This window comes from Idiomarina fontislapidosi, from assembly GCF_003226255.1.
Taxonomy (GTDB): Bacteria; Pseudomonadota; Gammaproteobacteria; order Enterobacterales; family Alteromonadaceae; genus Idiomarina; species Idiomarina fontislapidosi.
Genome location: NZ_QJST01000003.1, coordinates 143,435 through 201,105, shown reverse-complemented (window position 1 = coordinate 201,105; position 57,671 = coordinate 143,435). Strand labels below are relative to the sequence as shown.

Annotated in this window: 53 protein-coding genes (2 of these 53 running past the window's edge); 17 read left to right on the top strand and 36 right to left on the bottom strand. The window is 47.5% G+C overall.

Features of this window, described 5'->3' with window-relative positions:
• A protein-coding gene (gene rpiA, locus DFP83_RS05590; protein ID WP_110573999.1) for a ribose-5-phosphate isomerase RpiA crosses the window boundary here: on the top strand, positions 1-460 show its 3' portion. The gene continues 209 nt to the left of window position 1, outside the view; only the last 460 of its 669 coding nucleotides appear in the window; the start codon falls outside the window, past its left edge; it ends in the stop codon at positions 458-460.
• Positions 461-1,690, top strand: a complete 1,230-nt coding sequence (gene serA / locus DFP83_RS05585; RefSeq protein ID WP_110573997.1) for a phosphoglycerate dehydrogenase — start codon at positions 461-463, stop codon at positions 1,688-1,690.
• Here serA and phoU read toward each other — a convergent pair.
• The 15 genes from phoU to DFP83_RS05510 form a co-directional block, all read right to left on the bottom strand.
• Complete coding sequence (gene phoU / locus DFP83_RS05580) at positions 1,687-2,409, bottom strand: phosphate signaling complex protein PhoU (RefSeq protein WP_110573995.1); 723 nt, start codon at positions 2,407-2,409, stop codon at positions 1,687-1,689. The genes serA and phoU overlap by 4 nt on opposite strands.
• 11 nt (positions 2,410-2,420) lie before the next feature.
• Positions 2,421-3,236 carry a phosphate ABC transporter ATP-binding protein PstB gene (gene pstB / locus DFP83_RS05575; RefSeq protein WP_110573993.1) on the bottom strand — a complete coding sequence of 272 codons (816 nt, stop codon included), beginning with the start codon at positions 3,234-3,236 and terminating at the stop codon, positions 2,421-2,423.
• Between the two features lie 27 nt (positions 3,237-3,263).
• Positions 3,264-4,925 (bottom strand): phosphate ABC transporter permease PstA, encoded by a 1,662-nt coding sequence (pstA, locus tag DFP83_RS05570; RefSeq protein WP_110573991.1) that lies wholly within the window; start codon positions 4,923-4,925, stop codon positions 3,264-3,266.
• Between the two features lie 22 nt (positions 4,926-4,947).
• Complete coding sequence (locus DFP83_RS05565; protein ID WP_110573989.1) at positions 4,948-7,221, bottom strand: ABC transporter permease subunit; 2,274 nt, start codon at positions 7,219-7,221, stop codon at positions 4,948-4,950.
• Between the two features lie 63 nt (positions 7,222-7,284).
• Complete coding sequence (locus tag DFP83_RS05560) at positions 7,285-8,268, bottom strand: PstS family phosphate ABC transporter substrate-binding protein (protein ID WP_110573987.1); 984 nt, start codon at positions 8,266-8,268, stop codon at positions 7,285-7,287.
• 106 nt (positions 8,269-8,374) lie between these two features.
• On the bottom strand, positions 8,375-9,682 hold the full coding sequence (gene phoR, locus DFP83_RS05555) for a phosphate regulon sensor histidine kinase PhoR (RefSeq protein WP_110573985.1): 1,308 nt from the start codon (positions 9,680-9,682) through the stop codon (positions 8,375-8,377).
• Between the two features lie 10 nt (positions 9,683-9,692).
• A complete protein-coding gene (gene phoB, locus DFP83_RS05550; protein ID WP_110573983.1) occupies positions 9,693-10,379 on the bottom strand; it encodes a phosphate regulon transcriptional regulator PhoB in 687 nt (228 codons plus the stop codon).
• 98 nt (positions 10,380-10,477) lie between these two features.
• Positions 10,478-11,407, bottom strand: a complete 930-nt coding sequence (locus tag DFP83_RS05545; protein ID WP_110573981.1) for an AEC family transporter — start codon at positions 11,405-11,407, stop codon at positions 10,478-10,480.
• A gap of 68 nt (positions 11,408-11,475) precedes the next feature.
• Positions 11,476-12,435 (bottom strand): porin, encoded by a 960-nt coding sequence (locus DFP83_RS05540; RefSeq protein ID WP_241971591.1) that lies wholly within the window; start codon positions 12,433-12,435, stop codon positions 11,476-11,478.
• A gap of 118 nt (positions 12,436-12,553) precedes the next feature.
• Positions 12,554-13,819, bottom strand: coding sequence for a tetratricopeptide repeat protein (locus tag DFP83_RS05535; protein ID WP_110573979.1), 1,266 nt, complete (start codon positions 13,817-13,819; stop codon positions 12,554-12,556).
• A 13-nt stretch (positions 13,820-13,832) separates the two neighbouring features.
• Positions 13,833-14,435 carry an energy transducer TonB gene (locus tag DFP83_RS05530; protein WP_181416376.1) on the bottom strand — a complete coding sequence of 201 codons (603 nt, stop codon included), beginning with the start codon at positions 14,433-14,435 and terminating at the stop codon, positions 13,833-13,835.
• A gap of 2 nt (positions 14,436-14,437) precedes the next feature.
• Positions 14,438-14,845, bottom strand: a complete 408-nt coding sequence (locus DFP83_RS05525) for an ExbD/TolR family protein (RefSeq protein ID WP_110573975.1) — start codon at positions 14,843-14,845, stop codon at positions 14,438-14,440.
• 1 nt (position 14,846) lies between these two features.
• Entirely contained in the window at positions 14,847-15,377 is a 531-nt protein-coding gene (locus DFP83_RS05520) for a MotA/TolQ/ExbB proton channel family protein (protein ID WP_110573973.1), read from the bottom strand.
• A gap of 2 nt (positions 15,378-15,379) precedes the next feature.
• Positions 15,380-16,756 carry a MotA/TolQ/ExbB proton channel family protein gene (locus DFP83_RS05515; protein WP_110573971.1) on the bottom strand — a complete coding sequence of 459 codons (1,377 nt, stop codon included), beginning with the start codon at positions 16,754-16,756 and terminating at the stop codon, positions 15,380-15,382.
• Positions 16,757-16,767: 11 nt separating this feature from the next.
• Positions 16,768-17,553, bottom strand: a complete 786-nt coding sequence (locus tag DFP83_RS05510; RefSeq protein WP_110573969.1) for a DUF3450 domain-containing protein — start codon at positions 17,551-17,553, stop codon at positions 16,768-16,770.
• 199 nt (positions 17,554-17,752) lie between these two features.
• Here DFP83_RS05510 and DFP83_RS05505 point away from each other — a divergent pair, with 199 nt between their 5' ends.
• Both DFP83_RS05505 and rdgC read left to right on the top strand, forming a co-directional pair.
• Positions 17,753-19,501 carry a sensor histidine kinase gene (locus tag DFP83_RS05505; protein WP_110573967.1) on the top strand — a complete coding sequence of 583 codons (1,749 nt, stop codon included), beginning with the start codon at positions 17,753-17,755 and terminating at the stop codon, positions 19,499-19,501.
• 12 nt (positions 19,502-19,513) lie between these two features.
• Positions 19,514-20,407, top strand: coding sequence for a recombination-associated protein RdgC (rdgC, locus tag DFP83_RS05500; protein WP_110573965.1), 894 nt, complete (start codon positions 19,514-19,516; stop codon positions 20,405-20,407).
• Here the strand turns inward: rdgC and DFP83_RS05495 are convergent.
• A complete protein-coding gene (locus DFP83_RS05495; protein ID WP_110573963.1) occupies positions 20,396-21,247 on the bottom strand; it encodes an HDOD domain-containing protein in 852 nt (283 codons plus the stop codon). The two genes, rdgC and DFP83_RS05495, sit on opposite strands and share 12 nt — an antisense overlap.
• Before the next feature lie 103 nt (positions 21,248-21,350).
• Here DFP83_RS05495 and DFP83_RS05490 point away from each other — a divergent pair, with 103 nt between their 5' ends.
• The 4 genes from DFP83_RS05490 to srmB all read left to right on the top strand — a co-directional run bounded on the left by DFP83_RS05490 (position 21,351) and on the right by srmB (position 26,835).
• A complete protein-coding gene (locus DFP83_RS05490; protein WP_110574046.1) occupies positions 21,351-23,036 on the top strand; it encodes a dipeptidyl-peptidase 3 family protein in 1,686 nt (561 codons plus the stop codon).
• Positions 23,037-23,247: 211 nt separating this feature from the next.
• On the top strand, positions 23,248-24,732 hold the full coding sequence (locus DFP83_RS05485) for a SulP family inorganic anion transporter (RefSeq protein ID WP_110573961.1): 1,485 nt from the start codon (positions 23,248-23,250) through the stop codon (positions 24,730-24,732).
• A gap of 13 nt (positions 24,733-24,745) precedes the next feature.
• Positions 24,746-25,594, top strand: a complete 849-nt coding sequence (locus DFP83_RS05480) for a universal stress protein (RefSeq protein WP_110573959.1) — start codon at positions 24,746-24,748, stop codon at positions 25,592-25,594.
• Positions 25,595-25,620: 26 nt separating this feature from the next.
• On the top strand, positions 25,621-26,835 hold the full coding sequence (gene srmB, locus DFP83_RS05475; RefSeq protein ID WP_110573957.1) for an ATP-dependent RNA helicase SrmB: 1,215 nt from the start codon (positions 25,621-25,623) through the stop codon (positions 26,833-26,835).
• Here the strand turns inward: srmB and DFP83_RS05470 are convergent.
• The 4 genes from DFP83_RS05470 to pomA form a co-directional block, all read right to left on the bottom strand.
• A complete protein-coding gene (locus tag DFP83_RS05470; RefSeq protein WP_241971590.1) occupies positions 26,832-27,191 on the bottom strand; it encodes a VanZ family protein in 360 nt (119 codons plus the stop codon). The genes srmB and DFP83_RS05470 overlap by 4 nt on opposite strands.
• Positions 27,184-28,641, bottom strand: a complete 1,458-nt coding sequence (gene thiI / locus DFP83_RS05465) for a tRNA uracil 4-sulfurtransferase ThiI (protein ID WP_110573955.1) — start codon at positions 28,639-28,641, stop codon at positions 27,184-27,186. The genes DFP83_RS05470 and thiI overlap by 8 nt, the downstream gene beginning before the upstream one ends.
• A gap of 71 nt (positions 28,642-28,712) precedes the next feature.
• Complete coding sequence (locus DFP83_RS05460; RefSeq protein WP_110573953.1) at positions 28,713-29,642, bottom strand: flagellar motor protein MotB; 930 nt, start codon at positions 29,640-29,642, stop codon at positions 28,713-28,715.
• A 5-nt stretch (positions 29,643-29,647) separates the two neighbouring features.
• A complete protein-coding gene (pomA, locus tag DFP83_RS05455) occupies positions 29,648-30,415 on the bottom strand; it encodes a flagellar motor protein PomA (RefSeq protein ID WP_110573951.1) in 768 nt (255 codons plus the stop codon).
• A 172-nt stretch (positions 30,416-30,587) separates the two neighbouring features.
• Between pomA and DFP83_RS05450 the strand changes: the two genes are divergently transcribed.
• From DFP83_RS05450 to dxs, 3 genes are read left to right on the top strand one after another with little or no spacing between them, the layout of a single operon-like run.
• Positions 30,588-30,830 (top strand): exodeoxyribonuclease VII small subunit, encoded by a 243-nt coding sequence (locus tag DFP83_RS05450; RefSeq protein ID WP_110573949.1) that lies wholly within the window; start codon positions 30,588-30,590, stop codon positions 30,828-30,830.
• Entirely contained in the window at positions 30,827-31,714 is an 888-nt protein-coding gene (gene ispA, locus DFP83_RS05445) for a (2E,6E)-farnesyl diphosphate synthase (protein WP_110573947.1), read from the top strand. Before DFP83_RS05450 ends, ispA begins: the two co-directional genes overlap by 4 nt.
• Before the next feature lie 14 nt (positions 31,715-31,728).
• The gene (dxs, locus tag DFP83_RS05440; protein WP_110573945.1) at positions 31,729-33,573 is read left to right on the top strand and encodes a 1-deoxy-D-xylulose-5-phosphate synthase; all 1,845 of its coding nucleotides are present in this window, start codon (positions 31,729-31,731) and stop codon (positions 33,571-33,573) included.
• A gap of 9 nt (positions 33,574-33,582) precedes the next feature.
• Here dxs and DFP83_RS05435 read toward each other — a convergent pair whose 3' ends face one another.
• The 12 genes from DFP83_RS05435 to DFP83_RS05380 all read right to left on the bottom strand — a co-directional run bounded on the left by DFP83_RS05435 (position 33,583) and on the right by DFP83_RS05380 (position 43,833).
• On the bottom strand, positions 33,583-34,083 hold the full coding sequence (locus DFP83_RS05435) for a phosphatidylglycerophosphatase A family protein (protein ID WP_110573943.1): 501 nt from the start codon (positions 34,081-34,083) through the stop codon (positions 33,583-33,585).
• 1 nt (position 34,084) lies between these two features.
• Positions 34,085-35,080 (bottom strand): thiamine-phosphate kinase, encoded by a 996-nt coding sequence (gene thiL, locus DFP83_RS05430; RefSeq protein WP_110573941.1) that lies wholly within the window; start codon positions 35,078-35,080, stop codon positions 34,085-34,087.
• A gap of 30 nt (positions 35,081-35,110) precedes the next feature.
• A complete protein-coding gene (gene nusB, locus DFP83_RS05425) occupies positions 35,111-35,530 on the bottom strand; it encodes a transcription antitermination factor NusB (RefSeq protein WP_006956365.1) in 420 nt (139 codons plus the stop codon).
• 16 nt (positions 35,531-35,546) lie between these two features.
• Positions 35,547-36,011, bottom strand: a complete 465-nt coding sequence (gene ribH, locus DFP83_RS05420; RefSeq protein WP_110573939.1) for a 6,7-dimethyl-8-ribityllumazine synthase — start codon at positions 36,009-36,011, stop codon at positions 35,547-35,549.
• A 53-nt stretch (positions 36,012-36,064) separates the two neighbouring features.
• On the bottom strand, positions 36,065-36,718 hold the full coding sequence (locus DFP83_RS05415; protein WP_110573937.1) for a GNAT family N-acetyltransferase: 654 nt from the start codon (positions 36,716-36,718) through the stop codon (positions 36,065-36,067).
• Complete coding sequence (locus DFP83_RS05410) at positions 36,718-37,314, bottom strand: lysophospholipid acyltransferase family protein (RefSeq protein ID WP_110573935.1); 597 nt, start codon at positions 37,312-37,314, stop codon at positions 36,718-36,720. The genes DFP83_RS05415 and DFP83_RS05410 overlap by 1 nt, the downstream gene beginning before the upstream one ends.
• Positions 37,314-38,189 (bottom strand): DUF3014 domain-containing protein, encoded by an 876-nt coding sequence (locus DFP83_RS05405; protein WP_110573934.1) that lies wholly within the window; start codon positions 38,187-38,189, stop codon positions 37,314-37,316. The genes DFP83_RS05410 and DFP83_RS05405 overlap by 1 nt, the downstream gene beginning before the upstream one ends.
• 28 nt (positions 38,190-38,217) lie before the next feature.
• A complete protein-coding gene (gene yaaA / locus DFP83_RS05400) occupies positions 38,218-39,000 on the bottom strand; it encodes a peroxide stress protein YaaA (protein ID WP_110573932.1) in 783 nt (260 codons plus the stop codon).
• A 16-nt stretch (positions 39,001-39,016) separates the two neighbouring features.
• Positions 39,017-39,964, bottom strand: a complete 948-nt coding sequence (gene secF / locus DFP83_RS05395; protein WP_110573930.1) for a protein translocase subunit SecF — start codon at positions 39,962-39,964, stop codon at positions 39,017-39,019.
• A gap of 8 nt (positions 39,965-39,972) precedes the next feature.
• Entirely contained in the window at positions 39,973-41,817 is a 1,845-nt protein-coding gene (gene secD / locus DFP83_RS05390; protein ID WP_110573928.1) for a protein translocase subunit SecD, read from the bottom strand.
• Between the two features lie 24 nt (positions 41,818-41,841).
• On the bottom strand, positions 41,842-42,177 hold the full coding sequence (yajC, locus tag DFP83_RS05385; protein ID WP_110573926.1) for a preprotein translocase subunit YajC: 336 nt from the start codon (positions 42,175-42,177) through the stop codon (positions 41,842-41,844).
• Positions 42,178-42,312: 135 nt separating this feature from the next.
• Positions 42,313-43,833 (bottom strand): sigma-54-dependent transcriptional regulator, encoded by a 1,521-nt coding sequence (locus DFP83_RS05380; protein ID WP_110573924.1) that lies wholly within the window; start codon positions 43,831-43,833, stop codon positions 42,313-42,315.
• Between the two features lie 132 nt (positions 43,834-43,965).
• Between DFP83_RS05380 and DFP83_RS05375 the strand changes: the two genes are divergently transcribed.
• Both DFP83_RS05375 and DFP83_RS05370 read left to right on the top strand, forming a co-directional pair.
• Positions 43,966-44,589 carry a trimeric intracellular cation channel family protein gene (locus tag DFP83_RS05375; RefSeq protein ID WP_181416375.1) on the top strand — a complete coding sequence of 208 codons (624 nt, stop codon included), beginning with the start codon at positions 43,966-43,968 and terminating at the stop codon, positions 44,587-44,589.
• Between the two features lie 2 nt (positions 44,590-44,591).
• Positions 44,592-47,927 carry a PAS domain-containing hybrid sensor histidine kinase/response regulator gene (locus tag DFP83_RS05370; RefSeq protein ID WP_110573922.1) on the top strand — a complete coding sequence of 1,112 codons (3,336 nt, stop codon included), beginning with the start codon at positions 44,592-44,594 and terminating at the stop codon, positions 47,925-47,927.
• On the opposite strand, the gene DFP83_RS05365 is transcribed toward DFP83_RS05370, so the two are convergent.
• Together DFP83_RS05365 and DFP83_RS05360 are read right to left on the bottom strand one after the other, a co-directional pair.
• A complete protein-coding gene (locus DFP83_RS05365) occupies positions 47,901-48,545 on the bottom strand; it encodes a response regulator (protein ID WP_110574041.1) in 645 nt (214 codons plus the stop codon). The two genes, DFP83_RS05370 and DFP83_RS05365, sit on opposite strands and share 27 nt — an antisense overlap.
• Before the next feature lie 110 nt (positions 48,546-48,655).
• A complete protein-coding gene (locus tag DFP83_RS05360; protein WP_110573920.1) occupies positions 48,656-50,872 on the bottom strand; it encodes a TonB-dependent receptor in 2,217 nt (738 codons plus the stop codon).
• Between the two features lie 209 nt (positions 50,873-51,081).
• Between DFP83_RS05360 and DFP83_RS05355 the strand changes: the two genes are divergently transcribed.
• From DFP83_RS05355 to DFP83_RS05345, 3 genes are read left to right on the top strand one after another with little or no spacing between them, the layout of a single operon-like run.
• Positions 51,082-52,377: a GntP family permease gene (locus tag DFP83_RS05355; protein WP_110573918.1), complete on the top strand. Its 1,296-nt coding sequence runs from the start codon at positions 51,082-51,084 to the stop codon at positions 52,375-52,377.
• Between the two features lie 16 nt (positions 52,378-52,393).
• Positions 52,394-54,049, top strand: a complete 1,656-nt coding sequence (locus DFP83_RS05350) for a long-chain fatty acid--CoA ligase (RefSeq protein WP_110573916.1) — start codon at positions 52,394-52,396, stop codon at positions 54,047-54,049.
• Positions 54,046-55,233 (top strand): E22 family MetX-like putative esterase, encoded by a 1,188-nt coding sequence (locus DFP83_RS05345; protein ID WP_110573914.1) that lies wholly within the window; start codon positions 54,046-54,048, stop codon positions 55,231-55,233. The genes DFP83_RS05350 and DFP83_RS05345 overlap by 4 nt, the downstream gene beginning before the upstream one ends.
• Before the next feature lie 3 nt (positions 55,234-55,236).
• On the opposite strand, the gene DFP83_RS05340 is transcribed toward DFP83_RS05345, so the two are convergent.
• Complete coding sequence (locus tag DFP83_RS05340) at positions 55,237-56,988, bottom strand: TIGR03545 family protein (RefSeq protein ID WP_110573912.1); 1,752 nt, start codon at positions 56,986-56,988, stop codon at positions 55,237-55,239.
• A gap of 1 nt (position 56,989) precedes the next feature.
• Positions 56,990-57,496, bottom strand: coding sequence for a TIGR03546 family protein (locus tag DFP83_RS05335; protein WP_110573910.1), 507 nt, complete (start codon positions 57,494-57,496; stop codon positions 56,990-56,992).
• Between the two features lie 110 nt (positions 57,497-57,606).
• Here DFP83_RS05335 and DFP83_RS05330 point away from each other — a divergent pair, with 110 nt between their 5' ends.
• On the top strand, positions 57,607-57,671 hold the 5' portion of the coding sequence (locus DFP83_RS05330) for a RimK family protein (RefSeq protein WP_110573908.1). Its footprint extends 1,393 nt past the window's final position; only the first 65 of its 1,458 coding nucleotides appear in the window; the start codon lies at positions 57,607-57,609; the stop codon falls past the right edge of the window.

Sequence of the window (57,671 nt, the reverse complement as noted above, 5' to 3'; positions counted from 1 at the left end):
GCTGAACAACGCGCCTGAGGTCCCTGTGTACATTGATGGTGCTGATGAAATTGATGAGCATGGACAAATGATTAAAGGCGGCGGTGCGGCTCTTACACGCGAGAAAATTGTTGCTGCGGTCGCCAAAAAGTTCGTTTGTATCGCCGACGAAACTAAACTGGTTGGTCGGCTAGGCCAATTCCCACTGCCCGTTGAAGTCATTCCCATGGCACGCTCTTATGTCGCGCGGCAAATCGTTAAGCTCGGCGGCGACCCAGTCTGGCGCCAAGGTGTGACTACCGATAATGGCAACTGGATACTGGACGTACACAACCTTGATATTCTTAATGCGGTCGAACTCGAAGAACAACTCAATAATGTGGTGGGTGTAGTCACTAATGGGCTGTTTGCGGCCCGTTCTGCCGATGTCGCTTTGTTGGCAACAGCCGACGGTGTTAAAGAGCTTAAGTGGGGAAATTAGATGTCGGTTAAGTCACTCGCAAAAGACAAAATTAAAATTTTACTGCTTGAGGGTGTTCATGAAAGCGCTATCGAATTACTCAAGCAACATGGCTATCATCAGCTAGAAATCCTCAAAGGCTCGCTTGATGAAGACGAGCTGTGTGAAAAGATCAAAGACGTGCACATGGTGGGCATCCGCTCGCGCACGCAACTTACCGAAAAAGTATTCGCCGCAGCAGAAAAACTAATTGCTGTAGGCTGCTTCTGTATTGGTACGAATCAGGTGGACTTAAAGGCCGCGCAAAAGCACGGCGTAGTGGTCTTCAATGCGCCCTTTTCTAACACCCGTAGTGTTGCTGAACTGGTTCTTGCAGAAACCATTATGCTATTACGCGGTATCCCGCAAAAAAACGCACAAGCACACCAAGGTGGCTGGCTTAAATCTGCGACTAACGCCTACGAGGTGCGCGGTAAGGTACTCGGTATCGTTGGCTATGGACATATCGGTAGCCAGCTAAGCGTATTAGCTGAGCAGCTTGGTATGCAGGTTATCTATTATGATGTTGAAACCAAACTACCGATGGGTAACGCGCGCTCGACTAAACGCTTAGATGACTTGTTGGCCAAGGCTGACGTGGTCAGCTTACACGTTCCCGAGACGCCATCCACACGATGGATGATAGGTACTAAACAACTGGCCAAAATGAAGCCCAATAGCTTATTGATTAATGCATCACGCGGCACAGTTGTTGATATTGATGCGCTTGCTGAATCATTAAAACAAGGTCATTTAGCCGGTGCTGCAATCGATGTGTTTCCAGTTGAGCCTCAAAGCAATCAAGACCGCTTCGAATCCCCCTTGTGTGGTATCGAAAACTGTTTACTAACGCCTCATATCGGTGGCTCTACCGTTGAAGCACAGGAAAACATAGGCATCGAAGTCGCGGGTAAATTAGTCCACTATTCGGATAATGGTTCAACGTTGTCTGCGGTCAACTTCCCAGAGGTCTCTTTGCCACAGCACGCAACAGCGCGCCGGTTGCTGCATATCCATAAGAACCAGCCGGGCATGATGAATGCCATTAACAAGATTTTAAGTGACTTCGAAATTAACGTCGCAGGTCAGTACTTACAAACCGATGAAAACGTCGGTTACGTCGTAATGGATATTGATACTGACAACGGCACAGAGATTTTAGAGAAAATGAAGGCGATACCGGGCACTATCCGCGCCCGGCAATTATTTTAAGAGGTTCTATCACCTTTGACTGTGCGCTCAATGCTCTCGGGAGAGACATGGCGCACATCTTTTCCTTTAACGAAGAAGATGATGTACTCGGCAATATTTTGGCAACGATCGCCCATTCGCTCTAACGAACGCGCTGACCACAATACGTTCATGATCTTTGGAATTGAGCGCGAGTCTTCCATCATATAAGTCATCAACTGGCGAGTGAGTGCTTCGTACTGACGATCCGCCTGTTCATCTTGACGGTGCACTTCGTATGCCGAGTCTAAATCCATGCGAGCGAACGCATCGAGCACTTTTCGTAACATGATCAGAATCTGGTGACCTAAGTTCTCTAGACTGACGAGCAGCTGCTGTTGGTCATTACTAAAGCTTTCTTTAGCCACTTTGGCAATACGTTCTGCCTCATCACCGATACGCTCTAAGTCAGCAATAGTTTTTATAATTGCGATAACCAGTCGCAAATCACTGGCGGCTGGCTGACGCTTGGCGATAATGTGCACACACTCTTCGTCGATCTGAACTTCGAGCTTATTGATTTTGTGATCGTTCGTCAGCACTTTTTCTGCAAGCTCAACATCGGCTGTTTGGATCGCGGTCAGCGCATCACTCAGTTGTTGTTCAACTAATCCGCCCATGCTCAGTACGCGATTACGCACAGCTTCCAACTCTTCATTAAACTTGTTGGAGATGTGCTTACCCATATTCAATTTATCCATGCCTTTACTCCTTAACCGTACCGTCCAGTGATGTAGTCTTCCGTGCGCTTTTCCATTGGCGTGGTAAATAGTGTGTCAGTATTGGCATATTCAATGAGCTGGCCCATATACAAAAATGCTGTTTGATCAGATACTCGCGCTGCCTGTTGCATGTTGTGAGTGACTATCACTACCGTGTATTTCTGTTTTAAATCTGTAATCAGTTCTTCAATCGTCAACGTTGAGATTGGATCGAGTGCCGAGGTCGGCTCATCGAGCAACAAAATCTCAGGTTCGATGGCAATTGAACGTGCAATGACCAAACGTTGTTGCTGACCACCGGATAGACTAAAGGCGCTCGCGTTGAGACGGTCTTTTACCTCATCCCACAATGCGGCACCACGCAACGACCGTTCAACCGCTTCATCGAGTACCCGGCGATCTTTAATGCCTTGTAACCGCAAGCCATAAACGACGTTCTCATAAACCGACTTAGGAAACGGGTTAGGTCGTTGAAACACCATCCCAATGCGACGGCGCAGCGCCGCCACGTCGACGCCTTTGTCATAGATATTCTTACCATGCAACAAGATATCACCCTGCACTTTGCAGGTTTCCACAAGGTCGTTCATGCGATTGATACAACGCAAAAGGGTCGATTTACCACAACCTGACGGGCCAATGAATGCGGTGACGCCGTGCTTAGGCACGCTCATAGAGATATCGTGTAGCGCACGATCTTGTCCATAGTATAGACTTAAATTCTTAATTTCGAGTGCGCGCTGCTCATCTGTTAAATTCGCCAAATCTAATTTTTCACTGGCACTATTAGAACTAACCGAAATCATCAATGCTAACCTTCTATTAGTAAGTGACTATTGCTCAAGTGCACGGTATTTCTCACGCAAGTGATTGCGCACACCGATCGCGGTCAGGTTGAGCCCAACAATCACAGTAATCAGTAAAAACGAAGTCGCATAAACCAGAGGACGCGACGCCTCAACATTCGGGCTTTGAAAGCCGACATCGTAAATATGGAAACCGAGATGCATAAATTTGCGATCAAGGTGAAAGTACGGGAAGTTACCATCCACGGGTAACATCGGTGCTGACTTAACCACACCCACTAGCATTAGCGGCGCGACTTCCCCGGCTGCCCGCGCGACCGCTAGGATCAGGCCCGTCATAATTGCAGGCGATGCCATTGGCACGATAATCCGCCAAATCGTCTCCCATTTGGTTGCTCCTAGCGCCAGCGAGCCCTCTCGCAGCGTACTCGGAATACGTGCAAGGCCTTCCTCGGTCGATACAATCACGACAGGTAGCGTTAAAATAGCCAGCGTAATCGCCGACCAAAGCACGCCTGGTGTACCAAAGGTTGGATTCGGCAACGCCTCGGGGTAGAAGATTTGGTCAATACTGCCGCCCACCATATAGACGAAGAAGCCTAAACCAAACACACCATAAACAATGGAGGGCACACCAGCGAGGTTAATCACCGCGATGCGTATCAACTTCGTCACCGGGTTTTTACCCGCATACTCATGCAAATAGACGGCGGCTACCACACCAAAGGGTGTCACGATGACAGACATCAACAGTACCATGAACACCGTACCAAATATTGCAGGAAATACCCCACCCTCGGTATTTGCTTCCCTTGGCGGTTCAGAAACGAACTTGCCAATTTGCTGGAAGAAATGCCCGATCTTTGCCAGCAGGTGCATATCGTTAGGGAAGTTAACATCGAGTACACGGTACATTGGCACCGCGACGATTTCGCCGCGGAAGTCCTCGACCATTAAAGCGTCCCGATACGCGCTGTCGCGAATCGAAAAAAGCGTTTTCTCAAGGTCCTGATACTCCGCCTGTAACCGCTGTCGCTCGGCATCAAGCTCCGCTATGGCCGACTCAGTAAGTTTGCCCTCTAGCTTAAGACGGCGCTCTTCTAAGGTAAGTTCACTTAACTGGAAGTTAATGCGCCCAATCTCGCCTTCTTGCAACTGCTGACCTTGCTTGTGCAATTCGACAGCACGCTCAACGCGCTCGAATAGCACATCACGAAAGTTTTCATCCCCATGCGTAGCAACTGTCTCACCTTGTTGCTCAATAGCGACAATACGCCCGTAAAAGTTGCCATCTTTTGTGCGTTCAATAATTGCCATATCGGCAGGGATCTGATCGTCCACAATCGTCGGCTCAACAACCCAGGTGAAATCAAGCGGTACGTATTCGCGGTTGCCAATTTTCATCAGATAGCGGGTAATGAGTTCGCCTTCATCATTGGCTAACTCAACACCCGATTGCCGTACGCGATCAATCGGTACTTCTTCGCTATCGTAGATTTCACCAATGAGCGTTCGCGTCTCGCCGCTCGTTGTTTCGACCGTCATTTGATGAATCGCGGTCGGCCAAAAAAATGATAGACCGCGCCAGCCAATCATCAGCACCAAGCCAATAACCGCAACTAAGCTCACGGTAACCGCGCCGGCTGTCAACCAAATCCAAGGCTTTCCAGTTCTAAACCATTGCTTCATGAATAACCTCTAACTGTCAGCCCTACATCGAACTGTATTTGTCACGTAAGCGTTGACGGACAAATTCGGCGATGGTGTTAAAGAAAAACGTGAAGATAAACAGCACGAACGCAGCCAAGAACAAGATGCGGTAGTGTGAACTACCGACTTCTGATTCGGGCATTTCAACCGCAATGTTAGCCGACAGTGTGCGCATACCTTCAAAAATATTCCAGTCCATAATCGGTGTATTGCCGGTTGCCATTAATACAATCATCGTCTCGCCGACGGCACGCCCCAGGCCCATCATAATCGCTGAGAAAATACCGGGGCTGGCGGTTAACAACACCACTTTAGTCAGGGTTTGCCAAGGCGTCGCTCCCAGCGCTAACGAGCCATTAGAAAGATGCTTAGGCACACTAAAAACGGCATCTTCGGCAATCGAGAAAATCGTTGGTATCACCGCGAATCCCATGGCAATTCCGACCACGAGTGAGTTGCGTTGATCAAAGGTGATACCCAACTCGTTGGTTAAGTAGCCACGCACATTGCCATCGAACAAGGTCGCTTCAACCCATGGACTCATTGAGAAAGATAACCAGCCAACCAGTAATACGATGGGTACCAAGATAAGTGAAGCACGCCCCTCGCCTAGGATACTGCGAATCGCCGTTGGCAACAGCTGCCACAACGCTGCAAAGCCAATAATTGCGAGCGGTGTCAGAACAATAACGGCGATCACCCCGGGTAAATAGGCTTCAACAATCGGCGCTAGCCATAAGCCGGCTAAAAAGCCCAAAATGACCGTTGGTAGCGCTTCCATGATTTCTACCGTCGGCTTCACGACTTTTCGTACTGACGGTGACATAAAGTAGGCCGTGTAAACCGCGGCAGCGACACCAATAGGTACGGCAAATAACATGGCGTAAAGCGCCGCCTTAATTGTGCCAAATGAGATCGGCACTAAGCTAAATTTCGATTCGAAATCATCTGAGCCCGACGTCGACTGCCACGTATACGAGGGTTCTGGATAGCCCTCGTACCAAACCTCCTGCCATAGTGCACTCCAAGTCACCTCAGGGTGCTCATTGCTCAATTCGAATAACGTCAGCTCATTACCAGCTTCAGCTAATAAATGATTCGCTCGCGGATCGATCGCAATTGCTTGGGTATTTTCGTTCGGTAACGCTTCACTGTAGAGATCCGCTTCAGACGTGGTATGAAACACGTTGAGCTGTCCGTCAACCGTGACCGCGTAGAATGTACGGCGATAGTCCTCGACCTCAAGATCAACTATCGCACCGCCCGCGTCAAACTGACGAATATATTTAAAGGTGCGTCCATCATCAGTGGGCACTTCAAACCATTGTGAGATAATGCCCTGTTCGTGGCTCACAAGCACCGTCGCTGCACCTGGCATCAAATTAAGTGCTTGCGCCTGGCCAAATTCACGACCATTCAGAGGAATCACTTGGCTTTCGCTGACTGCCCCGCTCATGCTGACTGAGTACACCACGATACGGTTATTGATTAGCACAAAAACCTTATTCAAATCAGGTGTTACCGCGATATCACGAATAGCAGAGGTCAGCACACGCTGTTCGAATCGTGGCGTAAGTGACACGGCTCCAGTGAGAAAGTTTTGCTCTGCCACAAACTTGGTGATGAGCAAAGTATCTGACGCTGTCACAGCGGTCAGCAGCATACCCTCACCATCGGTTGCATAGGCGAGTTGTTCAAGAGGTCGCCCCTGTTCGTCGACCTGCAGAGGTTCGCCCTCATTAAGCGTCTCAAACCTCGGCATAATCAGTCGTTCTACTTGGCGAGTGCCTTGCGTGCGTGCGGTTTCAGGAAACGTAACTTGGAATTTAGGCTGAACGATAATGGCTTGACCATTATTTAGGCCATAAACGAATTGTTGGTGGACAGGCAATGACCGTGCGAAGCTGGTGATTTGCTCTGCTCTAGCGAGCGACTTTTGCTCAATAGTATCACCCGTTTTGCGCTCGGCAAGGCTATTGTCCTTCAACGCAAAAAATTCTGCTACACCCGAATCGCCAAACCGATAACCGATCTCTGCTTGCTCTTCCATGCCTAATGCGAGTGTCTTGTCATCCGCATCAATGTTAAAACTGTGTAGCGGCTTGACCGATGCTGACTCAAAAATTGGTTGGACAACATATAGGAGGTAAAAGAATATCAACAGCAGTGCAACGAGCACTAACACACCGCCAGTGGTAACACCGACACGCGCAAGCCTATCTTTTAATAAGCGTGATCGACTCGCTTTAAGTTGCCGTTCTGTCTGACCTTGCATACCTTTCCTATTAACGTGTTAAGCCAGCGCAAAGGCGCTGGCTATTGACATTCTAATACGATTTTAATCGGCGTTGTGTAAGCCTAACTTTTTTAATTCCACATCGACGACGGCGCGCGGAAGCGCGATGTAACCGTCCTTATCAACAATATCCTGTCCTTCCCGCGACAGAATCATTTTTACGAACTCGCCTTCTGCTTTACTGAGCGGTTGATTAGGGTGCTTATTTACATACACATATAAAAAACGTGACAGCGGATATTTACCGGCTAACGCGTTAGTTCGTGTCGCTTCGACAAACTCATGGCCATCGCCGCGTGCGATAGGCACCGTGCGAACACCCGAAGTCACATAACCGATACCTGAATAACCTACCGCGTTCAACGACGTTGATATTGATTGCACCACTGAAGCAGAGCCCGGCTGCTCGTTTACATTGGCTTTAAAGTCACCGTCGCACAAACCCGCTTCTTTAAAATAACCATAGGTTCCAGATACAGAATTGCGACCGTAAAGTTGCAAATCTTTAGTCGCCCACTCGCCTTCTAAGCCTAACTGACCCCAACGCGTAACCGGCTCTGGAAAGCCACACTTGCGAGTGGAGGAAAAAATGCCATCCACTTCTGCGATTGATAAACCCTCTATCGGGTTATCTTTATGAACAAACACTGCCAGCGCATCGATTGCGACTCGAATAGGTGTTGGCTTATATCCATGACGCTGTTCAAACGCTTCAATCTCTTTTGACTTCATTGCCCGACTCATGGGACCGAAGCTCGCGGTGCCTTCGGTAAGTGCGGGAGGCGCGGTCGACGAACCGGCCGCCTGAATTTGAATATTTACGCTGGGGTACATGCGTTTGAACTCTTCACCCCAAAACGTCATCAAATTAGCGAGTGTATCTGAGCCGACCGAAGACAAGTTACCCGACAAACCTGATACTTTCTCGTATTTAGGTAAGTCATCCGTGGCATAAGCAGGACTTGTTAGTGCAATGATTGCACTCAGTCCTAGAACTTGTTTCACTGCCTTGTTGAACCTGTTCATGGTGTTTATCCTTACGTGACCGTCACGAAACGAGTTGATCGGATTGATAGCAGTTTATGAGAATTGTGTGACAGTTTAATGACAATTATGACAAAAAAAAGTCAGTTTAATGACGCTTATTTGTAACTCTCAATCCCGCCGGCAACCTAAACCAAAAGCGCGAACCTTTACCTAACGCACTGTTAACTTGCAATTCGCAGTTATGATGTTGCAGTGCCTGTTTAACGATAGACAGACCCAACCCGGTGCCGCCTCGCTCACTGTTTCTATCTTTATCAACGCGATAAAAGCGCTCGGTCAAACGAGGTAAGTGCTCAGACGCGATACCGGGTCCGGTATCCTCAACACTGAACTCAACTTCACTGCCCACCATTTGCCACGTCACTCTGATATCACCGCCTTCGTGGTTATATCGAATCGCGTTAGTGATGAGGTTCTGCATAGCGCTTCTTAGCGCATCCTCTTTGCCGTAAACTTTAATCGGTGCGATATCAAAATGAACGTTAATCGATTTTGCTTTACCTAGCTTCTCGGCCTCGGTTTGCAGTTGTTGCAGCAGCACCGGCGCATCGACAACGCGATCAAACACGTCATGAGAAGGCGTCTCCATGCGGGAAAGCTCCAATAACTGGTCAATAAGCAAGCGCATGCGCTCACTTTGACGCTGCATTTCACCCACCGCCTTAGTCATCATACCGGGCGGCGTCATAGACGGGTCTTCCACCATCTCGAGATAGCCTTGCAGCACCGTCAAAGGTGTTTTCAATTCGTGCGAGACATTGGCCACAAAATCTTTTCGCAAGTTATCCAACTGCTTAATTTGCGTGACGTCACGCGCAACGAGTAAGTACTGATCATCACTGTAAGGCATGACGCGAATTTCGATATCAAGCGAATCACGTGCCGGCGAGGGTATGGTAAGCGCTTCCTCGAAGTTACCTTTACTCAAATAGCTGAAAAATTCCGGGTGGCGAATTAAGTTTGATAAACGCATCCCCGCATCATCGGGCCACTTCAAGCCAAAGTAAAACTGTGCGAGCTGGTTACTCCACAGTAAAGAACCATCGCGACGAAACACGATAGCGGCATCAGGCAGTGCCTCGGCGGCTTCACGGAAACGGCGTAACAACTGTGCAAGAGAGCGACGACGCTGTTGGCTACGACGCTGATTTCGGTAGATGCCATCGTAGATATAAGACCAACTGCCAGGCGCAGTCGGAGGCATCATGTTGCGGCTATTCCAAAGCCAATCGGTGAGCTTTTGTTGGTAATAATAATGCCAGACCAAGAGGCCAGCCATGGATAGGGACATCGCCTGCCAAAAGATGCCCAATATGGCGCCAATAATGGCAAAGGGCAACAAATAAAGTACTAATCCTTTAAGCGCACCAAAGCTGCTGTATTCCCTATCCATAAACGTCTAATTACCGGCTTGAAAAGCGATAGCCGACGCCACGTACCGTTTGAATTAAACGATCGTAACCATGCTCATGCAATGCTTTGCGTAAGCGACGAATATGCACATCAACAGTGCGGTCTTCAACGTAAACATTTGTACCCCAGACTTGGTCTAGCAGCTGTTCACGGCTATAGACGCGCTCTGGGTGAGTCATAAAAAAGTGTAGCAGTTTAAACTCGGTTGGCCCCATATCGATACTGTGGTCTTGTGTCGAAATACGATGGGAAACTGGATCGAGTTTTAAGCCTTCAATTTCTAACGGTTCATCAAGTACCGTTGGTGCAACGCGGCGGAATACCGCACGCATCCGAGCCATTAACTCTTTTGGTGAAAACGGTTTGGTAATGTAATCGTCGGCACCGACTTCAAGTCCACGTACTTTATCTTCTTCTTCGCCACGCGCAGTCAGCATAATAATCGGGATATTACGTGTGAAGTCATCGCTTTTAATCTTTCTAGCTAACTGAATACCTGAACCACCGGGTAGCATCCAATCTAACAAAACCATATCGGGATAAGGTTCGGCAATTTTGGCAAGACCACTGTCGTAATCTTTTGCTTCTACGGCTTGATAGCCGTGCTGCTCCATAACAAAACTCAGCATTTCGCGAATAGGTGCTTCATCTTCTACTATGAGAATTCTACGCGGCATTGATTGGTTTCCTGACTCGTTAAACTATGCGACATAGTATTAACAATTATTGTGACATTTTTATTAAACTAGGTCACTTTTGTGACATTGTCACGAGTTCATTGCAGCCACTGCAATAATTGATGTAGAAGAGGCAAAGTAACAAACGCGAACAAGATTCCGTACCCCACCATTGCAGCGGACAAAATCGGCGCGAGCCCAGCCATAATAGCCACGGCACCTGCCGTAATCATCGGTGGCATCGCCGCTTCAAAAATGGTGACTTGCACCAGTATATCGTCCAATCCCGTTGTCGATGCTAACACCAGTAAAGTCACCGCGGGCATCACCAATAACTTAACTAACAACCCTACGGTCAGCGGTGTTTTACTGCCCTTTGGCAGACGAAATTTTAATTGGAATCCGACCGCCACCATAATAACCGGCACCAAGGTTACCGCTAAGGACTCGGTTAATACCGAGAATACCTCTGGGTACGCCATGTCTTTAATCAGCAACGCGATGATGAGTGCAATAAAGGGTGGAAATAAAACAATTTTTTTAATGATGTCTATGACACTTGGGCGTTGTACCGGTTCGCCCTCTGCGCTTGGACGATAGAACGCAATGATAATCGTCGAGTAGATTGCTAAACCGAAAAATGAGCCAAACTGATCATAAAGCAAACCGTAAACAATGGCATCGCTACCATAAAACGCCTCGATCATCGGAAAGCCAAAGAATGATGTATTACCGAGCGGTACACAGATTAACAAAGCGCCGGTCACTTCGCGGCGCCACTTAAACCAACGACTTAGTACCAAGACCATCGCAGCGCTCATCGCCAGCAATAACCACGGCGTAATAATTGGGATAATTAAATCAGAGGAAAAGTGTAAATCAGGAATTTTAGTGAAAATAACGCCGGGCAAAGCGGCGTAGATGACATACAAGTTGAGTACTTGCGCGGTATTATCGGGGAACTTTCCAGCGCGTTTAATCACCACACCAATAAGTAAATAAATCGCAAGTACGATAAGATTCGTCATGGCATCACTCGGTTATCTGGCTCAATAGACTGAACAGCCATCGGTCGGCTACTCATGCCCCATCTATCTTACCAAGAAAAATCGTGGCGTATACCAACAGAAAGGTAGTCTTCTGTTATCTGCTGCTGAATGTCGCGGTTACGAGCGGTGTAAAAGGCAAACAAACGTGTGTTATCACCGAGGTAGTAATCACTGCCGATAGAGATCGAATGATCTCGCTCATCATCTTTAATAACTTGATACTGAACCTTAGGCACCCATGCGCCATAGCGTTTAGCGGCACTCAACAAAACGCCCTGGGCGCTGATTAAGCCATCTACTGACCGATAATCTTGTGCAGCAAAACCTAACTTAAAACCAGTGACTTTAGTGGCAACGGAAAGTTGTACGATATCAAAGCCGTCCACTTCGTTATCAAATGCTAACGCGGCATAAACGTTACTCTTTTTGAGCTTTTCATCCCCGTAAATGAGGCCAAACGATTGACCGTCGTCTATACTATCATCGTCCGAAAATACGTAGGTAAAGCCCAGTTTGAAGCCTTTATAGGCGGGCGAGTAATAAGTCAGACTGTTATCAGCGCGAACTTCACCTTCGAACAAGTACTTAAGGTCTGCGGTATAGTCTTTGAACTGGTCAATAGCGCCTTGAGAGTCTTTCAGGAAGGTATCGTAACGGCCCAGCATGACAGTACCAAAGTCGCCACGTAAACCAACGATTTGGTTACGATCACTTATGGAGTCGTCCTCATCAAAGCCTGCGAGGTCGACGCCCCACTCAAATTGATAGAAAACTTCGAGGTTATTATCGAGGTTCTGTTGACCTTTTAAGCCAAAGCGGGATGTATAGCTTTTGACTTCCGTATCATCTTGATCAGCAATGTCACTGTAAAGCAGGCCCACGTTTGCGCGGCCATAAACAGTTAACGCATCACTTTGGGTGTCAGCGAGTGCGCTCACCGAGCCACACATGAGTGCTGCACATAAAACGTAACGAAGCATAAAATCCACACGATTGTTTTCAGTCATTGGCGCAGTCTACGATGTCTACCGTGAACCACGCGTGAAAATGAATGTTTAATTAAAACATCGTGTAGATTTTATTACAGTTTTCTTACTTTATGTACCTTTTATTGCAAAAGTGTGACTAATTCATTGCGGTTTCGTTAACACGCGCTTGATAGTCAACTTGGCTTTTTGCATAACGTTGCCACTGTTGAGCGGCTGCTTTACTCTCTGGGAACTCAATCGCTTTCTCAAAAGATTCAACCGCTTGCTTGTACTCGCGCTGGTTCACCGCAGCCATGCCCTGCAATAACCACAAGTTGCCTTCATTACGCACTTCGCCCTTATCGAGCGCCTTTTTGGCAAGCGTTGTAGCACGTTCGTTTTCATCTAAGTTAAGCGCAACATGAGCCGCTTGAGCCAACATTTCGCCATCTTCGCTGACTTCGTCCGCCCACAAATAGGCGTCCAGTGCTTGCTGATACTCACGGGCTTGCATCAAACTTTGCGCGTAGAACTTGCGGTTAGCCAAGTTAGTTTCAATCTTGTCGGCGTCAAAACCTTCTTGCATCGTTTTTGCGGCTTTGTACGGCAGCTGATTGATGTAATAAACCTGGGCCAAATTACGGAGTTCACCTGGCGTATTGATAAAGCCTTGTTGATTCGCCGCCTCAAGTACAGCAAGTTGTTTCTTAGTTTGATCAAGTTGACCGAAGACACCCGCTAACTGAAGCCAATACTCCGGCTTGCTGTAGAGCTTCACTAATCGCTCAAGGACAGCCGCTACTTGTTCAGTTTGCTTAAGCTCATAGTGAATAGCGCGTGCAAGGATCAACCAGTTCTCTTGCGGCGCTTTATCTTCTTTATCTGCAGCGGCAATCGCTTTCTCAATAAATGGGAGCGCCTCAGCAAACTGTTCGGCTTGATACAACGCTTGTGCTTTTAACACCCACGCTTTATTCAACTCGTCTGCATTAGCGACTTTTTCCCAGCTATCCAAATAGCTTAACGTCTCTTCGAAATTTCCTTGAGTCAGGCTTAATTGAGCCAAGCTAAACAATGTGCTCTTTTTTAATGACTCAGGAATGGGCGACTCTTGAACAACCTTATCAAAGTATTCAATTGCCTTATCCACTTGCTCATTATCGTAGTAGGTGTATCCGTAGAAGTTCCACAGCATCGCGCGCTCGTAGCTGTTCATGCTATCGGCACGTTCCTCTACCGATTTGAGCGCAGCTAAGCCGGCTTGCACGCCGTTATCTTCGGCTTCTTGTTGAGCACGAGCCAGTTGGCTATACACTTTTTCACGTAGTGCAGGCACACGCTCGGTGCTTTGGGCCAACACGGGTTGAACCAGTGTCGTTCCCAACACCCAAGCAATTACGCTACTTAATAACAGATGTTTCATTGCTCACCTCACCTTAATTCATTTCGAAAGTCATGCGGTTACGCACACCTTCTACTTCAACCGGCTCACCATCGATAACACGCGGCTTATACTTGAACTTCATCACCGCTTCCATCGCTGAATCTTCGAAGATGCCTTGTGGTTCTGCCTCGACGACAACAGGGCTTCTCACCGAGCCTTGTTTAGTCACAGTAAACTCAACCACGACATACCCTTCGATACCGCGTTGCAGCGCGCGTCGTGGGTACGTTGCTTGTACTTTAACGATCGGTAAATATTCACCATCGCTGGCTTGCAGTGATGCACCGTTACCAATGTCCGCACTGGCACTAACATCAGCACTGAAGTCGTACGACCCTGAGCTATCAGAATCCACTTCTGAGCTCATGTCCGGCTGAGGCAAATCTTCCGGTGGCTGTTCAGGCTCCGGTGGGCGCTCTGGCTTACGCTCTTTCTCCTGCACCTCTTCAGGTTCAGGTGTGCGCACAAAATCCAAAACGCTACCCTTTACCGGCTCCGATATCGCGCCCTCACCCGAGCTAATTAATGACTGCATCAAATAAAACAGCCCGATGGTGACAGCGGCGGCAACTAATAGCGCGGCAATATATCTCATAATTACTGCTCATCCGTTGCTACTGAAACATCAAATACGCCCGCTGCTCGCGCGGCATCCATGACTTCAATCAGAGTTTTGGTATTTGACTCTTCATCGGCTTGGATAACAACTGAGCCTTGCGGATTTTCAGCATATAAACGTTCAATGTTTGCTTGAACCGCGCGCAAATCAACTTCACGTTTGTTAATCCAAACTTCGTTTGAGTCACTGATAGCGACAAGGATGTTGGCACGGTTCTTTTGCACCGCGGTCGCCGCGTCTGGGCGGTTCACATCAATACCTGACTCTTTCACGAATGAGGCTGTCACGATAAAGAAGATCAACATGATAAAGACCACGTCGAGCATCGGCGTCATGTCGATGGCGCTCTCTTCTTCTTCAACTAAGTTGGCAAAATGCTGTTTCATATCAGTGACGCTCCAATAAAATTCGATCTTCTAGTTTCATTCGCTCGCGGCGCGTTGTGCGTTGCAACCAAGTCGCGGCAAATACTCCAGATAGTGCTCCGACCATACCGGCCATAGTAGGGATTGTTGCTTTAGAAACACCCGATGCCATTGAGCGAGCACTCCCGGTACCAGTGATAGCCATCACATCGAACACTTCGATCATGCCGGTCACTGTACCCATCAAGCCAAGTAGCGGACATAAGGCAACCAACGCCTTAATTACTGGCAAGTTACCGCCTAACCCCAACGCAACTCGAGAAATCATCGCTTGGCGAATTTGCTCCGCGTTCCAAGATGATTTGTCTTCACGCGCTTTCCAACGTTTACGTGCATCTTTTACGGCTTTGCGGTGGCCATTAAAAAAGTAGAAAATTCGCTCGAGTATCATCAGCCACATGCTGAAGATTAGGATTCCGATGACCAGCAGGACATTCCCGCCGGCCTCGATAAAATCTCTAATCGCATTGCTGAATTCAATCAGAAATAACACGACTATTCTCCTCGCTCAGAGCGTTCAGCGATAATGCCTGATGCTTGCTCCTGCAAAATATGGATCATGTTTTTACTGCGTGTGTGCAACATTGCGAATAACAATGTCATAGGAATTGCGACAACCAGACCAAGTACTGTGGTTACCAATGCTTGCGAGATACCACCAGCCATCATTTTCGGGTCACCAGTACCAAACAAGGTAATCGCTTGGAAGGTATTAATCATACCCGTGACCGTACCTAATAGACCCATCAACGGAGCGACAACCGAGATGATCTTGATGAAGGTAAGGTTACGCGTGATCTTAGGCACTTCACGTAAGATGCCTTCGCTTAATTTAAGCTCAAGCGTTTCGGTATCCGCATCAGGGAACTTATCTTTGATAAGCATCACACGACCTAATGGGTTGTCTTCTTTTGGCTGTGGCGCTTTAAGCTGACGTTTCACTTTGTTACCAATCAGCATCAGTGAGACGAAACGCTCAAGTGCGATAAGTAAACCGATTAAACCTAAGCCAAGAATGATGTAACCAACCGTACCACCTTGGTCGACGCGCTCTTTCAAGCTAGGCGCCTGTACTAATAAACCAAGAATCGAACCACCGGTTGGATCCAAGCCGAACGTCACAACGCCATTCGACGCATCTTGCAATTCTTCTGCACTTTCAGTGAAACGACCTGCAGGCTGACGGACTAGTTCAGCAATGTTGCCTGTACTGGCGTTGTACTCAAGATACGCACCATCAGAGACAAGGTTGAATGAACCGACGCGTACAACGTCTTCGACTTCTTTCTCACCATCGGCTTCAATGACTGAAGCTGAGAATTCAGCAATTTTACCTGACTCAGTCATCTCTTTCTGAAGCGCCAGCCATACTTTCTCGATGTCTTCGATAGAAGCCAGCTTAGATGAATTACTGATTTGCTCTGATAACTGCTTCAGTTCGTCAGCACGTCCTGGATACTGCGCAGAAATAACAGAGTTTTGGAAGCTACCAGCAGCGTCGTTGGTGACTTGTTGAAGCACACCAAACAGTTCTTTCAGTGAACCCATGCTTTGCGTTAACGTGTCTTGAAGGTTACCTAACTTAGTCTCGTTGCCTTCAAAACGTGTCTCTAAATCAGAAGCCTGTTGTTCAAGCGCCTCACGCTGAGCGATGGCATCACGCAACATTTGCTTTTGCTCTTGCTCCTGCTGACGGAAACGCTCTAAGCGGGCTTTGTTTTCTTCCGACTGTGCGTACTTGCCTTGCTCTAGCTGCTCAAGCAACTGATCAAGGTTGATAGGATCTTGCGGTTTAGGTGCCGCTTGCGCGCCAGCTACCAAACCTAATGTTAGTGCTGCGCTGATTAATAGTTTCATTGGTTTCATCGACATCTTGGGACTCCTTAATCGGCAGCGTTAGTTGACGCAGTTTTATTCACGACGAGCGGTAGCATCAACATATCGGGAGCGACCTGCTTACGTGCGATACGGATGGCAGTTTCAACAGCTGGACGATGAGCCTGGTCAAGTTCCATCCACTGTTTGCTGTCGTTATCCCAAACACCGAGGTGTTGACCGTCACGTGATTTGTAGATCAACGCAACGCGACCTACACGTAAAAAAGTAACGTCTTGCACATCGCCATCAACGGAATGCTCAGCAGTATACGCTTCGATGTTACGACCATAATCAGTTTCGACTTGATAAGCTTCCATAACGCGACGGAACTTCTCAGATACATCGACGTTGGCTTTGCCCATCAGTTCGCGCAATTCTGCAATACGCTCTTCACGTTCTTGCTCTAAAAACGGCACATCAAGTTCGATAAAGTTATCGAGTGCATCAACCATACGAATCATCAACGGTGTGATTTGGCGTTCAACGTAGCTCACTTGGTCAATTGATTGATTCAAGTCAGCCATCTCAACCTGTTGGTCGTTGATCTGGTTTTGAAGTTGGTTGGTGTAAACTTGCAGACCTTCAATTTCTTTCATGATCTGCTTGTACTGCTGCATGCGCTCTTGCATGGAGTCAGAGATTTTGTCTACAGTGAGCTGAGCCTCGCGTGCAGACTCATTGATATCGGAGGCGTTCTCAACGACTGGCTCTAAGGTTTTATCCTGTGCCAATGCCGATGTTGATAGAACGCAAGCCATCGCAATGGCTGTACTTGTCGCTAGCAACTTCATATGTGACCCTTTACTTAGGTTGGTGAATTTTTAAACACCCAGATGAAAGATGCGACAACTTTAGTGATTTTTCGTGACAGCTTAATGACGCAAATATGTCATATTTGTGACAGGAATAAAGATTGCGTCTGCTCGCCTAATGAATTAGTTTAAAAAGACTCTTTAAACTTGGTAAGCAGCGTTAAAATTATAACTTATTATGGCTTATAAAAGCATATCTTATTCGCTCCTCACCCGCGTTCTGTCTGTCTATTTTTTACTGACGCTTACAGTCACTGCGGTACAAATTGGCGCAGAATACTTTGACACTAAACGCGTGTTGGTAGCCGAGCTGCAAAACCAACAGAGCACCTTTAATGGCTCATTAACGCGTTCGTTGTGGGAATTTAACACCCCGCAAATTGAAACCATTGCTGACGGCCTCATTAGCATCCCAGCGATTGCCGGTGTCCTAATAAGAGACGAAAGTGGTAAGCCGGTTATTCAAATTGGTGAGACACTATCAGTGGAAGATTTGCCCGAACGAGCCTCTGAAGGGTACGTGTTGCCAGAACAAAATGGCACCTTCGGCTTTTATAATGCGCTTATATTTGAATTTTCAGGTCACTCGACGCGCGTTGGCGATGTATCACTTTTTACCACGCGTGATATCGCCATCGACCGCATTAAGATCAGTTTGGCATTTATCGTGGGTAACGCCATTATCAAGAGCGCGTTCTTACTTATTCTCTTCAGCATTGCGTTTCAACGTATGCTGAACCAGCCATTGAATGACCTGACGCGCCAAATTAATAGTTTCCGACTCGATAACTTAGACGCATCACGGATCAAGCTCGATGAACGTCATCACAATGAGCTCGTGCTTATTGAGCAGGCCTATAACCAATTGATCGATAATATCGAGGATTACCAAGAGGATCTTGAGCGCACGCAGCATAAGCTTAAACTCGCCAATCGACAGTTGGATGAGCAAAACGCGATCCTCGAACAGGAAGTTGCACGTAAGACATCTCGTTTAAGTCAGGTGATGTTAGACCTTGAACAGCGCAAAAACGAGTTAGAAATACGTCAAGAAAAATTAGAACGAGAAATCAGTCAACGCCGAACTATGGAAACCAACCTGAGGGAATCCAACGAGCGTTTACAAGCGTCCCTTGACCACTTAAAGAATACTCAACAGCAATTGATTGAGTCTGAAAAAATGGCCTCATTGGGGGGCCTTGTTGCAGGCATCACGCATGACGTAAATACCCCGATCGGTATTAGTGTAACGGCCAACTCGTTTTTGAAAGAAAAACTCGAAAATCTCGAGCGTATGTTAAACGACAAAACGCTGACCCAGGCACAACTAGGTAAATACATCCAAGAGAGCCACGAGAGTATTCAACTACTCGAAAATAACCTCAACCGTGCTTCCGAGCTTATCAGTAGCTTTAAGCAAGTTGCCGTTGACCAAACTTCAGACGCGGTTCGCGATATTGATTTAAAGCGTTATATCGGTGACTTGGTGCAGTCTTTGCAGCCGCAGCTTAAGAAGCAAAACCATCGGGTCATCATTGATTGTCCCGATAACTTATATGTTCGCTGTACCGCGGGCGCACTTTCGCAAATTTTTACTAACTTGATTATGAATTCGATACTGCATGGTTTCGAGGGGATCAGCGAAGGGGAAATGCGTATCGTGATCAGCACCGCAACCGATGATGAGCAGACCGATAAACTCTATGTGGTATACTCTGACAATGGTCACGGTATGAACGAAGAACAACTCGAAAAGCTGTTTGACCCATTCTTTACAACTAAGCTAAACCAAGGTGGCAGTGGCTTGGGCACGCATATCGTGCGCAACCTGGTCACACAAACATTGGATGGCGAAATCACTGCATCGAGTGAACCGGGGCACGGCTTAACTTATCGGTTCTCCTTCCCAATTATTATCTTAAGATAAAGGCGCTTAATTATGTGGTTTAAAAACGCCCGCGTATATCGTTTTGGCGAATCATTCCAATTGCCTGAAGACTTCGAATCACAACTTCAGGCACACGCATTTAAACCCTGCGGTCGGCAGGATATGACCAGTTTTGGTTGGGTTTCAGTGTTTGGCGCGCAAAGTGAAGTGCTTCATCATGCGGTCGAGCAAAGCTATTTAGTATGCGCTCAACGTGAAGAAAAAGTCTTGCCTGCAGCGGTCGTTAATGCCGAACTGGAGCAAAAAGTGCAGGCTATTCAGGAAACCGAAGGTCGCCCGGTCAACGGTAAAGAGAAGAAAAACCTGAAAGAAGATATTACCCACCAATTAGTGCCACAGGCGTTTAGCAAGTTCCGCAAAACCTGGGCCTATATTGATTTAAAACGTCAACTCGTCATTGTTGATGAATCAAGTGCCAATAAAGCAGAAGACCTACTGGGTTTATTACGTGCCAGCTTGGGCTCGCTACCCGTTAAACCGATTGCACTTGCGGAGTCTGCGGAAGTGCTATTAACCGAATGGTTGACGACACAGGCATTGCCCGATCGCTTCGACCTCGGTGATGAACTGGAGCTGCGTTCACCCCAAGCAGACGGTGGCATTATTCGCTGTAAACAAGAGGATCTTACCCGTGAAGATGTGCAAGCACATGCTGCCGCCGGTAAGCAAGTCGTTAAACTTGGTCTGGTATGGAACGAGCACATTGAGTGTGTAATCGAGGCTGATTGGGCACTTAAACGCTTAAAAGCAACTGACCAACTGCTTGATGATCAAGACGACTGGAACGATGCTTCTCCTGAACAAAAGCTCGACAGTGACCTCGCACTCGTCTCTGCCGAACTCGGTGCATTACTGGACGATTTATTCAGTATTTCAGCTAAGTGACGCACGTAGCTCCTGAAAACGCTTCTGGGTGGCGTCGTCCTCCCAGAAGTTATGCACAGGAATGATTTCGCGTTGTTGGTATTCCGCCAAGGTCATTGCGCCATCAATCGGCTTAGAGTGTCCCGTTAGAAGGCTCGCGATATGCACGATATCGCAGTAGTTTACGACCAGTGGGTCATTCAGATCTTCAAAGCGCCCTCGATTATAAAAGTACGGCACCTTGATGAGGTTAGGAGCAAAGCGCCAATGCTCCAAAACACTCACGCCCAAACTGCGGTCAAAATGAGTAATGGTTTGTGTCATAAATGAGGGGTTGGCGAAGCTATCGTCAAACTCATCAGCTATTTTCAAAATCGGCGCAACACCAATCCGACATACCATCCCCGCCAAAAGCGATACATCTTGATGCAGGCGATTGCAGTAACCTCGATCATGCAAATGCTGAGTGACAATCACCGCGGCAGCGGCAATATCACGCGACTCCGTCAAAAACTTCTGCGCATACTGTTTCACGATGTCATTTTTGGGATCAAAAACCTGCTCCACCGCCATCGCAACCACTAACGTTCGGATACGGCGTAAGCCTATACGCGTCAGCGCTTGCATCAAACTCTCAGCGCGTGCACGCCCGCTCAAATACGCACTATTAGCTAAACGAATCAATCGCGCACTTAATGCCGTGTCATGCTGAATAATGGCAGCCAACTCCTGTAAGTTGGTATCAGGGTTACTGGTTGCTGTGCGAATCCGCTCTGCTGTCTCAGGCAATCCAGGCAGTTTGAGCTCATCCCGTTGGATTCGGTCTTCAATCAGTAAATACAGTGCGTTGGTTGCCGTCATGACTCGTTTCCATACCCTTATTTGTTACCTAACTTGCGATATTTTCCGCATCGCATTAAATTGTTTTGACTTATTTTACTACTATACCGATAAAGTTGAACTTATGTTAAAACAAATTTTCACCATTGCACCGTTAGTCCTTGCACTCGCTGCCTGCTCTGAACAAGCAACATCACAAGACACTCAAGCACAGCAAGCGGGCAGCTCGACGGCGCAGCAAACTTCTGACTATTCTGTTGTAGATGGTGCACAACGACGCTTCGGCATCTACACCGATTACACGCTTAGCTCTGACATTTCCCACTTATCTGCCAATCAAAAGGAGATGCTCGGGTTACTGATTGAAGCAGCGAAAATCATGGACGACCTGTTCTGGCAACAGGCATTCGCTCACAGTAAACGGTCATTTTTAAGTGCAGTGCCGGAGCAAGCGCAATCCTTTGCGAATATTAATTATGGTCCTTGGGATAGACTCGACGGTGATAAACCGTTTTTGCGCGAATTCAGTCAAAAACCCTCGGGCGCCAATTTTTACCCAGCGGACATGACAAAAGCTGAGTTCAATGACTTCAATAACGAAGAGAAAGACAGTGAGTACACCCTCATTCGTCGAGATGGGTCCGGCCAACTCACTGTCGTTCCATACGCCGAAGCCTATGCAGATGAACTCAAGCAGGCCGCGAAATTACTACGGCAGGCAGCAGAACTGGCTGAAGACCCAGACTTTGCTAAGTACTTAAACCTAAGAGCCGATGCCTTCTTAAGCAACGAATACCGACCATCTGATCTCGCTTGGATGGATATGCAAAATAATGATATCGATGTGGTTATTGGTCCCATCGAAACCTATGAAGACCAGCTGTTTGGTTATAAAACCGCGTTTGAAGCATACGTCCTAATAAAGGATAAAGAGTGGAGCGACCGGCTTGCAAAGTACGCCCAGTTTTTACCAGAACTGCAACGCGGTCTGCCTGTCGACAACAAATATAAGCAAGAAATGCCTGGCGCTAACGCTCAGTTAAATGCGTATGATGCTGTCTATTTTGCGGGTCATTCTAATGCAGGTAGCAAAACCATCGCGATTAACCTGCCTAACGATGAGTATGTTCAGCTAGAAAAAGGTACACGCCGTCTGCAACTTAAAAATGCGATGCGCGCCAAGTTTGACAAAATTCTACGTCCAATTGCCGAGCAACTTATTGTTCCTGAACAGCGTGAAAACATTACGTTTGATGCGTTTTTTGCCAATACTATGTTTCATGAAGTGGCACACGGTTTAGGCATTAAAAATACAATTAACGATAAGGGCACCGTACGTGCCGCCTTAAAAGAACATGCCTCGGCACTTGAAGAAGGCAAAGCCGACATCTTAGGCCTGTACATGGTCACTCAGTTGTTCGAAAAAGGGGAACTGTCGACAGGTAAACTCGAAGACTATTACACCACCTTTATGGCGAGCATCTTCCGCTCAGTCCGGTTTGGCGCCTCAAGTGCGCACGGTAAAGCCAATATGATTCGCTTTAACTATTTTGCCAATGCAGGTGCATTTACCCGTAATGCAGAGGGACAATACGCGATTGATATGGAGAAGATGCGTGCAGCGATGACGAGTTTGTCTGAGAAGATTCTCGAACTTCAAGGTGACGGCAATTATCAAGGAGTGAGTGAACTCGTTGAGCGCCTTGGCGTAATTAGCACACAACTACAGACGGATTTGGATAAGCTGTCGAGCGCGGGTATTCCTGTGGACGTTACCTTTAAGCAAGGCCGCTCTGAACTCGGGCTCTAAATCAACTCACCCATAGCGTGCGTGTCCTCACGCACGCTATCATCTTTGCCTACCATCCTACCTTGTGCTAGAATCCGCGCGCTTCAGTGGTTGAACTTTAACCACAATGTCACATACGTGTCAGGTCATTCAAATATACTGCATGCTCCATACATGTGACATACAAACTAGATGCACTCCATCTCATTAAATTTTTAATTTGGTAACGTTTATGTGGAAGTCTATCCAGGCAAACTGGTTCTCGAATCTGCGTGGCGATGTACTTTCAGGTATTGTAGTCGCTCTAGCGCTGATTCCTGAAGCCATTGCTTTCTCAATAATTGCCGGCGTCGATCCCAAAATCGGTCTCTACGCATCATTCGCTATCGCGGTCATCATCTCGTTCACGGGCGGTCGTCCGGGTATGATCTCGGCGGCGACAGGTGCAATGGCACTGTTAATGGTGACCTTGGTTAAAGAGCATGGGCTAGAGTACCTTCTCGCCGCTACCTTGCTAACCGGTGTGCTGCAAATAATCGCGGGCTATTTGAAGTTGGGCGAACTTATGCGCTTTGTATCGCGCTCGGTGGTTACCGGATTCGTTAACGCCTTGGCAATACTTATTTTCATGGCTCAGTTACCTGAACTCACCAATGTCACTTGGCATGTTTATGTGATGACGGTCGCTGGACTCGCAATTATCTACGGGTTTCCATACATTCCTGTGATTGGTCGTATCCTGCCATCACCGTTAATTTGTATCCTTTCACTGACCATTATCGCAATTTACTTCGGTATTGATGTGCGCACTGTGGGTGATATGGGCGAACTTCCTGATACGTTACCTGTCTTTTTATGGCCCGATGTACCGCTTAACTTTGAGACACTCGCCATTATTTTCCCTTATTCACTCGGGTTAGCAATAGTGGGTATGCTTGAGTCATTGATGACAGCCACCATCGTCGATGACCTTACCGATACCACCAGTGATCGTAACCGTGAATGTAAAGGTCAAGGTATTGCCAACATTGGTTCAGGCCTCTTAGGCGGTATGGCAGGCTGTGCAATGATCGGTCAATCCATTATTAATGTGAAATCAGGGGGCCGCACGCGACTCTCGACTTTGATTGCCGGTGTATTTTTACTTGTTCTGATTCTCTTTTTAGACGAGTGGTTAAAGCAAATTCCAATGGCGGCGCTGGTCGCGGTAATGATTATGGTGTCTATCGGCACATTCAGTTGGGATTCAATTAGGAACCTCAAACAACACCCACTGTCTACCAACATAGTTATGTTGGCGACCGTTGCGGTTGTTGTGGCGACGCATAACTTAGCACTCGGGGTTTTTGTCGGCGTACTATTAGCCGCTATATTCTTTGCTAATAAAGTGGGTCATTATATGGCTGTGACGTCCAGTCTAGACGAGGCTTCATTTTGTCGTACATACAAAGTCGCCGGCCAGGTATTTTTCAGTTCCTCTGAGAAATTTATCGCCGCGTTCGACTTTAAAGAGGGCGTTGATAAAGTCGTCATCGACCTGAGCGAAGCACACTTTTGGGATATCACTGCCGTTAACGCACTCGACCGCGTAGTCATTAAATTTAGACGCGAAGGTGCCGAGGTTGACGTCATCGGACTGAACAAAGCAAGTGCCACCATCGTTGACCGCTTTGGAGAACATAACCAAAGTGAAGCCAAGGATTTGATTGGACATTAATTAGGGTACACGAATGAAACACGTTATCGCTTGTATAGATGAATCGCGCATAGCGCATGCTGTTACTCAGTATGCGACATGGTCTGCGCAACGGCTACAAACACCGCTGACGCTTTTTCATGTTCTCGATGAACTGCGCTACCCAGTCAACTCCGACATGACTGGAAACATCGGCTTAGGGAGTCGTGAGTCGTTACTCGAGGAACTTGCAGAGCTCGATGAACGTCGTAATAAACTTGCCTTGGAGCACGGCCATCATTTACTTGAAGCGGCTAAAAGCCACGCAGAAGAGCTGGGTGCAACCGATGTCCACCTGCGTCAGCGCCACGGTGATTTAGCCGAGTCATTGGGTACCCTCGAAGATGAGCTAAGACTGCTCGTGATTGGTTTGCACGGCACTAAAACCTGCGACAGCGACCGTTTGGGTCATCAAATCGAAACCATCGTACGCAATGTCCGTCGTCCGATCTTAGCGGTTCCTGAGCAGTATAAAGCACCTACCAATGTGATGCTTGCTTTCGACGGCAGCGACGTATCTCGCAAAGGTGTTAAAATGTTAGCTGAGTCCCCGCTATTCGTTGGCATGCCGATCCATGTCGTCATGGTGGGAGCCGCGACGGCGGATGCAAACGCTTCTGTCGAGGCCGCTGTAAGCCACTTGCAAGAGTACCGTCACCAAGTAAGTTACGAGATCAGAGCAGGCGAAGTCGAATCGACTTTGCGTGATATTCAGCAAGAGCGTAATATCGACATGCTGATCATGGGGGCTTATAGCCACTCAAAATTACGCCAGTTGTTTATGGGCAGCACGACTTCAAAAGTGCTCTCACGCGCCAAAACACCGGTATTATTACTCCGTTAAATTTAAACATCTTAGGAATGCATTGAATGACGCCAGACTGGCAAGAACTAGAGCTCGATGACGCACTGATTTCGGTGCTAAAAGCAGCAGGCCTAAATAAGCCTGCTAAAGTTCAGCAAGCGGCTTTACCCGCGGCAATGGACGGACACGATTTGCTTATCAGCTCGCCAACAGGCACTGGTAAAACGTTGGCGTTTTTGCTGCCGGTGTTGCAACACATGATAGATTTTCCGCGCAAGCAACCGGGCGCGGCGCGTGCGCTGATTATGGCACCGACGCGCGAACTTGCCGAGCAAATCTATCAGCAAGCAGAGATGTTTCGAGAGCTCACTAACTTATCCTCTATCGTAGTCACCGGTGGTGTTAACTATGGTAGCCAACTGAATCGCCTCGAAAAAAGCCATGATATTGTGATTGCGACACCGGGTCGTTTACTCGACCTCTTAGAAGCCGAACAATATGCGCTTGAAACCGTCGAGTGGCTTGTTATTGATGAAGCCGATCGCATGTTGGATATGGGCTTCAAAGACGTTGTTAAAGATATTGCGATGCACGCGCGTAATCGCCAACACGCGATTCTTTGCTCAGCAACGATTGACAGCGAAGGTGTTGCCGCATTCTCGCGTTCACTGCTTAATGAGCCTGAGTTGGTTGAAGTCACACCTCCTAAGCGTGAACGAGGCAAGATTATCGAGCAAGCGTACCTTGCTGATACCGACGACCATAAACGCCAGTTGCTGATGGCATTACTGCAACAACACCCTGGACGCTCTATCATTTTTGCGCGTACTCGCGAGCGTGTACAAGCCTTGGCGAGCTATTTGCAGTCACAAGAGGTTCCCGTTATGTTCTTGCGGGGTGACTTACCGCATGCGGAGCGGCAGCAAAAGATTATCGAATTCAAACGTCGCGATAATGTCGTGTTGGTCGCCACTGATGTTGCTTCTCGGGGTCTCGATATTGATGATATTAAATTGGTCATCAACTACGATTTACCTAAACAAGCCGATGTCTATGTTCACCGTATTGGTCGCACAGCACGCGCAGGACAAAAAGGATTGGCGGTTTCGTTAGTCGAGGCACATGACGCACTGCTACTGGGTAAAATTGAGCGCTACATGGAACACCGCCTTGATAGGCGAGTTATTGAGGGACTCAAACCTCAGTATAAATTTCCATCGACCGATAAAAAGCGTGTCAAAAAGAAAAAACAAGCTAAGAAAACTAAAAAGCGCCGTTAATGACGGCGCTTTCGAAATATCCACAGTAGTGAGAAGTAGGCGACAACGCCTGCTGCATCAGCAAGCCAATCCATCACGTCCGAGCCTCTGCCAGGAATATAATACTGGATCACTTCAATCGCGCAGCCATATATCAGCAATAACGCAATCGCGACTTTGCCAGATAGGTCGAACGCCTTATGCAGGGTGAAACTTAGCAAGAAAAACGCAGTAAAGTGCACCCACTTATCGGCGTGGGGTAGCATACGGCTCGCCTCGTGGCTCGGCACCTGCCACAAGAATGCAAAAGTGATCGCGACTAACAAACTTAAAAAAATTGCACGCGCTATCACGCGGGAGGCACTTAAGTTACTCAACGTCCTGTCCTTCATACACCGAAACGTTATCGTAACCCGCTTCCTGCAGTAATAACGTTTGCATTTTACTCATCACTCCCTGCGAACAATATAATAGATAATGTTTCGAGTCATCCAGTTTTACAAACTCTGACTGCACCTTAAAAAACGGCATTTCAATAACGTCCAGCGACGTCGACAATGGGTGTTCTTCAATTTCTTCATCGGTGCGAATATCGATAATGACTTTAGGCTTGGCGGACGCCGTCTGCTTTAATTGAACCTGTTGCTGCGCCGCATCCGCAATATCTTGCATACTCAATACTTGAGCATTACGCACCACTTGCTCTATCAAGCTCATATCCAGCTTGTCTTCCTCCGCCAAAATAGCTTGCTCATCGGCTTTTACGGTTGGCTTGTTGGAGATGACACCGCAATACTCAGGAATAGTCTTAGCAAGTGCTTCAGTGCCAATACGTTTAGCTTGATCAACGATGCTTTGTTTATCAGCGGTAATCAGCGGGCGTAAAACGAGGGTTTCAGTCGCTTTATCGATTACCTGCAGGTTCGCCAATGTTTGACTGGATACTTGCCCTATGGCTTCACCGGTCACTAAGGCTTGGGCTTTTAGGAAGTAGCCGACACGTGTCGCCGCTCTCAGCATTTGTCGCTTGAGCACTACACCCATGGCTCCATTATCGACCTTTGTTAAGATATCTTCGACAATCGGCGCAAAGTCTACGCTGACAAACTTAATGGGGTGCGATTTACTATAGCGCTCCCACAGATAATGGCAGATTTGTTTAACGGCAACTTCATGTGCATCACCACCTAAGTTAAAGAAACAAAAATGCGTACGCGCGCCACGGCGAATAAATTCAAAGCTTGCAACACTCGAATCAAAGCCGCCACTCATCAGGCTTATCACTGTCTCTTGGGTTGGAATAGGAAATCCACCCAAGCCGAGTCTACGCTCACCCACTAACTGGATATTTTGCTCGATGATTTGCAATGTGATTTCGTGGTCCGGCGCTTTGAGTTGCACCTGCGCGGTTGGCTCGTGCTGAAGTAGGTATCCGCCAAGATAACGTTCGAGTTGCTGCGAGGAGAAGTCATGATGCCCTTTTCGTTTTACTCGCACGGCAAAGGTTTGTCGGGCAATTTTCTCTAACCAGAATCCAGCCACCCATTCAGACAACACTTCGAACTCGTCTAGGGGGCGTTCAATAACCTCGGCAAACCAAGAAATTCCGGGCGTACATGCCAGTTTGTCGATGATCGTCTGACGTGTCTGCTCATGATCGGATTCGCAGGTCACCTCGATACGGTCCCACAACCACTTTACATACAGATCTGAATCGATATCGGCTAACACTTTACGTAGGTTGTTAGTAAGCACTTTGCCGTAGCGCTTCCGAACAGATCGGCTTTTAATCGTGATTTCGGCATGCAACCGTACAACAAACTTCATGGTGGCCTCAGTTTCCGCTTGATATAAAAACCACCAATTATACGATTTTTTGCTCCTGCGAGCTAGCGTAGCTACTCAATCACATCAACGGGGTCAGACTCTTTCGCCTTACCTTGCATAATCGCGATATCGACCCGTCGATTAAGCGCCCGATTAGAGGCCGAGTTATTTGGCACAATCGGCTTAGTATCCGAATATCCCATCGTCACTAAACGCGACTGGTCGAATCCCTCGACTGACGTCATTTCTTCAGCGACCGCCACTGCTCGTTTAGCCGACAAGTCCCATTTAGAGCTATACATCTCAGAAATCAGCGGCTGGTTATCGGTATGTCCCGAAATGGTCACTTCACCGGGAATATCCTTTAACGCCTCAGCGACCTCACGAATAACCGGTTTAAATTGCGGTTGTAAGAAAGCTGAACCCTCAGGAAACGAACCATTTTCCTTAATCCGAATGATAATTTGCTGCCCAAGTTGCTCGAGTTCGAGTGTTCCCGCTTGAATATTCTCATTAAGCTGTTCGCGAATACGCTCCATTAACTCCTTAACTTCGTCTTCCATCGCGGGTTCCGATTTTGAGCTTTCAGCCGCTTTCTTATCATCCGCACTATCTGCTTGCTGACCACCACGCTCTGTCTGCTTTCCACCAGCAAAGTCAGATTCGCCTTCTTGAAACTCTAACATCTGCTGAGTCATCTCAACGGTTTGTTGCTGTATGGTTTCAATGGGGGTGGGCTCAGGCCGCCCTGGACGGAACTCTTGGGCAATAACACTCGTACCTTTTGGAATATCTTTAACTTCAATTTTATTTTGCACACCCAGCGCATACTTCATTGAGCCGGCAATCTGTTTAAACTTCAAAACATCCATTTCGGAAAACGCCAGCAACAATACGAAAAAGCACATTAATAGCGTCATCAGATCAGCAAAGGTCGCCATCCACATCGGCAACCCCGGTGGCGGGCAACGGCATTCTTCTTGGTCGTCTGCAGCAGCCATAAGCGCTATTCTTCCTCGTTGCCTTCGTTAACACGCTTAGATTCAGCGAGGTAGTTACGAAGTAAACCTTCGATAACACGAGGGTTCTGTCCATCTTGAATACCCAGTATGGCGTCAAGAATGAGTTGGCGATTAAGCTTCTCTTGTTCGGCACGCAAAACAAGCTTGTTGGCAATTGGGATCGCAATCACATTAGCAAGGAACGCACCATATAGGGTTGTCAACAAAGCCACGGACATAGCAGGCCCGATTGCCTTTGGATCATCCATGTTCGCCAGCATCGCCACCAAACCTATCAACGTACCAATCATCCCCATGGCAGGAGCAACGTCAGCTAATACTTTGAAAAAACGAGCGCCCTCTTCGTGACGTGCAAAGCTCATTCCGATATCTTTACTCAAAGTCTGCTTAACCACGTCGGCATCGTGCCCATCGACCAGCATATCAACCCCTTTACGAAAAAATGGGTTGGGAATCTCAGCTTCTTCAAGTGCCAAAAAGCCGCCTTTACGTGCTGAATCAGCCATTTCGACCGCGCTATCAATCAATTCTTGCGGATGCTCAATCTTAAAGAAAAAAGCTTTCACCACGACCTTACCTGTGGCAAAGAATTGCTGTAGCGGAAAGTTTGCCATGACAATAAACAGTGAACCGCCCACAACAATCAATATTGACTGAGTGTCGATAAAAAGACCGGGGTCACCACCAAGTACCATCGCGGCAACGACAAAGCCTATAGCTCCAATGATCCCTACCAGCGTTGCTATATCCACTCAGTTTCCTCCACTTGACGCGGTAAATTTGGCTAGAACCTCAATTTTAAACATCCCACTCAACGTAGCAACCTATATTGTAAAATTAAGTAAACCACGCATTGATCATCGGCTGACATTCGAGTTTCTTTATATGATAATGACGCTATGTTGAGACTAAAGGCGATACACTATGACTAAACAGGAAGAAAACCTATCTTTTGAACAAGCACTACAACAACTCGAACAGTTAGTTAATGAGCTTGAACAAGGCGACCTTCCATTGGAAACGTCACTAGAAAAGTTTGAACAGGCGGTGAAACTGTCGCGTTTAAGTCAAACTCAACTACAAAGTGCCGAACAAAAAGTTTCAACGTTACTAGAAAAAAACGGCGAACAAGAATTGAGTGAACAGCAGGGTGAGGCGTCGGAGTGAACATTAAGCAGTTTACAGCTGATGTCAGAACGAGCGTCGATAAGCGACTTGATCAGTTGATCGCAACCCATCTTGCTCCGAGCGATTTAAAAGAAGCGATGGCTTACGGTGTGCTACTCGGCGGTAAACGAATTCGCCCGTTTCTAACCATGACGGTCGCAGAGCTGTGTGGCGCTGACTCTGACGACGCGCTTGACGCTGCATGTGCCGTCGAGCTGATCCATGCTTATTCATTAATTCACGATGACCTCCCAGCAATGGATGACGATGAACTTCGCCGCGGGCACCCTACTTGTCATATCAAGTTTGGCGAAGCGACGGCTATTCTAGCAGGTGATGCGTTACAAACACTCGCTTTCGAAGTCTTGAGCCAAATGAAAAGCGAACGCTTGCCTGCTGAGCGTCGTATTCAGATGATCCATCAGCTTGCTACGGCCAGTGGCGCCAAGGGAATGTGCTTAGGGCAAGCATTAGACCTTAATGCGACAGGTCAATCGATTAATGAACAGGCATTAGAGACCATCCACCGCCATAAAACCGGTGCACTTATCCGCTCGGCTGCAGCACTGGGAGCCCTCTCGGGCAGTGAGGACAGCCAGCAATACCTAGATGACTTCTGCGACTTTGCCAGTTGGATAGGCCTGGCATATCAAGTTTACGACGATATTCTTGATGTTGTCGGTAATACTGAGGTGATGGGCAAGCCGCAAGGCTCTGACCAGGCCCACCATAAAGCGACCTACGTCGCGTTACTTGGACTTGACGGCGCTAACAAAAAACTGATGTCATTGCACCAACAAGCACTACTGTCACTCAACAAGATCCCGTACAATACTCAAAAACTAAAAACATTTTCTGAGATCTTGCTGCAACGAGATCATTGAGCTATACGAGACATATGACCAAATTATTAGACGGTATTGAATACCCAACAGATCTGCGCAAGCTTCCGACTCATCGATTGAAGGCAGTATGCGACGAAGTACGCGCTTACTTACTCGATTCGGTTAGCCGTAGTAGTGGTCACTTGGCATCGGGGCTTGGCACCGTTGAACTTACAGTGGCACTGCATTATGTTTACAACACCCCCAAAGACAAACTGGTATGGGATGTAGGTCACCAAGCCTACCCTCATAAAATACTGACAGGTCGTAAACATCAACTCCATACAATCCGTCAAAAAGATGGATTGCATCCCTTCCCTTGGCGCGAAGAGAGTGAATATGATGTGTTGTCAGTAGGGCATTCGAGTACATCTATCTCGGCAGCACTGGGGATGGCTGTCGCCGCACAGCGCTCAGGCTCAAACGAGAAAGTCGTTTCAGTTATCGGGGATGGCGCAATGACAGCAGGCATGGTATTTGAAGCCATGAACCATGCGGGTGACATTAAGCCGGATATGTTGGTTGTGCTAAACGACAATGATATGTCTATTTCAGAAAACGTTGGAGCCCTCAACCAACATTTTGCACGCCTTTTATCGGGTCGTTTTTATACCAAGATACGCGAACAAGGCAAAAAATTACTGAAGCCATTGCCCCCTATTCATCACTTGGCGAGCCGCGCCGAAGAGCACATGAAAGGCATGATGGCACCAGGTACGATTTTTGAAGAGCTCGGTTTTAATTATATCGGACCTATTGATGGTCACGATATTGATACCTTAGTCGAGACACTAAAAAATATGAAGCACCTGCGTGGTCCTCAGCTGCTTCATGTCGTCACTCAAAAAGGTAAAGGGTATCGTCCAGCCGAGGCTGATCCAATTGGCTACCATGGCGTGCCTAAGTTTGACCCGGCGCAGTCAACATTACCAAGCAAAAAGCCTGGCATTCCCAGCTACTCCGAGGTGTTTGGTGATTGGCTATGCGACCACGCCCAATCCGATGCGAAGCTCATGGCGATTACACCGGCTATGCGCGAGGGCTCGGGCATGGTGAAGTTTTCAAAACTTTATCCAGATCAGTATTTTGACGTCGCTATTGCTGAACAACACAGTGTCACTTATGCGGCGGGACTTGCCATCGCTGGACTTAAGCCCGTTGTAGCGATTTACTCGACATTCTTGCAACGTGCTTATGACCAAGTAATTCACGATGTCGCACTTCAGAACCTTGATGTGTTATTTGCGGTCGATCGCGCGGGTATTGTCGGTGCCGACGGCCCAACCCACCAAGGTGCATTTGATTTAAGCTATCTGCGGTGTATTCCAAACATGGTCGTGATGACCCCGAGCGATGAACAAGAGTGTCGCGATATGCTGTATACGGGTTACTGTCACCTAGGTCCTGCTGCGGTTCGCTATCCACGCGGCAGTGGAACAGGCGTTAAGCTTAGAGAACAAGATACGCTGCTCGAGATCGGCAAATCACGTGCAGTTCATGAAGGCAATGAGGTTGCCATCTTGAACTTTGGTACCCTACTACCGGAGGCACTAGCTGTTGCCGAAAGCATCGATGCCAGTGTGATCGATATGCGGTTTGTTAAGCCTCTTGATACGCACGCCATCATCGAAGCGGCTAAACGTCATAAACTGCTAGTAACATTAGAAGAAAATGCTGTTGCGGGTGGTGCAGGTAGTGCGGTTAATGAAGCTCTTGCAGAAGCTCAAATCAGTGTGTCAACGCTCAACATTGGCTTACCCGATGAGTTTATTAAGCATGGTAGCCAGACAGAAGTTAAAGAAGAGCTTGGTTTAACTGCTGACGCGATTACAGCGCGTATCCAGCATCACCTAGCATAACAGGTTAATTTAGGCGGCTGCCAGCCAGTCGCTGCCGACCGAGGTTGCGAGTATGAGTTGCAAAACAATATGACTCGCAACACCAGCAAGTACATCATCTAGCATAATCCCTGTCCCGCCATGCAAGCGTTTATCAAGCCAACTAATGGGCCACGGCTTGAGAATATCAAACACACGAAAAACCAAGAATCCGAGCACTAGTAGCCCAAAGTTTGCGGGCAACGCCCACATCGTAAACATTAATCCGACAAACTCGTCCCACACGATAGCTGGGTGGTCATGTACGCCCATTTTATCTGCCGCACTGCGACAGATATAAATACCCACCAGTGTGCACAGTAGCATCACCACCGTATAACTTGTCACATCAAGCAGCAACATGGCGTAAACCAATGGCACAGCCGCTAATGTACCGAATGTACCCGGCGCTTTAGGCGCTAGACCAGAGCCCAAACCCAGTGCCAATAAATCGATAGGGTTGCGCAAAGAGAGCCCAGGAAAACGACGCATACTAAGGCGCTCCAAAATGGTTATAGCCCAGCTTAATATCTGGCATTTGCCAATGTTCGCCTTGATAGGTCATCTTAACTTGCCGCTGTTCATCTTTAACAATACGTCCGATGCATACCGGTTTATCTTTTAAGTGAGAGGTGATGGTTTCTAAGCGACCTCTGTTTTGCTCTGGCACGGTAAATAGCAGTTCGTAGTCATCACCTGCGGTTAACGCGAGCGCAAAAGCCTCATCCAAGTCGAGCGTTTCTGTCAAAGCCAACGATAGTGGCAATTTATCGAGTTCGAGTTGAACGCCCATTTGACCTTTCTTTGGCAGCAGATGATTTAAGTCGGCGAGTAAGCCATCTGAGACATCAATACAGCTATTAGCCACACCACGTAGTAATTGACCTAATGCGACGCGAGGCGTCGGGTAATGCAAACGATTGACTAAAGATTGCAAATGACCATGTGTGGCAGAGAGCTCACCCTGTAAAAGTCTTAATGCTAAACCAGCGTCACCCAGTGAACCACTCACATACAGCCAGTCACCCGCTTTAGCTTGGTCTCGCCTAATCGCCGTGCCATTAGGCACAACGCCCTGAGCCGTATAGGTCAACGTCAACGGACCGCGTGTTGTATCGCCGCCAATTAAATCGCACTCATAGTAGTTTGAAATCTCCTTCAAACCGCCACTAAAGTCGTGCAGCCAATCTTCGTCGATCGTAGGTAAAGTCAGCGCTAGGCTGCCCCAACTCGGTGCCGCCCCCATTGCCGCTAGATCACTTAGATTAACCGCTACGAGTTTGTGCCCTATGGCACGCGGGGGGGTTGTTTTATCAAAATGAACCCCCTCCACCATGGTATCAGTAACAGTTACTAACTGATGATCGGCAGGCACTTCTGTCACTGCGCCATCATCTCCTACACCAACTATCACATCACCACGATACGACTTGGCTTTGAAATAATGCTCAATGAGATTAAATTCGTCGAGTTTCGGAGTCTGTTTCATAAGAAAAAAGAGCGGCGTACCGCTCTTATATTATTGGCGAGCAGGTCTGAGTGCATCGACGGCCTTGTCGAGCACACCATTAACGAAACGGTGGCTGTCATCCGCGCCGAACGACTTCGCAAGTTCAATGGCTTCGTTGATAGCAACTTTATAAGGGACATCATAGCGTTCGCGCAATTCATAAGCGGCGATACGTAAGACGGCCAGTTCCACCGGATCGAGTTCACTAATCGGACGATCCAAATAAGGTGCGATCGCCTCATCTAAACTTTTATAAAAAGCGCCAACGCCACGAAGCAATTCTAGAAAATAATCAACGTCCACCTTGCTGGTGTCGTTGTCGGTTAAAAATTGCGCTTCGATCTCGTTGAACGTATTTTGCGATAACTGCCATGAGTAAACCGCTTGTACTGCAAGCTTTCTCGCTTTTCTGCGTGCTGCTGGTTTCATTCTTATTACGTTCCTGTTAAATCTTGTCTAAGACGTTAACCATCTCTAACGCGCTCAATGCCGCTTCAGAGCCTTTGTTTCCAGCTTTTGAGCCACTGCGCTCAATCGCTTGCTCTAAAGTATCCGTAGTAATGATACCAAACGCCACCGGCAAACCGAATTCCATTGAGACACGACCTAAGCCGCTGTTGCTCTCGCCAGCAACAAAGTCAAAATGAGGCGTTCCACCACGGATAACAGCGCCCACTGCAATAATTGCGTCATACTTGCCAGACTCGGCTAGACGCTTTGCTGCGACGGGGATTTCATAAGCACCCGGTACGCGTACAACGGTGATGTCGTCGTCTGCGACTTGACCATATTGTTTTAGCGTCTGGACCGCACCCTGTAAAAGGCTCTCAACGACAAAATGATTAAAACGAGACACGACAATGGCAAATTTTTTGCCAGGTGCGTTGATGCCACCTTCAATGATATGCATGCTAGGAATTCCTTGTAATCTCAATAATGCGTCAATAATACCACATTTTACCGTTATTTTCGGGCTAACGTGTAGGAATAAAATACTTCCTGTGTGTCCCTATTCGTCGCTACCTTGCGTGCCGCGCTATTCTCTAACACGGCAAGTGCCGAATGATTCGAGTCCGACACGGGGAATAGCACTTGTGACCACGGCCAACTGGATCTCAACCAATCAGTCGTTAACGCAAATAAGTCATTATGGAGGCTGTTAGCAACCGCATCCTGCCCAAGCCACCAGGTAATTTCTGCTTGGAAGTTGCTCGTATCCAATGCCGCACCGCTAGCACGGTCAGAAGCGACTGGAGCAAAGTAGACCATACCCACAATTTGCTTTGACTGTTTATCAATAACGACAAAACTAAAGGCTGTTTTTTCTTTCATTTGTTTCAGCAAGTGCTGGATCATTGAGCCATTTTGTTCTTCTGACGTCTTGCTACTTGGCCAACTCCAACCCAACTGTTCGTAGAGCCAAGGTTGTGAATCCATATAGGACGTGTAGATTTCAGCTGCATCGGAAGGCTTCAATGCCTCGATCTTTAATCGGGATGATTCCGTGGTCTTCGCCATCGACAAATCATCTTGCCAGAACTCGACTGCTGATAAACTCCAGCTCATGGCAATAAAGAAAGCTAAAATGATGGTTGTCGCTATGCGCTTAACAATCATTATGCTCGCTTTCCTTGAGCGTGTGCAAAAAATCCCTTAACGCGTTCAAGCTCGCGCTCAATCTCGCCATTAATCATCATCGCCGGTCCAATATCAATCGCCTTGCGAGCAAAGTCCATTGCCACAGGAACGACAGGCACATTAGCTTGCTTAGCAATATGTAAAAATCCTGACTTCCACTGTTTGACTTTTTTACGCGTGCCTTCAGGCGTAATCACCAGCACTAATTCATGCTTGGTTTTAAACTCCTCGACCATCTTGCCAACAACACCATTGGCGGCGGAGCGATCGATAGGAATGCCACCAAGCTTAAGCATCAAACTTTTAATCGGAAAACGAAAAAGACTCGCTTTACCCAAATAATTTAACTTAAGCCCCATAGCGAGCATCACAAACACCCCAACAGGAAAATCCCAGTTAGAGGTGTGCGGCGCAATTGGAATGATAGCCTGGCGTGTATCCGGCATTGAACCGTTGATTTTCCAGCCTCCCATCAGACGCATGCCTACACGTCCGACCCAACGCGAAAAGCGATTTCCTTGTGATGGGAAATCGCCTTCTAAATTACTTGGTATTACATCTTTATTTTCTGTCATTAATTGTCTCGAAACGCTGCTTTTACATCTCTTAATTTAGCTTTGATTCGCTTAATATTTTCTGGCCCCATGCGCAAAAGTTGCTTTTGCGCCGGCGGTAATGCTTCAAGTGACGAATCATGATAAGTATACATGACACTGTCGTCATCTACTCGTACAAGTGATTCAGGAACGGGAGTTTCTAACAACACATTAATCGCTTCGATAACGGCGTTCTCAAAATCACTGTCTGGGTAACCGATTTCACCGTAAGCCTCTTGGAACAGTGGCTTAAACAGTTCATAGTTATCTACCAATGCACTTGCATCAAGGCTCGTAAACCAATCGACAATTGGATCGTAGCGTTGATAACTTTGCTCATCAATGTATAGCTCACCCTCAACCTCAATGACCGAGAAACGACCATCTGGACGTTGTACAACGGTGCGATCAGTGACAAGCATGCCGTTTCGCAAATTATCGATGATAACCACTGCATCTTTAATCAATTGAGAACTTTTAAGCGGTTGAATCTCAAGACCGCTATTATCCAATTCTTGCAACACGGTTGGTGTGCTTTCGTTCAATTCAGGAAGCGTAATAGCAGGTTCGGGCTCTACTGGCTCCTCTGTACTGGTCTCTGGCGATACGACCGGTTCAGGCTCTGGCTCAGGTTCAGGCGTTGGCTCCGGCTCTTTCGGTTCAACCGCAGGTGCTTCTTCGGGCTGTTTTGGCATATCCATCGACTGAGTCTGCTTTGGTTCGGACTCATTAGAACCCGATAAAAGCCACCAACTGCCGCCGCCAATAATAATAACGATAACAATAACGGCAACGATCCATCGTGCAGCACTGCTACTGTTCTCTTTGTCAGGATAGTTATCTTGTTCTGCCATGCCCTGCGGTCCTCATTGTTACAATAGGTTAAGGTCGATCGCTTTCAGCGCGTTTAAACACGAGTTCTTTGTCACTCGATTCCGATGCTGAGAAGCGATAGCCTGCATAGTCAAATGCTTTTAAATCAGACACGCTGTTCGGCTTTTGGTTCACCATAAAGCGAGCCATCAGTCCACGCGCTTTCTTTGCATAAAAGCTGATGACCTTGAACTGACCGTTCTTCTCATCTTTAAATACGGGCGTGACTAACTGGGCTTTGAGCGCCTTTTTATTGACGGATGAAAAGTATTCATTCGACGCTAAATTCACCAATACATCACTGTCTGTCTGAGCCAGATCGGCGTTGAGCAACTCGGTGATTTCATCACCCCAAAACTCATACAGATTTTTACCACGCTCATTATCTAACTTGGTGCCCATCTCCAACCGATAGGGCTGCATCAGGTCAAGCGGACGGAGTAAACCGTACAAACCAGATAAAATTCGCAGTTGCTGCTGTGCTGAGCGGACATCATCATGAGTCATTGACTCCGCATCCAAGCCTGCATAGACATCGCCATTAAACGCGTAGATAGCAGGACGCGCATTGTCTTCAGTAAAAGGCAGGCTCCACTCGGTAAAGCGCGCAGCATTTAGACCCGCCAGTTTATCGCTGATCTTCATTAACGAGCCGAGTTGCTGAGGAGTGAGCTCGCGGCAACGCTGAACCAGTGTTTCAGCCTCATCTAGCAACCGAGGTTGCGTTGCTTCTACCGCAAGATAGTCCGATTCATAATCTAAATTCTTGGCGGGTGAAAGTACCGCGAGCATAATGTTCTCCTATCGACTATTGCAGCGGATCTTGGTCCGCGCCTTCTTTCTCAACTTCTGTTGGCATCAGGTCTTCACGACTCACACCGAGTGTAAGTGCTACGCTACTGGCTACGAAAATCGATGAGTACGTACCAACAATCACACCAAATAATAACGCAGTCGCGAATCCATGGATCAATTGCCCACCGACAAAGAACAACGCTAACAACACTAAAATAGTGGTTAATGAAGTAATTAGGGTTCGGCTCATGGTATCCGTTAATGCACGGTTAATAACCTGCGTAGGTGTCAATTTAGCGTACTTGCGGAAGGTTTCTCGCACGCGGTCGGAAACCACCACGGTATCGTTTATTGAGTAACCGATGACCGCGAGTAATGCAGCCAGTACAGTCAGGTCGAATTCGAGCCCGAGCACTGAGAAAAGACCTAAAGTCAAAATGACATCGTGAGCCAACGCCGCCACAGCACCGACAGCTAGTCGCCATTCGAATCGCATTGCGATATAAATCAGGATACATATCAATGCGGTCAGCATAGCTAGGCCACCCTGCTCGACGAACTCGTCGCCTACGTTAGGGCCAACGAACTCAATACGACGCATCTCAATGGACGAATCAATATTGTCGCGCAAAGTCGTTAAGATCTGCGTACCAAGTTCTTCGGCTTTAACACCCTCGCGCGGTTCAAGCCGAATCAGCAGGTCTTGCTGAGTACCATAGTTCTGGACAACGGCATCGGCAAATCCACCCGCCTCTAGGGTACCACGTACTTGATCGAGATCGGCTGCTTGAGGAAAGCCGACTTCAATCAAGGTTCCGCCAGTAAAATCTAAACCAAAATTCAGTTTGTTTACCGATAGTGACACGATTGACGCAAGAAGGAGCAAGCCACTGATGAGTGCAAATACTCCACGAAACCGCATGAATCCTATGCGTTCTTTTGTATTAATTAACTGTCTCATCATTCACCCTAAATTGATAACTTGCTAAGACGCTTGCCACCCCAGACGGAGTTAACAATCGCTCGCGTACCGACAATCGCGGTAAACATTGATGTGATAATACCGATTGCCAATGTAATCGCGAAGCCTTTTACCGGACCATTACCCACGGCAAACAGGATGATCGCTGCAATCAACGTGGTGATGTTCGCATCGGCGATGGTCGATAGCGCACTATCATAGCCGTGATGAATCGCTTGCTGAGGGCTACGCTTAGCACGAATTTCCTCTCGAATTCGCTCAAATATCAACACGTTCGCATCCACGGCCATACCCACCGTCAGTACGATACCCGCCATACCTGGTAAAGTCAGCGTTGCGCCTGGAATCATCGACATCACACCGATAATCAAAATGATGTTGGTCGCCAATGCGATATCCGCAACAATACCGAACTTTCTGTAGTACAACACCATAAACAGCAGTACTAACACCAGACCCCAGATAATTGCCTGGGTCCCTGCATCAATGTTCTGTTGACCAAGGCTCGGTCCGACGGTGCGTTCTTCAACAATTTGAATCGGCGCGATCAAGGCACCTGCTCGTAGCAATAACGATAAGTTTTGTGCTTCTTGCGGTCCTACGCCCGTGATACGGAAGCTACTACCCAAACGCGATTGGATCGTAGCCACACTGACGACTTCTGCTTTCTTGTTAAATTGCAGATTGCCCTCAGCATCACGCTCGCCCGTTGACTCGTATTCCATAAATACAGTCGCCATTGGTTTACCGACATTGTCTTTGGTCGCAAGTGACATTTTATCACCTCCAACACCGTCAAGCTCGATATTAACCTGTGGTCGATTGTACTCATCGTACCCAACGCCAGCATTCACAATGTGGTCGCCCGTCAAAATCACATCTTCTTTGAGCAACTGCGGTCCGCCATCACGTGAAGGCAATAATTGACTACCAAACGGCACGCGACCATTCATCGCGTCACGCACGTCGTTTTCGGTGTCCACTAAACGAAACTCAAGCGTTGCTGTCGCACCCAAAATTTCTTTCGCGCGCGCCGTGTCTTGCACGCCAGGCAACTCGACAACGATACGATTCGCACCTTGGCGTTGAATTACCGGTTCAGCCACACCGAGTTCATTAACACGATTACGCATAATGGTGATGTTTTGCGATACGGCATAGTCACGTGTTTCCGCGAGTTTTTGCTCAGTCATTTGCATGCGAACCGTGTTGGTCTCTGCATCCGCAAACATCTGGTAGCCTTGATAACGTCCATCTAAGTACGCTTCGGCCTGTTGGAAGTCTTCGTCTGAACGAAGCTCAACATTGATCGCATCATCTTCTACGCTGACATTGGTATAGCGAATACGCTCTTCGCGCAAAGAACTGCGAATAGTATCTTTCATACCATCGAGTATTTTGCGCATGGCTTCGTTCATATCGATTTCCATCAAAAAATGAACGCCACCACGTAAATCTAGGCCCAATTTCATTGGCTCTGCACCAATAGACTTTAGCCATCCTGGCGTTGCCGGAGCTAAGTTAAGGGCTACAATATAGTGCTCACCTAAGCGCTTATTAAGCGCTTCACGCGCTTGCAACTGCTCTTTATCTGAACTGAGTCGAACCAATACTTGCTCTTGTTCAAGCGCAACGGATTTGGGTGAGATGTCTTCTGACTTCAGCGTTTCACGAACTAGATCAAGCGTTGAGGCATCTACTGTTGCTTGACGATCTGCGGAAATTTGTACTGCGGGATCTTCGCCGTAAATGTTAGGCAGCGCATACAGCGCTGCCAACAAAATAACGAAAATTACGAGCAGGTTTTTCCACAACGGGTATTTATTTAACACGTCGTGCCTACCTTACATTTTCTATTAGAGAGACTTCATTGTACCTTTAGGAAGAACTGAGGTAACTGCCGCTTTTTGTACAGTCACTTCGATTTCTTCACTTAAAGCGATGACGATAAAATCTTTGTCGTCACTCACTTTGGTAATTTTGCCGACCATACCGCCTTGCGTAAGGACTTCATCGCCCTTGCTGAGCGAACTAATGAGCTCTTTATGCTGCTTCATGCGTTTGGCTTGTGGACGGTAGATCAAGAAATAAAATACCAAACCGAATAATAGCAGCATGATGATTAGTTCCATGCCGCCACCTTGAGCAGCTGCACCATCTTGCGCGTATGCAGGGCTAATAAAAAAACTCATAATGTTTCCTCAATTGATGTTGCTTTATAATAATTGAACGCCACTCATATCAGATGAGGGCTGATTTCTTAATTGCAAGTGCTAAACGCACAGTTTATCGGATTTTCAACGTGTTTAATATGCCTAGTGCGTTAGCTAAATCTCAAGCCCCATCGCTTTTAAACGTCGCCGTAATCCAACTTGCGAAACTTTCAGTGCCCACATCATTTTTTCTGTGTCACCTTTGTATCGTTCATAGTGCTCGCGAATAGCCGTTTCTGACAGATCTTGTGCAGTATTAATGCCGTCAAACCGTTGAATCAGCTGGTATACGGATGCACGAGAAATATTGAGTTCTCGAGCGGTCGCTTGCAACTCAAATCGATTGTTTTGTAACGACTCTATTAACTCATCTTTGCTCACGCTATTAGGTTTGCGAGATTTAGTCACCTTTTTACTGTTACTCGCGTTAGGTAGTTCTTGCTTTGATGCAAGGATACTCAGCAGTTGAGGGTCCAAATATAGACGCTCTTGTTCGCGGCTATCAATCACAATTTGGCGCGCCACATTACGCAACTGTCGCACATTGCCCGGCCAATTAAATAGCAACAGCTGCACCATCAAATCGGTCGGTATCTCGGCATTAAAACGCTTCTTCACATTGACCCTAGACCACTGTTCCTCGACAAAGTGAGTAAATAGCAGACCGATGTCCTCTCGTCTATCAACCAAACTCGGAACGAACAATTGATAAGCAGACAATAAATTATTCAGGCGCCACAGTAACGAACTTTTATTCTCAGGACAGTTGTCGTAAGTGCTTGTAAGCATGAACCGACATTTAACAGGCACTGGCGTCGAATCATTGATAGCCAATACTTTTTGTGCTTTAAACGCTTTAAATATTAACTCATGTACTTTTTCTGAGGCGTCTTCCAGATCTTCTAATAAAATCGAGCCCTGCCCTGCTTGTTCTAACCAACCTTTGCGACGTTGCCCATTGCGCACCGTGCCAAACAGTTCTTCCTCCGCCACAGCATCATGAATAGCAGCCACATTCACCGAAACAAAAGGCTCATTAGATTGATCGCTGTAGTCATGAATGCTGCGAGCGACATGTTCTTTTCCGACCCCTGCGGCACCTCTAATCATTACTGGCAAATTGAGTCTGGCAATATTCTTTGCTTTGTCTCTAACGGCAGCTATATCGGGGCTGATACCTAAAATAAGATTGTCATCAGGCACCAGCATGTGTTGCAGCGGCAAAAACTTAAACAACAATACTACTTTTTGACTCAAGGTAAGGATAATGCCTTCGTGCAGATCGTCCGCGGTTAGCAAATACTCCTGCTGCTCCGAGCGCCCCGGAATGGTAACTTGGGTGCTCGTGCTGTGTGCGCGAATTCGATAAAGTTCTTCGGAATCCTTTTGTATAATTAATGGCGACCGACTGATGTGTGGGTCAGCGAGCGGTTTCCCAGCATAACCATTTTTAGAAAATTCAGGTCGATTACGACTCACGTAGCCCCGTCCCTCACGGTCCAAATCTAACAGTGGGGCTACCTCGCCAACACGGTTGACGTTTGGATGAAGCGCGATCACTAACATCGGAACAACAGATTGCTGCTTGTCCAAAGAGTCATGCGCGTGCTGTGTCTTAATGTCGGCTATATCCATAGTTTGCTAGTCCTTAAGCATTGTCGGCGTCACTTTTACCATAATACTGTGCTGTCTTAAAAACTGCTACATTTCTAGTCGAATCTGTGGCACTGTTGGCTTTATTTTGTGTCCAATAGCGCCTCGATCAAAATGTCCTCAATTGACTTAATATTCTACCTGACTGATTTAGCGGGTGTCGCCGTATTTGCGGTAGCAGGTACCTTACTTGCGTTCCGTAAAAAAATGGATGGCTTTGGTGTCATAATTCTCGCTTCTGCAACAGCGATTGGTGGCGGTACAACGCGAGACCTGATTTTAGATCTACCCGTATTCTGGACGCACGACCCGACATACATTTATGTCATCATTGCGGCTGCGTTACTCACGATTATTTGGCTTCGGTTCAAATCATATATCCCAATTAATACTCTGTTAATTGCGGATGCTGTCGGTTTAGCATTTTTTGCCACAATGGGGGCACAAAAAACACTAGCAGCCGGCTTTACACCGTTCATTGCCGTTATCATGGGCACCGTCTCAGCGTGTTTTGGCGGTATGTTGCGCGATGTGTTAGCGCGTGATATCCCGATGGTATTAAAAAGTGAACTCTATGCAACAACCTGTATTATCGGCGCGACCATATACACGGTCCTTGTTCCTTACTTTCCTGTCACGGCGCTCGCTGCGAGCATGCTGGTTACTTTGGTCGTGCGTCTTGGTGCAATTCGTTATCAATGGTCGTTGCCCGTTTTTAAAGAGCACGAGCACCACTAACCATGCTATCCATCGGCTGGATTATCACCATCGCGGTGACTTACCTTTGCTTGCTATTTTTGATTGCTTATCGTGGTGATAATCTTAGCCGTAAACGCGTAAAGCCTTATCGCTATGCGTTAGCTCAGGGGGTACATTGCACCTCATGGGCATTCTTTGGCACCGTCACACAGTCCGCTATTTATGGCTGGTCGTTCGCCCCCACCTATATCGGTGCGATTGTTGTGTTCCTGGTATTTCATCGCGTTCAGTTGCGTTTACTTAGCTATTGTAAGCAGCAAAATATCACTTCAATTGCCGATTTGGTCGGCAGCCATTTCGGTCGCTCATCGATTTTATCTGGGTTTATCGCCATTACTGCACTGGTTGCCGTAGTACCTTACATATCATTGCAACTACGCGCCGTGACGGCGAGCGTGACAACACTGACAGGTGTAGCGACTGGCTCAAATACATTCTTTGATCTAGCGCTACTAGTTACTTTAGCGATGGTCAGCTTTGCATTTCTATTTGGTACACGTCGCCTATCCTTAGCGGAACAGCATAATGGTCTGATGGATGTCGTTGCCTTTGAATCCATGGTAAAACTAATTGCCTTTATGATTATCGGTGCCTTTGCATGCTGGTCTTTGTTTGATGGCGTGGTTGACTTAGTTGAACAAAGCTTAGCTCAGGCTTCGATCAAAACGATACTAGAGGGTCGCCCAGACGGCATCTATATTTTTATTGTGCACGCGTGCTTAGGTGCATTATCAATGTTCTGTTTGCCACGCCAGTTTCATGTAAGCTACATCGAGTGTAACCATCCCGATGAGCTCAAAGTCGCGCGCTGGGCCTTTCCGCTCTATTTATTTGCGATCAACTTTTTCATTCTACCGATCGCATTAGCGGGTCTGGTTGTCGCACCTGAGTACGCGCATACCGACATGTTTATGTTGTCTCTGCCGATCATTGCTGAACGACCCGATATCAGCACAGTTGCATTTATCGGCGGACTCTCAGCATCAACCAGTATGGTACTTATTGCGTTATTAGCACTGAGCATCATGATGGCCAACGATGTTGTTATTCCCAGTTGGTTGCACCTGTTTAAACACCCAAGCCGACGGCTTTCTCCTCGGCTGGTACTCAACATTCGCCGAGCAACCATCATCGTTGTGATGCTGTTAGCATATGGATATTACCAGCTAACCTTAGAGTCGCTGCCATTAGTTAATTCTGGTCTCATCGCATTAGCCCTTTTAGCGCAATTAGCGCCGGGTATCCTTGCCACCATTCTATGGCCCCGGGCCAGTGGTCTTGGGGTCATAGCTGGACTTCTCATGGGTTGGATAGTCTGGTTCTGGCAGCTGCTCCTACCTGCATTAAATACCCATCAGCCCATGCTTGATACAGACCTTGCCGATGGCGTTGTATTAAGCCTTATACTAAACTTTTCAGTGTTTTGGGTGGTGTCTATGTTGCGCCCCCAAATTCCGCACGTCTCCGTTCCTAACTTAAGAGATTCAATCGAGACGAGCAGCCTGACTTGGGCTCGTTTATACACAGTACTGTCGACTTTTTACAGCGATGCCCAGTTGCGGATCGTCCAGCGCCGACTCGATATTGATTTATTCTCTCAAGATAATCACGCTACCGTGCCCGCCGACGTTATGGTTCGTGTAGAGCGCGAGCTATCTGCGGTAATTGGCACTTCTGCCAGTCGACTGCTTCTCGAATCTGTTTCAGAACAGCACTCGCTCTCGGTTGACCGTATGGTTGACTGGGCAGCTGAAGCATCAAAGCTCTACCGTTTCAACCGAGAATTACTACAGGCTTCGGTCGAGAATATTCCACAAGGCATCAGTGTAGTCGATCAAAAGCTTCGGTTAGTCGCTTGGAACCAACGTTACGCTGACATATTCGATTATCCGACAGGTATGTTAGAGACAGGTATTCCCGTTGAAAAACTGCTGCGATTTAACGCCCACCGGGGGCTGTTAAGCTCGCACGAAACGGATATCGAGAAGGAAATACAAAAGCGCTTAGATTACCTTCGCTCAGGCAGTGCTTATTCGTACCAGCGCCAGCAAGGCACACGCATCATTGAACTACATGGGAACCCGATGCCAGGTGGTGGCTTTGTCACGACCTACAGTGATATCACCGAAAAAATCGCCGCACAAAACCAACTCCGACAAGTGAACGAAGAGCTGGAGCAGCGAGTCGCCGAACGTACAGAGCAATTGTTGCTCGCAAAGCAAGCCGAGGAGTATGCTCATCGGAGTAAATCACGTTTTTTTGCTGCCGTAAGTCATGACTTGATGCAACCCTTTAATGCAGCGAGTCTGTTCACCGAAATGTTAGTCGCTAAATCAACTGATTCGCAACGACCGATTGCCGCACATTTAAAGCAGTCGCTTGAACAAGCTGAAGAGTTGTTAACCATGCTGCTCGACATGACTAAACTCGACAGCGGACACCTAAAACCGGAATACCAAAGCTTTGATATCGGCTCAGTCTTACAGCCGTTAGTAGAGCGCTACCGCTATACCGCGCATGAGAAGCAGCTCAGATTTCATTACATCGATAGTCGCGTGCGTGTGCGCAGTGATCGACGGTTGTTAACTCGGGTGTTTCAGAATTTATTATCTAATGCGCTACGCTACACCCATTCGGGGCGCGTTACAGTCGGCTGTAAACGTACCAATAACCAAATTACAGTTTGGGTCATCGACACTGGACCGGGTATCCCTGAGCACAAGCAACGTGAGATTTTCCGAGAGTTTCACCAATTACAAAGCGACAGCGACAACCCAGGGCTAGGTCTGGGCTTATCTATTGTGGAGCGTATATGTCGCTTAATGGAGTTGCCTTTAACACTGCGCTCGATGGTTGGAAAAGGAACAGCTTTTGGCATCTCGTTTGACGCGCTTCCTCCTCTACCAAATGAATCTAAAACTAAAATAGCAGAAGAATTTGATACCGCCGAACTGATACTGAGCGATTTTCATGTGTTAATTATTGATAACGATCCGCAAGTATTACTTGCTACAAGCGAGCTACTCAAGGGATGGGGAGCACAAATTACGACGGCAGAGAGCCTAAGCGATGTTTCGTCGCTTAAGCCCTGTGATTTAATTTTCGCCGACTATCATTTAAATCGAGGCTTGACGGGTGTCGATGTCATACAAACACTTCGCGAAAAGTGGTCATGTGACACACCTGCGATCATCAATTCTGCCGATCCCACAGAGTCAGTGCGTCAAGCTGCGATGGCTGTAGAAGCGTACTTTATACCTAAACCACTTAAGGTTGGCGCACTCAAGCGCTTACTCAAGCGGATCCGAGGCGGATAACATCTGGCGGAATAAAATACCTGCTTGGGTTCGGTTTACACAATGTAGCTTTCTTAGGATGGCTGAAACATGTTGTTTAATCGTAGTCTCCTGCACACCGAGATCAAAGGCAATTTGCTTATTAAGCCGTCCATCGGCGATGGCTTTTAATACTTTAAGTTGTTGCGGCGTTAAGCTCTCTAAACTACGGGCAAACTTGACGACTTCGTGATCAGTTTCGGTGAGATCGACGAGTCCTTCAGGCAACCAATTATCACCTGCTAACACCGTTTCGACTGCGGCCGCCCATTCCGGTAAGGGAACTGATTTAGGAATGTACGCACTTGCACCGAGTGCCATCGCCTGACGAATGATATGTGCGTTTTCATTCGCCGATACAATCACCACGAGCACATCAGGAAACTGACTGCGTAATAAAGTTAAGCTCGTCAGCCCCTCATTACCGGGCATCGATAGATCAAGAAACACCAGTTCGAGTTGTGGGTTCTGCTTGAGTTGTGTTTCTAATTGAGCAAAAGTTGATGCTTCTAATACATCTGATTCGAGCGTTTCACCCAATGCCTGTTTGATCGCGGCGCGAAATATAGGATGGTCATCTGCGATGATGGCGCGTGCCATGGAGCTAAATACCGTGTTAAGCATTTGTTGATGCCACCATGCTAACCAGTTTTATAGGAAGATACCAGTGCGAGTGATGCTCGCACTGGTCACTGCGGGTTGCTGACTAATTAAAAGCGATATCCGACTGTCAGAGATACCGTACGTGGATCGCCATAGTATCCAGTTACAATGTTCTCTCCGAAGGTCGAGCCGAAGTTATATCCTGCTAAGCGATATTCTTCGTCGAATACATTTTTTGCGTGCAATCCGATGTTCCACTGACCACTGGTTGAGTACCACACTAAGCTGGTATTCGCTAGGCTATACGCATCCTCATCCAACGGTGACGGTACCTCAAAAATCTGGGTATCATCGCGATAAGACATCGAACTCGACCACACTAACGAACCGCTATCGAGCACGAACTCTTTGGTGAAGCCCAAGTTTGCCGTGAGTTTAGGCGTATTAGCAAATGACCAAGTATCTGAAACGTCCTCAACTTGTTGAGTTTGTGGATTAAAAAACGCGACCTCGTCAAACTCTGCGTCGATGTAACCAATAGAGCCAGTAAAATTGAGTGTCTCAGTTGCTGCGAAGGTCGACTCAAGCTCAACCCCTTGCACTGTTGAGTCCGCCGCATTTAACACTTGCGATGCAACACCACCACTTTCGACAGCACGTTGAACGGTCACCTGCATGTCCTGATAATCCGAGTAAAATACAGCTGCATTTAAGCGTAACCGGCTATCAAGCCACTCGCTTTTAACACCAAACTCGAAGGTATCAACAATTTCAGGGTCATAGGGATTCGCGGCATCGGGGTTTAAACTGACATCGGCACGCATGTCTACACCACCTGATTTAAAGCCATTGCTATAGCTGCTATACCACATCATGTCAGGTGTCATTTGGTAACTCACACTCGCGTGAGGTGAAAATTTACTCCAGTCCTCTTTGGTAGTGAAGTCTGAATTGATGACGATAGGATCAGCCGAGTAGTCGCCGCGATCTAAGAACTTCACTCCCGCGAAAGTATAGCGATACACGTCCGCATCTTTCTCATCGCGCGTATAGCGTCCACCTACAGTCACAGACCACTGGTCATCTAACTTGTAGCTTGCTTGACCAAAAACTGCTTCGCTGGTGGTGTCAACACAGCCACCGTTATCAATGGTTAGGTTTAACAAGCCCAACACGGTGCCAAAGACACCACAGGCTGTGCCATCATAAAAATACAGACCACCGATAAAGTTTAAGCGATCATCCGAGTAGGTTAGCTGAAATTCTTGCGTTGTTTGGTCGTCATCGTAGTATGCGGGTACCAACAACACTGGGTTTACGGTCGAGTCAAAGTCGATATTGGTATCGGTGCTACCTTCGCGGTAAGCAGTAATCGACTTGAAGCCCCACTGAGCATCCACATCCCAATCGACAGTCAAAGAATACCCTTCGGTTTCAACCGAGTTATCTGTCGGCATAGCGGTATAGGCGTCAAACACATCTTCAAGATAGGGTTCGTCACTTAACAGTGAGGGTAATAGTCGATGTCCTCCGCGCGCATTCGAGTCGTCTTGAGTCCAATCAGCGGCAAACTTCACATCGATATCTTTACTTGCTAACCAACGCGCATTAAAACGTCCTGTCATTAGCTCTTTATTGTAGTTTTCAGCACCCGTATTAACGAACTCTCCGTAACCATCACGATTAAGCGTTGCAAATGCACCTCCCACATAGAAGTTATTGCTCAACGCGGTTTGTCCCGCGACTTTGAGGTCCGTTTGATTGTAAGTACCCACCGTGCCTTTAATTTCAAATTCATTGTAACCTGTTAAATCGCGGGTGACGTACTTCATCGCACCACCGATGGTGTTCTTGCCATATAATGTGCCCTGAGGACCACGCAGCACTTCAACGCGTTGTACGTCTAATACTTCCAACACGGCGCCTTGTGGGCGAGCGACGTAGACATCATCAATATAGATGCCGACACCCGGTTCAAAACCCCACAATGGATCCTGCTGACCAATCCCTCGAATATATGCCGTTAAGGTTGAGTTGGTACCTCGGCTGACTTGAAACGTCGTATTAGGCATCTTGTACTGTAATTCGGTAATGTCTTCGATGCCGTCCCGTTCGAGTTCTTGTTCTCCAAATGCGCTGACAGCCACAGGCACTTCTTGGAGACTCTCACTGGTGCGTCGCGCTGTGACTTCAATTCGTTCGAGTTTGTCAGATGCTTGTTGTTCGTCTTGCTCGGCGGTATCCTGCGCCCACACCGACGCACTCCCAAGCACGCCTGTCATCGCCAGTGTTAACAGCGACAGTTTAAATCCTTTGTTGTTCATGGTGTTTCCCCTGACATTTAGTGTCATTGTTATTGCAATTATTAGCTGTGCATCACGCACCAGAATCATGGCTGTTAATTAACCTAGCGCAAAATGTTAAAAAAGTGATCTGTACCATAGTACTATGGGTTAACGATCGGTGTTGACGCACAATAGAGTCATGCAACGACCAGAACATGGCCCGTTATTAACTCGTTGCGAGGTATTTCATGTTAAGTATGATCGGATTAGTGGGTGGTTTGCTGCTACTCATTGTACTCACCTTAAGAGGAATGAACCTCTTTATCAGTGCACCACTCTGTGCTGTTGTCGTAGCGCTATGCAGCGGCATCCCACTGTTTACCGGGGATGTTAACTTTGTAGCAGCCTACATGGATGGATTCGCTGGCTTTGTCGCCGCCTGGTTTTTTATGTTCTTGCTCGGTTCTATGTTCGGCAAGTTTATGGAAGATACTGGCGCTGCCGACAGTGTCGCCAAGTGGATCATTGACCGACTCGGCAAAAAGCAAGCGGTGTTAGCGGTCGTATTAGCCTGTGCTATTTTGACCTACGGCGGAGTCAGTGTGTTCGTCGTCGCTTTCTCTGTTTATCCAATGGCGCTCAGCTTATTTAAAGACGCTAACCTGCCACGTCGCTTTATTCCCGCAGCATTAGCATTTGGATCGGTGACCTTTACCATGACATCGGCAGGCTCACCGGAAATTCAAAACTGGATTCCCATCAAGTATTTGGGCACCTCTCCCTATGCCGCCTGGGAAGTCAGCTTAGTCGTCGCCATCTTTATGGCCGTGTTTGGCTATTGGTGGCTCACCAAAATTATCAACCGTGCCGTGGCTAAAGGAGAACGCTTTGAGGCTGAAGAACACGATCCTGTGCTTCGCGAGCGCACATTGCCCAATCCATTAGCCAGTTTAGTGCCACTGTTAGTTGTATTGGGTCTGTCATTTTCGTTTCATGAACAACTCGCACAAAATGCGCTTATCGTTGCGTTACTTGGCGGAGTGATTGCCATAGCGATTATCAATTACAACTACTTTTACAAGCCACAATTAGCCATTTCAGACGCGACCACAGGCGCATTAGTTGCTATTGGTAACACTGCTGCGGTGGTGGGTTTTGGCAGCATCGCCAAAATTACCCCAGCATTTGATACCGCGGTCAATGCCATGACCAGCCTGCCAGGTAACGAGCTTGTTGGTGCAGCGGTCGCGGTCAGTGTTATTGCGGGCCTCACCGGCTCAGCTTCGGGCGGTCAAGCAATCGCACTGCCTGAGGTCGGCCCTCACTACATGAATGCAGGCGTTAATCCAGAACAACTGCACCGTATCGTGTCCATATCGTCAGGGGCGTTGGATTCATTGCCTCACAACGGCTATGTCGTAACCACTATCCGCGCTATTTGTAAACAAAGTCACAAAGATGCATACCCGGCCGTAGCGGCTGTCACTGTTGCAGTGCCGCTGATTGGACTCAGCTTAGCTATCGCACTCTTTATGCTGTTTTAATCGAGAGGCTATTACAATGTTAACCACTGAACTTACCGGCAACATGATGCAACGTCCGCTACAGATCATTGATATGTTGCGCTACGCAGCCGAACGCTACCCAAATACAGAAATTGTCACACGCCGTTTAGAGGGGGACTATCACCGCTACGGTTACCAAACGTGCTATCAGCGCACCTGTCAGCTCGCTCATGGCCTTAAAGCGCTGGGGATTCAACCCGGCGAGCGTATCGCGAGTCTGGCGTGGAACACGTATCGGCATATGGAACTTTATTATGCAGTTAGCGGTATCGGTGCGGTTATGCACACCGTCAACCCACGTTTGTTCGAAGATCAGATTGCTTGGATATTAAATCACGCCGAAAGCACTTGGCTTTTTGTCGACATTTCATTCTTAGCGCTGGTTGAACAGATTGCCCCAGCACTAAAAAATGTCAAAGGCATTGTCGTTATGATTGATGAAGCGCAGATGCCACCCAACGTGTTGAGCGATGTAGCAAAGGATATTCACAACTACGAAGCGATCATCGCCAATCAACCGGCTCAGTTTGAGTGGCCCGATATTGATGAACACAGTGCAGCATTACTTTGCTATACCTCTGGCACTACGGGGCATCCTAAAGGCGTGCTCGCGTCCCATCGGGCGATGGTGTTGCACGCGCAAGCCACCATGGGCAAAGATATGTTAGCGCTTGATGAGAATACGGTGCTCTTGCCAATGGTCACCATGTATCACGTTGCCGCGTGGGGCGCGCCTTATGCAGCGCCATTGGCGGGCACAAAACTGGTGTTCAGTGGTGACGGTACATCGGGCGAGGTGATGAGTGAACTGATTAATCAAGAACATGTTACCGTCGGGTTGGGTGTCCCCACCATTTGGCTGACGCTTCATAACTACTTGTCAAACACGCAACAATCGGTGCCATCACTACAACGCGTCTGCGTCGGCGGTGCCGCATCGCCCATGGGCTTGGTCAAGACCTACGACCAAACCTACAACGTTTACTGGCAACCCATATGGGGAATGACCGAAACAGGTCCGCTGGTGTATTCGGCACCACCGACCTCCGATATTCTCAACCGTAGCAAAGAACAACAATACCGTATCCAAACCACGGCTGGACGTCCGGTTTTTGGCTGTGAAGCGCGCATTGTGGATGCGGATAATCAACCACTCCCCCATGACGGAGAAACCCGCGGTGAACTGCAGGTTCGCGGGCATTGGATTGCCAGTCAGTACTTTCGCAACGACGATCTCACGAGCTTTCCTAATGGTTGGCTGGCGACTGGTGATATCGCAGTGATCGATCCTGAAGGCTTTATGAAGGTCGTGGATCGCAAAAAAGATGTGATTAAAAGCGGTGGCGAGTGGATCAGTTCTTTAGACATCGAGAACATTGCTAGCCAACACCCAGCCGTTAATGAGGCGTGCGTGATCGGTGCCAAACACCCGAAATGGGATGAACGACCATTATTGCTCATTGTACCTAATACGGGTCATACAGTAGACGAAAACGATATTAAAACTTTTCTCACAGGCAAAATTGCTCGGTGGTGGATGCCCGACGCCGTTCTGTTCGTCGATCAATTGCCGCATACCGGCACCGGGAAGCTACTCAAAAATGAACTCCGAGTTCAATATCAAAACTTCTTATTGGAGAACGCATCATGAATAAACTAAAAACCGTCAAGTTGAGCCTTATAGCGCTCTGTGGTTTGTTTATTTCCATTACGCAAGCGCAGGAACCGCTGTTAGTCGAAAAGCAACGCTTCCAAATGGACAGTTACACAACCGTAGGTGGTGAAACCATCAAGGATGTTCACGTCGGGTGGGAAGCGTATGGCGAGCTTAATGAAGCTAAAGACAACGTCATTTTGGTCACTCATTTTTTCTCGGGTAATAGTCACGCAGCCGGTAAATACAGTGCCGATGACCCGCAACCCGGTTATTGGGACGCAATCATTGGCCCAGGTAAAGCCATCGATACCAATAAATACTATGTCGTAAGCGTTGATTCATTGGTAAATGCCTACCCAAACCTTCCCAGCGTAATTACTACTGGGCCTGCAAGCACAAACCCAGCAACAGGCAAACCTTATGGTTTAACGTTTCCTGTTGTGACTATCCGTGATTTTGTTAACGTACAAAAAGCACTACTTGAATCAAAAGGCATTGGTAAATTGCATGCCGTGATTGGTGCTTCTATGGGCTCCCTACAAGCCATCGAGTGGGCATCTACTTATCCCGAATGGGTAGAGCGTATGGTTTCGGTCATCGGAAGCGCGAAGATGGATGCATGGACCATTGCAGGACTCGAAATGTGGTCGCAGGCGATTAAGCTGGATCCTAATTGGCGTGGCGGCGACTATTACGATAGCGAGGCCCCACTCAATGGCGTGACGATGGCGCAAGCGATGATAACTCATGGCGCCATGCATCCTGAGATTTTCAACCAAAGCGCACCTTCTCAATCCACTTTACCGAACTCTGGACTTGATACAGTAGACAATCAATTGCCAGCAGCTCAGTGGTTATTCGACAGCAGTCGCGCTCGGGCTCCGTTAGCGGACGCCAATCATATTCTTTATTTAGTACGTGCAAACCAGTTATTTATCGCGGGTCATCAAGAAACCCTTGAAAAAGGGCTTGCAAACCTAACAGCAAAATCACTCTTCTTACCATCGAGCAATGACTTGCTGCTAATGCCTTACATGGCCGAGCAGGCAAATAGTGTGCTGAACAACATGGGGAAAGATTCGGAGTTAGAATACATTGAGGGGCCCTGGGGGCACCTCAATGGTATTTTCTCTATACAGTCGAAGGCCGATAAACTGGCAAAATTTTTAAATCAATAAGCATTAAGAGCCGCCGAATAGGCGGCCTTTGAGTTTATCTTTTAAAGAGTCTTCTATCTTCGACTTAAGCAGCTCCTCGAGCTGCTTATCTAAGTTATCCGACTGGCCTTGCCAGTCGCCCAACTGACCAAGGAACGCCTCTTCATCACCCATCTGCTCATTCACTTTGGCCATCAAATCTTGCTTGATAGCCTGCAGTTTCTCTGACGCTTCGCCCAACGCTGCTTGCGAGAGCATTTCACCTAACTGGTCATCTAGGTCAGAGTTAAACGACAAATCAGGGCTCACAATGCTGCCGCCCACCGCCGTGTTCACATCCAGACGATTCAGCTGTCCAAGCGCATCTGCAATGGCATTAGTAATCTTACTGGTGCCTGAGGCATCGACATTAAGATCAAGTAATTTAATCAGTGCTGAGCCTTCTAACGCATTACCTTTGACCCGCACCGAACCGTCGCTATCCAGTACCGACGAAACTAATGAAGCCACGATCTCATTATTGCTTACCAAGCCGATATTGCTTAACTGGGCTCCTTTCAACTGCCACTGCTGCTTCGCATCAATGCCACTGGGTAACAGCGAAAGCTCACCATTGAGATTAAACGAACGCCACAGAGACGCGTTGTCGGCGCGCGCTTGATAGGTGGTTGCTTGTCCGAGCAAATCATGTTGATAGGTAATATTTTCCCAATTCACATCGACTTGGGTATCGGCAATAAGAATTTCGGTACGTGCGTTTTTAATCAATAGCTCAGGTGCAGCATCTTGTTCCGCAAAACTTATGTTTTCGCCCATCCCACGCGCTTTCTCAATTGTTTGCGTGTCATCAGCACGCGCTAGCATTGGCGCGATCTGTTCGTAAGCGAGTAAAACATAGTGACTCCACTTCTTAGCTTCCTCGCCTAGCAGTAGGCCCGTGATGTTTTGTAGACCGGTTTCGTTAAGCTGAAAGAACGAGCGAATACGATCGATATCATTACCGGGAGCCGCCTTCACCTCGCTTAATTGCGTCTGCACCGTATCGATGCTTTGCTCAAGCTCTTCTTTAAACTGCGCAACCGCTTCTTTATCTTGGCGAATTTGCTTTTTAAGTTCATCCAATTGCTGCTTGCGTTCGGCAATATCACCCAAACCTTCAATTTTCCCCGATGTCAGCTGCTCTATTTGCTGCTTGTACTGCTCAATTTTCTCTTTCTTGGGGAGTTGATCGCGTGCCTGTTTAAACGCTTCTTCTTGTTGCTTTACCTTTTGTTTAGCGGTTGCGATAACCTCCTCGGTTTGCAAACCAACTTGCGCAACGATTTCATCCGTCGAAGGCAATTTCGTTTGCAACGACGCCCATCCGTCAGAAGCCCATGTCTTTACTTGGTCCTTATCTATCGAGACATAAACATCGCCCGGCGACTCACGTTTTTGGGCCAGTCTCACTCCCGTGATATCCAGCTGTTCCATTAGCACACGACCTAAGATGAGCTCACTCACACTGACGTCACCACTAATACGGTCAGCTTGCACACGGTTCAGCTCTGGCTGATTCGGATCGGTGATTTGCACATCAGTCAGTGTGAGCCGCATCGGCGACCACTCATGTGAAACGTTCGCGACGTTGACTTCCGCTCCGTTCAGCCGGCCCAGCGTCTGTTCAAAGGTAAATTTTAAAATGGTGTCTAAAAACAACCAAGATAATAGGAACAAGGTTCCTATCACAATAAAGAACGCGCCCAGTCCAGGCCACCTAATGATACTTTTACTCATATCAACCTCTTAAATCTGAATACACTTGCCACAACCGACTTCCCTTGAGGACACGCACGATTTTAAGTTTATTGAATGTGGCCTGGATGCGTTTACGGTAATTAATGACGATGTAGTAGGCCGTGCCCCAGACGATCGGGCTCACAATCAAACTAAAGACAAAACTACCGATAGTGATGGTGTGGTAAAACAGCGAAACACGCCCAATCGCTGTTGCGTAAACGGCCTCATAAATTGCTTGCCAACTATCGGCTCTAAGTATAGATTCGCCAAAGCTGTGGAACATTGGGTCGAGTAAGTAAGCGACACCTGAAAACACTGCAAACGAGACTAAAAACAGTGACAAATTGACTCGGAAAATCAAAGCTGCGAGTAAGATAATTAAGTTATGAACACGCAATAATGGCGTTAACCCTAGAAACATTCCGAGCACGACGGCAATAGCCAGAGAGCGTGCGCTGGTTTCTGAGTTTAGCGCTTTAAGTATTCGCGCTAATAACGTAAGCATGGCGACATCCTTTTGAATTATTTTCAACTAATATAGTGTTTGATTCGTACCTAAAGCAACTAACCTGTTATGTTTTATAAAAGCTTTTCATAAAAGAGATATACCCACTAATGCAACAACAAGTTCAATTAATTATCAATGACATAAGTGATTGGCAGCCCTACTATCCGAGCCA

Excerpts from the sequence above, each read along its gene's own strand:
- DFP83_RS05410 (WP_110573935.1), bottom strand. The coding sequence starts at position 37,314 with ATGACAGAAAATAAAGATGTAATACCAAGTAATTTAGAAGGCGATTTC.
- DFP83_RS05380 (WP_110573924.1), bottom strand. The coding sequence starts at position 43,833 with ATGGATATAGCCGACATTAAGACACAGCACGCGCATGACTCTTTGGAC.
- yajC (WP_110573926.1), bottom strand. The coding sequence starts at position 42,177 with ATGAGTTTTTTTATTAGCCCTGCATACGCGCAAGATGGTGCAGCTGCT.
- DFP83_RS05355 (WP_110573918.1), top strand. The coding sequence starts at position 51,082 with ATGTTAAGTATGATCGGATTAGTGGGTGGTTTGCTGCTACTCATTGTA.
- DFP83_RS05560 (WP_110573987.1), bottom strand. The coding sequence starts at position 8,268 with ATGAACAGGTTCAACAAGGCAGTGAAACAAGTTCTAGGACTGAGTGCA.
- DFP83_RS05415 (WP_110573937.1), bottom strand. The coding sequence starts at position 36,718 with ATGATTGTTAAGCGCATAGCGACAACCATCATTTTAGCTTTCTTTATT.
- nusB (WP_006956365.1), bottom strand. The coding sequence starts at position 35,530 with ATGAAACCAGCAGCACGCAGAAAAGCGAGAAAGCTTGCAGTACAAGCG.
- DFP83_RS05495 (WP_110573963.1), bottom strand. The coding sequence starts at position 21,247 with ATGACGGCAACCAACGCACTGTATTTACTGATTGAAGACCGAATCCAA.
- DFP83_RS05525 (WP_110573975.1), bottom strand. The coding sequence starts at position 14,845 with ATGAAACAGCATTTTGCCAACTTAGTTGAAGAAGAAGAGAGCGCCATC.
- DFP83_RS05365 (WP_110574041.1), bottom strand. The coding sequence starts at position 48,545 with ATGGCACGCGCCATCATCGCAGATGACCATCCTATATTTCGCGCCGCG.
- DFP83_RS05340 (WP_110573912.1), bottom strand. The coding sequence starts at position 56,988 with ATGAGTAAAAGTATCATTAGGTGGCCTGGACTGGGCGCGTTCTTTATT.
- DFP83_RS05535 (WP_110573979.1), bottom strand. The coding sequence starts at position 13,819 with ATGAAACATCTGTTATTAAGTAGCGTAATTGCTTGGGTGTTGGGAACG.
- DFP83_RS05480 (WP_110573959.1), top strand. The coding sequence starts at position 24,746 with ATGAAACACGTTATCGCTTGTATAGATGAATCGCGCATAGCGCATGCT.
- DFP83_RS05505 (WP_110573967.1), top strand. The coding sequence starts at position 17,753 with ATGGCTTATAAAAGCATATCTTATTCGCTCCTCACCCGCGTTCTGTCT.
- DFP83_RS05510 (WP_110573969.1), bottom strand. The coding sequence starts at position 17,553 with ATGAAGTTGCTAGCGACAAGTACAGCCATTGCGATGGCTTGCGTTCTA.
- phoB (WP_110573983.1), bottom strand. The coding sequence starts at position 10,379 with ATGCCGCGTAGAATTCTCATAGTAGAAGATGAAGCACCTATTCGCGAA.
- DFP83_RS05370 (WP_110573922.1), top strand. The coding sequence starts at position 44,592 with ATGCTATCCATCGGCTGGATTATCACCATCGCGGTGACTTACCTTTGC.
- DFP83_RS05530 (WP_181416376.1), bottom strand. The coding sequence starts at position 14,435 with ATGAGATATATTGCCGCGCTATTAGTTGCCGCCGCTGTCACCATCGGG.
- yaaA (WP_110573932.1), bottom strand. The coding sequence starts at position 39,000 with ATGCTCGCGGTACTTTCACCCGCCAAGAATTTAGATTATGAATCGGAC.
- srmB (WP_110573957.1), top strand. The coding sequence starts at position 25,621 with ATGACGCCAGACTGGCAAGAACTAGAGCTCGATGACGCACTGATTTCG.
- DFP83_RS05565 (WP_110573989.1), bottom strand. The coding sequence starts at position 7,221 with ATGCAAGGTCAGACAGAACGGCAACTTAAAGCGAGTCGATCACGCTTA.
- ribH (WP_110573939.1), bottom strand. The coding sequence starts at position 36,011 with ATGCATATCATTGAAGGTGGCATCAACGCACCTGGCAAAAAATTTGCC.
- phoU (WP_110573995.1), bottom strand. The coding sequence starts at position 2,409 with ATGGATAAATTGAATATGGGTAAGCACATCTCCAACAAGTTTAATGAA.
- DFP83_RS05360 (WP_110573920.1), bottom strand. The coding sequence starts at position 50,872 with ATGAACAACAAAGGATTTAAACTGTCGCTGTTAACACTGGCGATGACA.
- phoR (WP_110573985.1), bottom strand. The coding sequence starts at position 9,682 with ATGGATAGGGAATACAGCAGCTTTGGTGCGCTTAAAGGATTAGTACTT.
- thiL (WP_110573941.1), bottom strand. The coding sequence starts at position 35,080 with ATGAAACAGACTCCGAAACTCGACGAATTTAATCTCATTGAGCATTAT.
- DFP83_RS05485 (WP_110573961.1), top strand. The coding sequence starts at position 23,248 with ATGTGGAAGTCTATCCAGGCAAACTGGTTCTCGAATCTGCGTGGCGAT.
- pstA (WP_110573991.1), bottom strand. The coding sequence starts at position 4,925 with ATGAAGCAATGGTTTAGAACTGGAAAGCCTTGGATTTGGTTGACAGCC.
- DFP83_RS05350 (WP_110573916.1), top strand. The coding sequence starts at position 52,394 with ATGTTAACCACTGAACTTACCGGCAACATGATGCAACGTCCGCTACAG.
- serA (WP_110573997.1), top strand. The coding sequence starts at position 461 with ATGTCGGTTAAGTCACTCGCAAAAGACAAAATTAAAATTTTACTGCTT.
- DFP83_RS05460 (WP_110573953.1), bottom strand. The coding sequence starts at position 29,642 with ATGGCTGCTGCAGACGACCAAGAAGAATGCCGTTGCCCGCCACCGGGG.
- DFP83_RS05345 (WP_110573914.1), top strand. The coding sequence starts at position 54,046 with ATGAATAAACTAAAAACCGTCAAGTTGAGCCTTATAGCGCTCTGTGGT.
- DFP83_RS05335 (WP_110573910.1), bottom strand. The coding sequence starts at position 57,496 with ATGCTTACGTTATTAGCGCGAATACTTAAAGCGCTAAACTCAGAAACC.
- secF (WP_110573930.1), bottom strand. The coding sequence starts at position 39,964 with ATGAGACAGTTAATTAATACAAAAGAACGCATAGGATTCATGCGGTTT.
- DFP83_RS05545 (WP_110573981.1), bottom strand. The coding sequence starts at position 11,407 with ATGACGAATCTTATCGTACTTGCGATTTATTTACTTATTGGTGTGGTG.
- thiI (WP_110573955.1), bottom strand. The coding sequence starts at position 28,641 with ATGAAGTTTGTTGTACGGTTGCATGCCGAAATCACGATTAAAAGCCGA.
- pstB (WP_110573993.1), bottom strand. The coding sequence starts at position 3,236 with ATGATTTCGGTTAGTTCTAATAGTGCCAGTGAAAAATTAGATTTGGCG.
- DFP83_RS05540 (WP_241971591.1), bottom strand. The coding sequence starts at position 12,435 with ATGACTGAAAACAATCGTGTGGATTTTATGCTTCGTTACGTTTTATGT.
- DFP83_RS05515 (WP_110573971.1), bottom strand. The coding sequence starts at position 16,756 with ATGTCGATGAAACCAATGAAACTATTAATCAGCGCAGCACTAACATTA.
- DFP83_RS05435 (WP_110573943.1), bottom strand. The coding sequence starts at position 34,083 with ATGCGTCGTTTTCCTGGGCTCTCTTTGCGCAACCCTATCGATTTATTG.
- DFP83_RS05450 (WP_110573949.1), top strand. The coding sequence starts at position 30,588 with ATGACTAAACAGGAAGAAAACCTATCTTTTGAACAAGCACTACAACAA.
- DFP83_RS05375 (WP_181416375.1), top strand. The coding sequence starts at position 43,966 with ATGTCCTCAATTGACTTAATATTCTACCTGACTGATTTAGCGGGTGTC.
- DFP83_RS05405 (WP_110573934.1), bottom strand. The coding sequence starts at position 38,189 with ATGGCAGAACAAGATAACTATCCTGACAAAGAGAACAGTAGCAGTGCT.
- rdgC (WP_110573965.1), top strand. The coding sequence starts at position 19,514 with ATGTGGTTTAAAAACGCCCGCGTATATCGTTTTGGCGAATCATTCCAA.
- DFP83_RS05490 (WP_110574046.1), top strand. The coding sequence starts at position 21,351 with ATGTTAAAACAAATTTTCACCATTGCACCGTTAGTCCTTGCACTCGCT.
- dxs (WP_110573945.1), top strand. The coding sequence starts at position 31,729 with ATGACCAAATTATTAGACGGTATTGAATACCCAACAGATCTGCGCAAG.